Source organism: Ewingella allii, from assembly GCF_044430645.1.
GTDB classification, from domain to species: domain Bacteria; phylum Pseudomonadota; class Gammaproteobacteria; order Enterobacterales; family Enterobacteriaceae; genus Ewingella; species Ewingella allii.
The window spans coordinates 1-57,671 of record NZ_JAWUDN010000005.1; the positions used below are offsets into that span (position 1 = coordinate 1).

At 53.6% G+C, this 57,671-nt stretch carries 52 protein-coding genes (1 of these 52 running past the window's edge); 36 read left to right on the plus strand and 16 right to left on the minus strand.

Features of this window, described 5'->3' with window-relative positions; translation table 11 throughout:
* The first annotated feature begins 414 nt into the window (after positions 1-414).
* Positions 415-1,104: an FCD domain-containing protein gene (locus SBO83_RS12405; protein ID WP_396131722.1), complete on the plus strand. Its 690-nt coding sequence runs from the start codon at positions 415-417 to the stop codon at positions 1,102-1,104.
* Here the strand turns inward: SBO83_RS12405 and rbsR are convergent.
* From rbsR to kup, 7 genes are all read right to left on the minus strand, one after another.
* Positions 1,090-2,097 carry a ribose operon transcriptional repressor RbsR gene (rbsR, locus tag SBO83_RS12410; RefSeq protein ID WP_396131723.1) on the minus strand — a complete coding sequence of 336 codons (1,008 nt, stop codon included), beginning with the start codon at positions 2,095-2,097 and terminating at the stop codon, positions 1,090-1,092. The genes SBO83_RS12405 and rbsR overlap by 15 nt on opposite strands.
* Entirely contained in the window at positions 2,098-3,027 is a 930-nt protein-coding gene (rbsK, locus tag SBO83_RS12415; protein ID WP_396131724.1) for a ribokinase, read from the minus strand. It lies immediately after the preceding gene.
* 56 nt (positions 3,028-3,083) lie between these two features.
* On the minus strand, positions 3,084-3,974 hold the full coding sequence (rbsB, locus tag SBO83_RS12420) for a ribose ABC transporter substrate-binding protein RbsB (protein ID WP_034794404.1): 891 nt from the start codon (positions 3,972-3,974) through the stop codon (positions 3,084-3,086).
* 23 nt (positions 3,975-3,997) lie between these two features.
* The gene (gene rbsC / locus SBO83_RS12425; protein WP_034794402.1) at positions 3,998-4,969 is read right to left on the minus strand and encodes a ribose ABC transporter permease; all 972 of its coding nucleotides are present in this window, start codon (positions 4,967-4,969) and stop codon (positions 3,998-4,000) included.
* Positions 4,970-4,975: 6 nt separating this feature from the next.
* The gene (rbsA, locus tag SBO83_RS12430) at positions 4,976-6,481 is read right to left on the minus strand and encodes a ribose ABC transporter ATP-binding protein RbsA (RefSeq protein ID WP_396131725.1); all 1,506 of its coding nucleotides are present in this window, start codon (positions 6,479-6,481) and stop codon (positions 4,976-4,978) included.
* Positions 6,482-6,488: 7 nt separating this feature from the next.
* Positions 6,489-6,908: a D-ribose pyranase gene (gene rbsD / locus SBO83_RS12435; RefSeq protein WP_396131726.1), complete on the minus strand. Its 420-nt coding sequence runs from the start codon at positions 6,906-6,908 to the stop codon at positions 6,489-6,491.
* Positions 6,909-7,118: 210 nt separating this feature from the next.
* Entirely contained in the window at positions 7,119-8,987 is a 1,869-nt protein-coding gene (gene kup, locus SBO83_RS12440; RefSeq protein WP_396131727.1) for a low affinity potassium transporter Kup, read from the minus strand.
* A gap of 301 nt (positions 8,988-9,288) precedes the next feature.
* Here kup and ravA point away from each other — a divergent pair, with 301 nt between their 5' ends.
* A complete protein-coding gene (gene ravA / locus SBO83_RS12445) occupies positions 9,289-10,797 on the plus strand; it encodes an ATPase RavA (RefSeq protein WP_396131728.1) in 1,509 nt (502 codons plus the stop codon).
* 3 nt (positions 10,798-10,800) lie between these two features.
* Positions 10,801-12,270, plus strand: coding sequence for an ATPase RavA stimulator ViaA (gene viaA / locus SBO83_RS12450; RefSeq protein ID WP_396131729.1), 1,470 nt, complete (start codon positions 10,801-10,803; stop codon positions 12,268-12,270).
* Positions 12,271-12,279: 9 nt separating this feature from the next.
* Here the strand turns inward: viaA and asnA are convergent, their stop codons facing one another.
* Entirely contained in the window at positions 12,280-13,272 is a 993-nt protein-coding gene (gene asnA / locus SBO83_RS12455) for an aspartate--ammonia ligase (protein WP_396131730.1), read from the minus strand.
* 154 nt (positions 13,273-13,426) lie between these two features.
* Between asnA and asnC the strand changes: the two genes are divergently transcribed.
* The 20 genes from asnC (at position 13,427) to phoU (ending at position 33,641) form a co-directional block, all read left to right on the plus strand.
* A complete protein-coding gene (gene asnC / locus SBO83_RS12460; protein WP_100936558.1) occupies positions 13,427-13,888 on the plus strand; it encodes a transcriptional regulator AsnC in 462 nt (153 codons plus the stop codon).
* 89 nt (positions 13,889-13,977) lie between these two features.
* Positions 13,978-14,421: an FMN-binding protein MioC gene (gene mioC / locus SBO83_RS12465; RefSeq protein WP_353503782.1), complete on the plus strand. Its 444-nt coding sequence runs from the start codon at positions 13,978-13,980 to the stop codon at positions 14,419-14,421.
* A gap of 379 nt (positions 14,422-14,800) precedes the next feature.
* Positions 14,801-16,690 (plus strand): tRNA uridine-5-carboxymethylaminomethyl(34) synthesis enzyme MnmG, encoded by a 1,890-nt coding sequence (gene mnmG, locus SBO83_RS12470; RefSeq protein ID WP_396131731.1) that lies wholly within the window; start codon positions 14,801-14,803, stop codon positions 16,688-16,690.
* Positions 16,691-16,817: 127 nt separating this feature from the next.
* A complete protein-coding gene (gene rsmG, locus SBO83_RS12475; RefSeq protein WP_396131732.1) occupies positions 16,818-17,438 on the plus strand; it encodes a 16S rRNA (guanine(527)-N(7))-methyltransferase RsmG in 621 nt (206 codons plus the stop codon).
* A gap of 650 nt (positions 17,439-18,088) precedes the next feature.
* A complete protein-coding gene (gene atpI, locus SBO83_RS12480; protein WP_396131733.1) occupies positions 18,089-18,487 on the plus strand; it encodes a F0F1 ATP synthase subunit I in 399 nt (132 codons plus the stop codon).
* A 22-nt stretch (positions 18,488-18,509) separates the two neighbouring features.
* Entirely contained in the window at positions 18,510-19,292 is a 783-nt protein-coding gene (gene atpB / locus SBO83_RS12485; RefSeq protein WP_396131734.1) for a F0F1 ATP synthase subunit A, read from the plus strand.
* Positions 19,293-19,341: 49 nt separating this feature from the next.
* On the plus strand, positions 19,342-19,581 hold the full coding sequence (gene atpE / locus SBO83_RS12490) for a F0F1 ATP synthase subunit C (RefSeq protein WP_034794367.1): 240 nt from the start codon (positions 19,342-19,344) through the stop codon (positions 19,579-19,581).
* A gap of 65 nt (positions 19,582-19,646) precedes the next feature.
* The gene (gene atpF / locus SBO83_RS12495) at positions 19,647-20,117 is read left to right on the plus strand and encodes a F0F1 ATP synthase subunit B (RefSeq protein WP_034794365.1); all 471 of its coding nucleotides are present in this window, start codon (positions 19,647-19,649) and stop codon (positions 20,115-20,117) included.
* 14 nt (positions 20,118-20,131) lie between these two features.
* Positions 20,132-20,665 (plus strand): F0F1 ATP synthase subunit delta, encoded by a 534-nt coding sequence (gene atpH / locus SBO83_RS12500; protein ID WP_034794363.1) that lies wholly within the window; start codon positions 20,132-20,134, stop codon positions 20,663-20,665.
* Positions 20,666-20,677: 12 nt separating this feature from the next.
* Complete coding sequence (gene atpA / locus SBO83_RS12505; protein ID WP_034794361.1) at positions 20,678-22,219, plus strand: F0F1 ATP synthase subunit alpha; 1,542 nt, start codon at positions 20,678-20,680, stop codon at positions 22,217-22,219.
* A gap of 70 nt (positions 22,220-22,289) precedes the next feature.
* A complete protein-coding gene (atpG, locus tag SBO83_RS12510; RefSeq protein WP_034794358.1) occupies positions 22,290-23,153 on the plus strand; it encodes a F0F1 ATP synthase subunit gamma in 864 nt (287 codons plus the stop codon).
* 32 nt (positions 23,154-23,185) lie between these two features.
* The gene (gene atpD, locus SBO83_RS12515; protein ID WP_034794356.1) at positions 23,186-24,568 is read left to right on the plus strand and encodes a F0F1 ATP synthase subunit beta; all 1,383 of its coding nucleotides are present in this window, start codon (positions 23,186-23,188) and stop codon (positions 24,566-24,568) included.
* A 27-nt stretch (positions 24,569-24,595) separates the two neighbouring features.
* Positions 24,596-25,018, plus strand: coding sequence for a F0F1 ATP synthase subunit epsilon (locus tag SBO83_RS12520; RefSeq protein WP_034794353.1), 423 nt, complete (start codon positions 24,596-24,598; stop codon positions 25,016-25,018).
* A gap of 288 nt (positions 25,019-25,306) precedes the next feature.
* Entirely contained in the window at positions 25,307-26,677 is a 1,371-nt protein-coding gene (glmU, locus tag SBO83_RS12525) for a bifunctional UDP-N-acetylglucosamine diphosphorylase/glucosamine-1-phosphate N-acetyltransferase GlmU (RefSeq protein ID WP_396131735.1), read from the plus strand.
* A 219-nt stretch (positions 26,678-26,896) separates the two neighbouring features.
* Positions 26,897-28,726 carry a glutamine--fructose-6-phosphate transaminase (isomerizing) gene (glmS, locus tag SBO83_RS12530; protein ID WP_396131736.1) on the plus strand — a complete coding sequence of 610 codons (1,830 nt, stop codon included), beginning with the start codon at positions 26,897-26,899 and terminating at the stop codon, positions 28,724-28,726.
* Between the two features lie 273 nt (positions 28,727-28,999).
* Positions 29,000-30,040, plus strand: coding sequence for a phosphate ABC transporter substrate-binding protein PstS (pstS, locus tag SBO83_RS12535; protein WP_034794345.1), 1,041 nt, complete (start codon positions 29,000-29,002; stop codon positions 30,038-30,040).
* A 134-nt stretch (positions 30,041-30,174) separates the two neighbouring features.
* The gene (gene pstC, locus SBO83_RS12540) at positions 30,175-31,131 is read left to right on the plus strand and encodes a phosphate ABC transporter permease PstC (protein WP_100936553.1); all 957 of its coding nucleotides are present in this window, start codon (positions 30,175-30,177) and stop codon (positions 31,129-31,131) included.
* Positions 31,132-32,019, plus strand: a complete 888-nt coding sequence (gene pstA, locus SBO83_RS12545) for a phosphate ABC transporter permease PstA (protein WP_396131737.1) — start codon at positions 31,132-31,134, stop codon at positions 32,017-32,019.
* A 109-nt stretch (positions 32,020-32,128) separates the two neighbouring features.
* Positions 32,129-32,896, plus strand: a complete 768-nt coding sequence (gene pstB / locus SBO83_RS12550) for a phosphate ABC transporter ATP-binding protein PstB (protein WP_017490418.1) — start codon at positions 32,129-32,131, stop codon at positions 32,894-32,896.
* Positions 32,897-32,906: 10 nt separating this feature from the next.
* Positions 32,907-33,641: a phosphate signaling complex protein PhoU gene (phoU, locus tag SBO83_RS12555; protein ID WP_034794334.1), complete on the plus strand. Its 735-nt coding sequence runs from the start codon at positions 32,907-32,909 to the stop codon at positions 33,639-33,641.
* 57 nt (positions 33,642-33,698) lie between these two features.
* Here the strand turns inward: phoU and yieH are convergent, their stop codons facing one another.
* Complete coding sequence (gene yieH, locus SBO83_RS12560) at positions 33,699-34,400, minus strand: 6-phosphogluconate phosphatase (protein WP_396131738.1); 702 nt, start codon at positions 34,398-34,400, stop codon at positions 33,699-33,701.
* 187 nt (positions 34,401-34,587) lie between these two features.
* Here yieH and SBO83_RS12565 point away from each other — a divergent pair, with 187 nt between their 5' ends.
* Complete coding sequence (locus tag SBO83_RS12565; RefSeq protein WP_396131739.1) at positions 34,588-35,925, plus strand: solute carrier family 23 protein; 1,338 nt, start codon at positions 34,588-34,590, stop codon at positions 35,923-35,925.
* Positions 35,926-36,000: 75 nt separating this feature from the next.
* Here SBO83_RS12565 and SBO83_RS12570 read toward each other — a convergent pair whose 3' ends face one another.
* Positions 36,001-36,573, minus strand: a complete 573-nt coding sequence (locus SBO83_RS12570; protein ID WP_396131740.1) for an NAD(P)H-dependent oxidoreductase — start codon at positions 36,571-36,573, stop codon at positions 36,001-36,003.
* Positions 36,574-36,678: 105 nt separating this feature from the next.
* The gene (locus tag SBO83_RS12575; RefSeq protein WP_353503773.1) at positions 36,679-37,404 is read right to left on the minus strand and encodes a 4'-phosphopantetheinyl transferase family protein; all 726 of its coding nucleotides are present in this window, start codon (positions 37,402-37,404) and stop codon (positions 36,679-36,681) included.
* 323 nt (positions 37,405-37,727) lie between these two features.
* Here SBO83_RS12575 and SBO83_RS12580 point away from each other — a divergent pair, with 323 nt between their 5' ends.
* Together SBO83_RS12580 and SBO83_RS12585 are read left to right on the plus strand one after the other, a co-directional pair.
* Entirely contained in the window at positions 37,728-39,623 is a 1,896-nt protein-coding gene (locus SBO83_RS12580; RefSeq protein ID WP_396131741.1) for a methyl-accepting chemotaxis protein, read from the plus strand.
* Positions 39,624-39,804: 181 nt separating this feature from the next.
* A complete protein-coding gene (locus tag SBO83_RS12585) occupies positions 39,805-41,091 on the plus strand; it encodes a c-type cytochrome (RefSeq protein WP_396131742.1) in 1,287 nt (428 codons plus the stop codon).
* A 280-nt stretch (positions 41,092-41,371) separates the two neighbouring features.
* On the opposite strand, the gene mnmE is transcribed toward SBO83_RS12585, so the two are convergent.
* From mnmE to rpmH, 5 genes are all read right to left on the minus strand, one after another.
* A complete protein-coding gene (mnmE, locus tag SBO83_RS12590) occupies positions 41,372-42,736 on the minus strand; it encodes a tRNA uridine-5-carboxymethylaminomethyl(34) synthesis GTPase MnmE (protein WP_396131743.1) in 1,365 nt (454 codons plus the stop codon).
* A gap of 121 nt (positions 42,737-42,857) precedes the next feature.
* Complete coding sequence (gene yidC, locus SBO83_RS12595; RefSeq protein WP_353503770.1) at positions 42,858-44,492, minus strand: membrane protein insertase YidC; 1,635 nt, start codon at positions 44,490-44,492, stop codon at positions 42,858-42,860.
* Positions 44,493-44,494: 2 nt separating this feature from the next.
* Positions 44,495-44,752: a membrane protein insertion efficiency factor YidD gene (gene yidD, locus SBO83_RS12600; RefSeq protein WP_072009927.1), complete on the minus strand. Its 258-nt coding sequence runs from the start codon at positions 44,750-44,752 to the stop codon at positions 44,495-44,497.
* Positions 44,716-45,075, minus strand: a complete 360-nt coding sequence (gene rnpA, locus SBO83_RS12605) for a ribonuclease P protein component (RefSeq protein ID WP_034794314.1) — start codon at positions 45,073-45,075, stop codon at positions 44,716-44,718. Before rnpA ends, yidD begins: the two co-directional genes overlap by 37 nt.
* Positions 45,076-45,093: 18 nt before the next feature.
* Positions 45,094-45,234, minus strand: a complete 141-nt coding sequence (gene rpmH, locus SBO83_RS12610; protein WP_009637487.1) for a 50S ribosomal protein L34 — start codon at positions 45,232-45,234, stop codon at positions 45,094-45,096.
* Positions 45,235-45,909: 675 nt separating this feature from the next.
* On the opposite strand from rpmH, the gene dnaA reads away from it, so the two are divergent.
* The 10 genes from dnaA to SBO83_RS12660 all read left to right on the plus strand — a co-directional run.
* Positions 45,910-47,301, plus strand: a complete 1,392-nt coding sequence (gene dnaA, locus SBO83_RS12615; RefSeq protein WP_353503769.1) for a chromosomal replication initiator protein DnaA — start codon at positions 45,910-45,912, stop codon at positions 47,299-47,301.
* Between the two features lie 4 nt (positions 47,302-47,305).
* Positions 47,306-48,406: a DNA polymerase III subunit beta gene (gene dnaN, locus SBO83_RS12620; RefSeq protein ID WP_396131744.1), complete on the plus strand. Its 1,101-nt coding sequence runs from the start codon at positions 47,306-47,308 to the stop codon at positions 48,404-48,406.
* Positions 48,407-48,542: 136 nt separating this feature from the next.
* A complete protein-coding gene (recF, locus tag SBO83_RS12625; protein ID WP_396131745.1) occupies positions 48,543-49,631 on the plus strand; it encodes a DNA replication/repair protein RecF in 1,089 nt (362 codons plus the stop codon).
* A gap of 19 nt (positions 49,632-49,650) precedes the next feature.
* Positions 49,651-52,065 carry a DNA topoisomerase (ATP-hydrolyzing) subunit B gene (gene gyrB, locus SBO83_RS12630; RefSeq protein ID WP_353503767.1) on the plus strand — a complete coding sequence of 805 codons (2,415 nt, stop codon included), beginning with the start codon at positions 49,651-49,653 and terminating at the stop codon, positions 52,063-52,065.
* Positions 52,066-52,250: 185 nt separating this feature from the next.
* Positions 52,251-53,066, plus strand: coding sequence for a sugar-phosphatase (gene yidA, locus SBO83_RS12635; protein ID WP_396131746.1), 816 nt, complete (start codon positions 52,251-52,253; stop codon positions 53,064-53,066).
* 181 nt (positions 53,067-53,247) lie between these two features.
* Positions 53,248-53,961, plus strand: coding sequence for an FCD domain-containing protein (locus SBO83_RS12640; RefSeq protein ID WP_396131747.1), 714 nt, complete (start codon positions 53,248-53,250; stop codon positions 53,959-53,961).
* On the plus strand, positions 53,958-54,857 hold the full coding sequence (locus tag SBO83_RS12645) for a 2-dehydro-3-deoxygalactonokinase (RefSeq protein WP_396131748.1): 900 nt from the start codon (positions 53,958-53,960) through the stop codon (positions 54,855-54,857). The genes SBO83_RS12640 and SBO83_RS12645 overlap by 4 nt, the downstream gene beginning before the upstream one ends.
* On the plus strand, positions 54,841-55,476 hold the full coding sequence (locus SBO83_RS12650) for a 2-dehydro-3-deoxy-6-phosphogalactonate aldolase (protein ID WP_396131749.1): 636 nt from the start codon (positions 54,841-54,843) through the stop codon (positions 55,474-55,476). Before SBO83_RS12645 ends, SBO83_RS12650 begins: the two co-directional genes overlap by 17 nt.
* Positions 55,473-56,621: a galactonate dehydratase gene (gene dgoD / locus SBO83_RS12655; RefSeq protein ID WP_396131750.1), complete on the plus strand. Its 1,149-nt coding sequence runs from the start codon at positions 55,473-55,475 to the stop codon at positions 56,619-56,621. Before SBO83_RS12650 ends, dgoD begins: the two co-directional genes overlap by 4 nt.
* A 168-nt stretch (positions 56,622-56,789) precedes the next feature.
* Positions 56,790-57,671, plus strand: partial view of an MFS transporter gene (locus SBO83_RS12660; RefSeq protein WP_396131751.1) — the 5' portion only. Its footprint extends 435 nt past the window's final position; only the first 882 of its 1,317 coding nucleotides appear in the window; its start codon is at positions 56,790-56,792; its stop codon lies off the right edge, out of view.

A 57,671-nucleotide genomic window follows, 5' to 3' on the forward strand; every position in this document is an offset into this window, starting at 1 on the left:
GATATTTTTTGCCACCGAGGTGGCTGATATCGTCTTGTGAGTGCCCACACAGATTGTCTGATAAATTGTTAAAGAGCGTTGGTTACCGGAAAACTCTCGGTAACGCGGGAGGCAGATAATACGCTTTCCCGCTGAAGAGTCAAGAGATTATTCATTCGAATCGTCTTCTTTATCTTCCTCACCGAGCGACTTCTCAGTCGTTGTTCCCGGTCAGTGGAGGCGCATTATAGGGAGTTCTCAGAAGGCCGCAACCCCTAATTTCAAATAAATTACTGACCGTTCTTTTTTTCAACAAACATCGTCAAAACGGACAACAATCACCCAGTTTTCTACACAAAATGGCCTTTTCGACCCGTAACACTGGGGTAAACTCTTTTCTATAATAAGACCACTGAATCTCAGGATGCCCTTTTAATGCCCCTTAACGCCCAACAACAAGCCGCCCAGCGCAATCTTTCTTATCTATTGGCGGAGAAAATCGCCCAGCGCATCTTATCTGCTGAATATGCCGAGGGCAGCATCTTGCCCGGCGAAATTGAATTGGGGGATATTTTCGGGGTAAGCCGGACGGCGGTACGCGAAGCAGTGAAAACGCTGGCCGCCAAAGGGATGCTGTTACCCCGCCCACGGATTGGGACGCGGGTGATGCCGCAATCAAACTGGAACTTCCTCGATCAGGAGCTGTTGAACTGGTGGATGACCCGCGAGAACTTCGATCAGGTGATGGCGCACTTTGTGATTTTGCGCCGCGCGCTCGAACCCCAGGCTTGCGCACTGGCCGCCACTACGGCGACGAAGGAACAGAAGGAACTTCTTTCTTTATATATGGCGGAGATGAAGGAGCTGCATTATCGCTTTGACCGCGAGCGCTGGATAAAAGTCGACACCCAATTCCACCAGCTTATCTATGAAGCCGGAAAGAACCCCTTCCTGACCTCATTCTCCAATTTGTTCAGCTCGGTTTATCAAAGCTACTTTAGAGCCATCACGGGGAATGAGGTGATTAAGCTGGAACACCATCAGGCCCTGGTTGATGCCATTCTGGCCAGTGATCCCGAAGGTGCTCTGCTGGCATGCCAAAACCTGCTGTTAGCGGTGGATTGAGCCAACCGAGCCGCGCACCACTAGCTCTGGCGTTAAGACCAGAACCTGAGGCTCAGCTTCAGGTTCTTTCAAACGATGCAAAAGCGCATCTATGGCCAGTTCCCCCAGTGAATCTTTCGGCTGATGAATGGTGGTCAGCGGCGGCGTCATATATTGCGCCAGCTGAATGTCATCATAGCCAATGACCGCGATGTCATCCGGCACGCGCAGCCCTTCTTTATAGAGTGCCTGATAAACCCCAACCGCCATCGCGTCGTTGCTGGCGAAAACCGCCTCGGGGCGCTCCGGTAGGGCGAGCAACTGCTCCATGGCGGGCAGGCCGCTGGCAAACTCGAAATCCCCAATCACTTCATAACCCGGTAACACCGGCAGTCCCGCCTGGTGCATGGCCTGACGATAACCATCCAGTCGCTGTACGGCGGTGGTTTTATCCAGCGGGCCGGTGATACAGGCGATGCGCTGGTATCCTTGGCTAATCAGATACTCCGTCGCCATCACGCCGCCGAGCAGAGCGTTATCCTGAATGACATCGTTCGCCGCGCCAAAAGGTGCCCAGTCCATCATCACAATGGGTAATGACGGATAGCGGCTGATGGCGTCCTGCGACGGCCGATGATTCTCAGTACACATTAAAAGCAAACCGTCGACGCGCTTTTGCAGCAGGGTTTCCATACTGCGGTTCATGCGCTCGGCGTCGCCGTCGGTGTTGCAGAGGATCAGGCTGTAGCCGCGTTCATAGCAGCTGCGCTCCACGCCGCGCACTACTTCCGCATAGAAGGGGTTGCTGCTGGCGGTGAGCAGCATGCCAATCGTCCGGGTTTGGTTCAGTTTAAGGCTACGGGCGAGGGCGGAAGGTGCATAGTTGAGGCTGTCTATCGCCGCAGTGACTTTTTCGCGGATAGCCTCGCTGACAAAGCGATTGTTGTTGATGACATGAGAGACGGTGGAGGTTGAGACGCCCGCGACGCGGGCGACATCTTTCATGGTGGCCAATCAGGACTCCTGACGCGCAAGGAAGTCGTCGATTTCATTACGCCATGGCACAGAAGGCTGCGCCCCCGGGCGAGTCACGGCAATGGCGGCGGCGGCGTGAGCAAAACGCACGGCTTGGTCCATGGCGGTGCCTTCGAGCAGGGCGGTGACCAGTGCGCCGTTGAAGGTGTCCCCGGCCGCAATGGTATCCACGGCTTTGACACGGAAACCGCTGACCTGCTTGCCTTCGCCGTGCTGGCTCAGCCAGACACCTTTGCTGCCTAGCGTGATAATCACGGTTTCGATGCCTTTATCATGCAGCGCTTTCGCAGCGCGTTGGGCATCTTCATTATTATTGACCTGAATGCCGGTCAGGCGCTCGGCTTCGGTTTCATTCGGGGTGATCATATCCACCAGCGACAATAGCTCATCGGGCAGTTCACAAGCCGGAGCCGGGTTGAGGATAACCTGGGTGTTGTGCTGCTTCGCCAGCTTAGCCGCAGCGATCACGGTTTCTAGCGGAGACTCTAATTGCATCAGCAACGCCGAGGCGTCGACAATATTCTGTTGATAACGATTCAGGTAGTCAGGCGTCACGGCTTTATTCGCACCGGCATCAATACCGATAACATTCTCGCCTTCGGCATTAACGAAGATCAGCGCCACGCCGGTAGTGGTGTCGGCGATTGCCTCAACGGGAGAAGTATCGATGTTGTCACTGGCCAACTGCTGACGAACGCGCTCACCAATATCATCATCACCGACGCAGGCGATAAAGGAAATATCCGCGCCCGCGCGCCCGGCGGCGACCGCCTGGTTAGCTCCCTTGCCGCCAAAGGCCACGGTATATTGTTTACCGATCACCGTTTCGCCAGGCTGAGGGAATTGATTGATATTGAGAATATGGTCGGCATTGATACTGCCGAGAACCACCAGTTTACCTGTATCCATTTGCGTTCCCTGAGTCATGTTGCGCCGCCCAACAGGAGCGGCGCAGAGTCTGTCAATTACGGCTGTGCAACCAGTTTCAGATCTACTGGAATAACAGCAGGCACTTTTTCGCCTTTCAGCACTTTATCAGCAGTCTGAACGCCAATCACACCAATCTGGTCTGGACGCTGGGCCACGGTTGCGCCCATCTTGCCACTGTTAACCGCTTTGATGCCATCTTCGGTGCCGTCAAAACCTACCACCAGAACGTCGGTTTTACCCGCGGTCTGCAAGGCACGCAGCGCACCTAATGCCATTTCGTCATTCTGAGCAAATACCGCCTGCACGTCTGGATGTGCAGTCAGCAGGTTCTGCATAACGTTCAGACCTTTAGTACGGTCGAAGTCTGCCGGCTGGCTAGCCAGAATAGTGAAGTGGTGCTTTTCAGCGGCCTGAGCGAAGCCTTTGCCACGTTCGCGGGCAACGGAAGTCCCGGCAATACCTTCCAGTTCGATAACTTTGGCGTTTTCACCGACTTTCTTAGCGATGTAATCACCGGCCATTTTACCGCCGAAGGCGTTATCAGAGGCCACGTGGCTTGCCACTTCGCCTTTGCTTGCCTGACGGTCAAGGGTGATCACAGGGATCTTAGCTTGGTTCGCCATGGCAACGGCGTTACCCACGGCGTCGGAGTCAGTCGGGTTGATCAGCATCAGCTTGGTGCCGCGAACCGTCAGGTCCTGCACGTTTGCCAACTCTTTCGCCGGGTTGTTCTGGGAATCCAGCACCACCAGGTTGTAGCCCAGCTTGTCAGCTTCTTTCTGCGCGCCGTCTTTCATGGAAACGAAGAACGGGTTGTTCAGCGTAGAAACCACCAGCGCGATGGTGTCTTTAGCCAATACGTTGGCGCTGAAAGAGGCGGTAATTGCTGCTGCGGAAACCCAAACTGCCAGTTTTTTCATATTCATGGTCATAATTCCTGTAGGGGAGGTTATTTGTTGCTTTTGTTATCTACCAGAACAGCCAGCAATATCACGACTGCTTTGACTATCATTTGGTAGTAGGAGGATACGCCTAATAAATTCAAACCGTTATTCAGGAAACCGAGGATCAGCGCGCCGATCAACGTTCCTACAATGCGTCCTTTACCACCCGACAGGCTGGTTCCTCCCAACACCACAGCGGCAATCGCGTCCAGCTCATAACCGGTACCGGCAGTCGGTTGCGCAGAGGACAAACGCGCCACTTCGATAATGCCGGCTAAAGCCGCTAATAAACCACACAGGGAGTAGACGATAATTTTAACTTTATCAACGCTGATACCTGACAGACGCGTCGCGGACTCATTGCCGCCCAGCGCGTAGATATAACGTCCTAAACGGGTGTGATGCAGCATGTACCACGCCAGCGCAAACACCACCACCATCAGCCAGACCGGCGTCGGGATGCCCAGCGGGCGACCGATACCAAACCAGCCAAATGTATCAGCAACATCGGTGAATCCGGTGCTGATCGGGCTGCCGTTGGTGTACACCATGGTGACACCGCGCAGCAGGAGCATCATCACCAGTGTGGCAATAAACGCCTGAACCTTGCCTTTAGCGACAATCACCCCGGTGACGGCACCTACCGCCGCCCCCAAGGCCAGCGCACCGGCGACGGCCACCAGCGCATTCACTTCTAAGCCCACAATCGATGCCGCCACCGCGCCCGTTAAGGCCAGCAGCGAACCGACGGATAAGTCGATCCCCGACGTCAGGATAACCAGCGTCATGCCCACGGCCATAATGGCGTTGACCGAGGTTTGTTGAAGAATGTTAAACAGGTTGTTCAGTGTGAAGAAATTCGGGCTCATGGAAGAGACCACGGCAATCAGCACCAGCAGCGCAATCAGCGATTTCTGCTCTAACAACCATTCTTTTGTGAACCAGCCCTTTTTGGCTGGCATAGTCTGAGAACTCATAGTTGATTACTCCTGCGTCACGCCGTATTGCTTGCCGACAGCGGCTGCCATCAACACTTCTTGCGTAGCCTGTTCTATCGGGAATTCACCGCTTAAATGGCCTTCGTGCATCACCATGATCCGGTCACTCATGCCGATAACCTCTGGCATTTCTGACGAAATCAAAATGATGCTCAAACCTTCGCGCTTGAACTGGTTAATAAGCTGGTAAATCTCTTTCTTGGCGCCGACGTCAACGCCGCGCGTTGGCTCGTCGAGGATCAGAACTTTTGGACGCGTCATCAGCCCGCGAGCAATCGCCACTTTCTGCTGATTGCCCCCGGAGAGCAGGCCGATAGGCTGCATCATGGACGGCGTCTTGATGTTAAACATGCGAATGAAATCGCCGACCGCCTGCTGCTCATCAGCATGTTTAAGGCTGCCACCCGCGCGGCTGAAGTAGCGCAGCGCGGTCAGCGACATGTTCTCTTTGACTGACATGCCGAGCACCAGGCCGTCGCGCTTACGATCCTCAGAGATATAAACGATGCCGTTCGCCAACCCGTCCTGCGGGGAATGGGTGACAACTTCGCGGCCATCCAGCGCGACATAGCCCGCTTTACGCGGCAGCGCGCCGTACAGAATCTTCATCAACTCGGTACGACCGGCGCCCATTAGCCCAGAGACACCGAGAATTTCGCCAGCATATAAGTTGAAGCTGACATCTTTGACGCCCGGCCCGGAGACATTGCGCACTTGCAGGCGCAGCGCGCCGCGCTCTTGCTTGAGGCGCGGGTACTGCTCTTCAAGGCGGCGGCCAACCATCATTTCGATCAGCGTGTCTTCCTGCAATTCGCTTACCGGGCGCTCGGCGATGAACTGGCCGTCGCGGAACACGGTGACGTCATCACAGATTTCGAAGATTTCTTTCATGCGGTGCGAGATGTACACCACGCCGCAACCCGCCGCTTTCAGCTCGCGGATGACGTTAAATAAAGAGGCGGTTTCAGTATCGGTTAAAGCGTCGGTCGGCTCATCCATGATGATGACTTGAGATTCGAAGCTCAGCACTTTGGCGATTTCCACCATTTGCTGGTCACCAATCGATAACTCGCCCACCAGACGATGGCTGCTGTAACGCAGGTTCAGGCGCGCCAGCAGTTTGTCGGCTTCAGCGTACATCTTCTTCCAGTTGATGCGGCCAAAACCATTCACAAACTCGCGGCCAAGAAAGATGTTTTCCGCGATAGTCAGTTGGGGGATCAGGTTTAATTCCTGATGAATAATGCCGATCCCGGCTTCCTGAGAATCTTTCGGCCCATTAAACGCGGCCTCTTTCCCCAGAAAACGCAGCGAACCGGCATCCTTTTGATAGATCCCCGTCAGCACTTTCATCATGGTGGACTTACCGGCACCGTTTTCACCCACCAGCGCCATCACGCGACCCGGATAGACGCTCAGCGCCGCGCCGGAGAGCGCTTTAACGCCGGGGAACGCTTTATCAATCCCTGAGAGTTGCAGCAAAGGTTGCATAAAGGCCTCAGAAGGTTACGCCAGCACAAAGAATAACGTTCGCGTACGGCGAACATTCCCCGCTACGGACCACGGCCCGGCTGTGTTCGGTTTGCACCTTGAATGACTCATGGCTGATGTACTCAAGGCTGATGGTGTTTCCCTGATGTTGCTCAAGCTGTTTCAACTGCGCGAGTAACGCTTCATGGAGTTGAGGATTTTTTTCGACGATCTCCTCGGCGAGAATCGCGCGCTCAACCTGCATCTCATGGGTCACTACCTTAAAAACTTGCAAGAAAGTAGGAACACCGGCAGTTAGCGCCAGATCGATGCGTTGGGAAGATGCGGGTACCGGTAAACCGGCATCGGCAATAACCAGCTGATCGGTATGACCTAACCTGGCAATGACATGGGAGATTTCGGCATTTAAAAGCGGTGATTTCTTCATTGTGAACTCCGACAGCGAAACGTTTCGCTCACTGCTGAGTTTATGACGATGCTAGAAACTGGCAATCGCCTTGTGATGAAATTGTGATCGCCGTCGAAACGTTTCGCTACCCGTTTTAGAAAGCCGCGCTAAATTTGAGTTAATGACTTTTCACGGCGTTTAGAAAAGCAAAAGGGCACTCGAAAGTGCCCTTTGTTCACCACAGGCGAATTAGATTTCCACCTGCGTCCCTAGCTCGATAACGCGGTTAGGCGGGATCTCGAACTGGTCCGGCGCGCGCAGCGCGTTGCGGCTGAGAGCCATAAACAGCTTGCCGCGGAAGTAGAGATACCAAGGCCGCTTGGTGAGGATTAGCGACTCGTGGGACATAAAGAACGAAGTTTCCATCATGCGGCACGGCAGACCTTCCAGCCCGCAGCGGTGGAACACTTCCTCAACGTTTGGCGTCTCTTTGAAACCGTAGCTCGCCACCACGCGCCAGAAGGTCGGCGAGAGCTGCTCAATAGTCACCCTGCGAACATTGTGCACATAAGGCGCGTCTTCGGTGCGCAGCGTCAGCAGCACCACGCGCTCGTGCAGCACTTTGTTGTGCTTGAGGTTGTGCAGCAGGGCAAACGGAATGACGTTAGTGGCGCGGGACATATAAACCGCAGTGCCCGGCACGCGCACCGGCGGCGATTTCTCCAGCGAGGCGATCATGGCTTCCAGCGAGTTGCCGTGTTCGTGCATTCGGCGCATAAGGCGGAAACGCTCGCTTTTCCACGTAGTCATCACGATAAACATGCACAGGCCGAGAGTCAGAGGCAGCCAGCCGCCGGAGAACAGCTTGGTGGCGTTCGCCGCGAACATCGGCACGTCGATAAACAGCAGAACTACCAGCAGAATGCCGACCAGGAAAGCTTTCCAGTGCCAGTTTTTCAGCGCCACGGTGCAGGAGAGAATCGAGGTCAGCACCATGGTGCCGGTCACGGCAATACCATAGGCGGCGGCCAAATTACTCGAATGCTCGAAGCTGGCGATGACGATAACCACTGCGAAATAGAGCGTCCAGTTAATGGCGGGAATGTAGATCTGCCCGGCTTCCATTTCTGAGGTGTGGATGATGCGCATTGGCGGCAGATAGCCCAAACGAACTGCCTGACGAGTCAGGGAGAACACGCCGGAGATCACCGCCTGCGAGGCGATAATGGTGGCGAGGGTCGCCAGAATCAGCAGTGGGATCAGCGCCCAGTCAGGTGCCAGCAGGAAGAACGGGTTTTTAATCGCCTCGGGGTTTTTGAGCAGCAGTGCGCCTTGCCCGAAGTAGTTCAGCACCAGCGAAGGTAGCACCACGGTGAACCACGCCAGACGAATAGGGAATTTACCGAAGTGGCCCATATCGGCATACAGCGCCTCAACACCCGTGATGGAAAGCACCACCGCGCCGAGCGCAAAGAAGGAGAAGGATTTATGCTCAATAAAGAAGTTCACCGCCCACATCGGGTTCATGGCCCGCAGCACTTCTGGGTTTTGAGCAATACTGTTAATACCCAGCACCGCCAGCGTCAGGAACCACAGCAGCATCACCGGGGCAAACAGCTTGCCGACAATGCCGGTGCCGTGCTTCTGGATGATGAACAGTAACGTCAGGACGGTAATAGAAAGCGGCACGATATAAGGGTCGAGCGACGGGGCAGCAATCTCTAAGCCTTCCATCGCCGACAGCACCGAAATCGCCGGGGTGATCACCACTTCGCCATAGAAGAAGCTGCCGCCGATAAGCCCGAGGATCACTAATACCGCCGTGGTTCGCGCCGAGGTGTTACGGCCCGCGAGGGACATCAGGGTCAAGATCCCGCCTTCACCGGCGTTGTCTGCGCGCATCACGAAAGTGAGGTATTTCAGCGAGACAATAAGGATTAGCATCCAGAAAATCAGGGAAAGGAAACCAAAGACAACGCTGGGTTCAACGTTAAAGCCGTAGTGGCCTGAAAAACACTCTCTCAAGGTGTAGAGAGGGCTGGTGCCAATGTCACCATAAACCACACCAATGGCGGCCAGGGTTACTGCGGGGAGTGACCGTTTATGTTCTGTGCTCATAATTGGTTTCTTTTTGCTGCTCTTTTATGCAAAGAATTCCGTAAGCGAAAGATGCGCTCAGGGCTGAATGCCCACTAAACGGCGCACAGTATGCACGAATAAATCCAATTGCCTACCCCTATATAAACAAGGAATTGGCGATTAACGCAGATAAACCCACAGTATCTATAATAGAAAGATTTGTGTAATCAACAATCTATATCCGTAAGCTATATCAATAAAAATAGGCCATGGTTTATTATCATTGCCAGCCCAGTAATTTCACTGATCTCATTTACTCACGGAAACCGGAAGATTCAGTATGGCGCATTCTCCTTTACTTGCAGAACGGATTGCCCGTCTTGCCAATGCTTTAGAACACGGACTGTACGAGCGTCAGGAAGCCATCCGGTTGTGCCTGCTGGCCGCGCTGTGCGGCGAAAGCGTGTTTCTGCTCGGGCCGCCCGGCATCGCTAAAAGCCTGATTGCCCGCCGCCTTAAGTTTGCCTTCCGCCACGCCCGCGCTTTTGAATACCTGATGACTCGCTTTTCCACCCCAGAAGAGGTTTTTGGCCCGCTGTCGATTCAAGCCCTGAAAGACGAAGGCCGCTATCTGCGCCTGACTTCCGGCTATTTGCCCGAGGCGGAGATTGTTTTTCTGGATGAGATTTGGAAAGCCGGCCCGGCCATCCTCAATACCCTGCTGACCGCCATTAACGAGCGACGCTTTCGTAACGGCGAGCGCGAGGATGCTATCCCGATGCGCCTGCTGGTCAGCGCCTCCAATGAACTGCCTGAGGCCGACGGCAGCCTTGAGGCACTCTATGACCGTATGCTAATCCGCCTATGGCTGGACAAGGTGCAGGATAAACAGAATTTCCGCTCTTTGCTGACTTCCCGGCCAAACGAAAGCGCCAATCTGGTGCCGGAAGCCCTGAGCATTAGCGATGAAGAGTATCAGCAGTGGCAGCCAGAAATAGATAAGGTGGCCTTGCCGGAATCCTGCTTCGAGCTGATTTTCCAACTGCGGCAGCGTATGGACGCGCTAGACACCGCGCCTTACGTCTCGGACCGCCGCTGGAAGAAGGCCCTGCGCCTGCTGCAAGCCTGCGCCTTCTTCAGCGGCCGTCAGGCCATCACGCCTATCGACCTGATTTTGCTGAAAGATTGCCTGTGGCACGACCTGAACACCTATCACCTGCTGCAAACCCAAATCGAGCAGATGATCACCGAACAGGCTTACCAGCAGCAGACGCTATTAATGAAGCTGCGCCAGCTGAATCAGGAATGGATGCAGTATCAGCAGCAGCAAAGCTCCAGACAGTCGATCAAAGTGCTTAAAAAAGCTGGGATTTTTAGCCGTAAGCCGCAATACAGCCTGCCGGATACGCTGGCGGCTAGCAGCCTGACCCTATTGCTGCAAACTCCTCTTCATCTGCACGATATTCAGGTTTCCCATCTGCTGGTGGAAAGAAGCGTGCTCGACGAGTGGCTTAATAAAGGAGGGGTTCTGAAGGTGAAGCTCAACGGCATGGGGTTCGCGCAGAACATTGAGGCGGAGGTGGATGACAAGCTGCAGCTTCTGGTGCTGGATATCAGCCGCCAGTCGACGCCGCTGACTCTGCCGGGCAAAGAGCAGATTGCCGTTCCCGATGAGATGAAAAGCACGCTGGAAGGGCTGAATGCCAAGTTTAACCAGCAGCGCCACGAGTTCAGCCAGCATCAAAACTGCCTGTTTGTCGCCGCCGAGTGGGCCGCGAAGATTGAAGCCAGCATGCTGACGGTGGCGGAGCAACTCCGCCACCAGCAAGACTTGTTCAGCGGGCACTGATCCATGCTCAGTCTGGAATCCCTCGATCTCTTATTGTCGATCAGCGAAGGTGAGCTGATCGAAGAGCTGATCATCGGCCTGCTGGCCACGCCGCAGCTGGCGATTTTCTTCGAAAAGTTCCCACGACTGAAGCGTGCGCTGACCAAAGACCTGCCCGAATGGAAGTTCAGACTGCGCCAGCGTATCCACGATACGCCGGTGCCGCCGGACCTCGCCAAAGAGTTCTACCTTTATCAGCACTGCCAGCAGATTGACGCCGCCACCTTTCAGGCCGAGCTGCCTGCGCTGATTGAGCAGCTTGAGTCGCTAAACTCTCCCTTTATTACCGAGGCGCGCTCGTTGCAGCAAAACGCCGAGGAGACGCGCGGGCCGAAAACCGGCAATAGCTTCCACACTCTGTTTCTCCAGCGCTGGCGGCTGAATCTTACTTTCCAGACGGTGACCGTTCATCATCAGCTGCTCGAGCAGGAACAGGAACAGTTGCAGGAAGAGCTACAGCAGCGGCTGGAACTCAGCGGCGAGCTCTCTCCTTTATTAGCAGAGAACGATGCCGCCGCCGGACGGCTGTGGGATATGAGCAAGGGCCAGCGGCAGCGCGGCGAAGTGCAGTCGCTGTCGCGCTACGGCGCTTTTTTGCAGCAGCAGCCTGAGTTGCAGAGGCTCGCCGAGCAGCTGGGTCGCAGTCAGAAAGCCAAAACCAGCCCGCACGAAGATGCCAAGATGGAAGAACATCGGCTGATGGTGCGCGAGCCCGCCACGGTGCCCGAAGAGGTGAACGGCATTCATCAGAGCGACGATATTTTGCGCCTAATGCCCACCGAGCTGGGGACGTTGGGGATCCCCGAGCTGGAGTATGAGTTTTACCGGCGCTTGCTGGAAAAGCGCCTAATGACCTACCGGCTGCAAGGCGACGTGTGGCGCGAAAAAGTGGTCAAACGCCCGGTGGTGCATCAGCAGCAAGAACCCCAGCCGCGCGGGCCTTTTGTCATCTGCGTGGATACTTCGGGTTCAATGGGAGGATTTAATGAGCAGTGCGCCAAAGCGTTCTGTCTGGCGCTGCTGAGAATTGCGCTGGCCGACAACCGCCGCTGCTACATCATGCTGTTCGCCAGTCAGGTGATTCATTACGAGTTAACCTCTTCCAACGGGTTGGATCAGGCTTTGCGCTTTCTCGGCCAGCATTTCAGGGGCGGAACCGACTTGGCTGCCTGCCTGACCGCCACCTTAGATAAGCTGTCATCACCCGAGTGGCAGGACGCCGACGCGGTGATCATCTCGGATTTCATCGCCCAGCGGCTGCCAGAAGAGGTTAAGAAGAGAGTGAAGCATTTGCAGCAGGATAAGCATCACCGTTTTCATGCTCTGGCGATGTCGCAATACGGCAAGCCCGGCATCATGCGCATCTTCGACCACATTTGGCGCTTTGATACCGGGATGAAAAGCCGCGTTCAGCGTCGCTGGCAGCGGCCTTAATCGCTAGGTTTAGAGCACGCCTTCAACGCTGTCGTGCAGCAGTGGCGACCAGACGCCGCACTGCACCTGCGCGATATGCGGCTTTTGCAGCAACAGCATCACCAAACGAGACTGGCCAATGCCGCCGCCGATGGTTTGCGGCATCTCACCGCGCAGCAGCGCCTGATGCCAGTCAAGCTGTAGACGAGCTTGGTCATCGGTCAACGCCAGCTGGTGCTTTAAGGTTGCGGCATCAACGCGAATGCCCATCGACGACAGTTCGAGCGCATCTTCCAAAATTGGGTTCCACACCAAAATATCGCCGTTCAGGCCAGATAGCCCAGCTTCACCTTTACTGCTCCAGTCATCGTAGTCCGGCGCGCGAACGTCGTGATATTTACCGTGAGACAGTTTGCCGCCAATGCCCATCAGGAACACCGCGCCCAGCTCTTTAGCAATGGCGCGCTCGCGCTGCTTGGCGTCCAGCTCAGGGAAACGCTGAAGCAGGGTTTCGCTGTGGACAAAGTGGATCTCCTCCGGCAAGAACGGCGTCAGGCCAAACTCACGGCTCACCGCGGCTTCTGTTTCCTTTATACCGGCGTAGATTTTGCGCACCGTGGCTTTAAGAAACTCAGGCGATCGTTCGCCATCGCCCATCACCTGTTCCCAATCCCACTGATCCACACAAACAGAGTGCACCGGCGACAGACGATCTTCATCCGGGCGCAAAGCCTTCATGTGGGTATACAGCCCTTCGCCTGCGCTGAAGTCATGCTGGCCGAGGGTTTTACGCTTCCACTTCGCCAAAGAGTGCACCACTTCAAAGGTCGAGTCTGGCAGGGATTTCACATGCACCTGAACCGCCTTCTCGCTGCCGGAGAGGTTGTCCTGCGTGCCGTCGCCCAGCTGGCTTAATAAAGGTGCCTGCACTTCAATCAGGCCTAGCTGCTTTTCCAGCTGCTGGGAGAAGGTGGATTTCACAAAGCTAATTTGACGCTGTTTCTCGATAAATTGGGTTTTCATTGTTGTTTTCTCATTCCCTTGTCTTCAATAGAACTGATTAAGCAACAAAGTAAGAGATAGATTCAATATCCAACAATAAATATTGCCTTAAGGCTTTTAATCCATCATTTTTAGGCAGCATAAATTGTTGATACGAGAATATGAGAGGAAAAAAATGACCGAAATTTATCAGATCGATAATCTCGATCGCGCCATCCTAAACGCCCTGATGGTTAACGCGCGCACGGCCTATGCCGAACTGGCGAAGGTTTTCGCCGTCAGCCCCGGCACCATCCATGTTCGCGTTGAGAAGATGAAACAGGCAGGAATCATCACCGGTGCCAATATCACCGTCAGCCCAAAGCAGCTAGGTTACGACGTCTGCTGCTTTATCGGCATCATTCTCAAGAGCGCCAAAGACTACCCCTCCGCGCTGGCTAAGCTTGAAAGCATTGAAGAGGTGGTTGAAGCCTATTACACCACTGGCCACTACAGCATCTTCATCAAGATCATGTGCCGCTCGATTGATTCGCTGCAACATGTACTTATCAACAAGATCCAGACCATTGATGAGATTCAGTCCACGGAGACGCTGATCTCCCTGCAGAACCCCATTATGCGCACCATCAAGCCATAAGGCCGAATTTATATACCCCTATTATCCACAGGTAGATCCCAGCTGATTCACAGCGTACAATGTCGTTTCTTTTATCAGGTGAGAGCATTATGTCTACCATTACCCTGATCAGTGGCAGTACGCTTGGCAGTGCCGAATATGTAGCGGAACACGTTGCAGAAAAGCTGGAAGAAGCCGGTTTTAGTACTCAGACATTGCATGGTCCAGAGCTGTATGAAGTCCCGGCCGAAGGTATTTGGCTGGTGGTGTGTTCAACACATGGTGCAGGAGATCTTCCTGACAACCTTCAACCTTTCCTGGAACAGCTGGAAGAGCAGCAGCCGGATCTGTCTAAAGTACAGTTCGGGGCATTGGGTCTTGGCAGCAGCGAATACGATACTTTTTGTGGCGCGATCCGTTCATTGGATCAAAAACTGACAGCGTTGGGCGCGAAAAGAATTGGCGATCGCATGGAAATCGATGTGACCCAACATGAAATTCCTGAAGATCCCGCTGAGATTTGGGTGATCAATTGGATTAATTTGCTCAAATAAGTGTAAATATTCAGCGATCAGTTGTGGATAACTAGGCTGCAAAGCAGGGTAAAACCGGTAGTTATCCCTCTAACAACCTTAGGTCGCATTTCATGCTGTGCATAACTCTCTATTCTGATCCCAGCTTATACTGAACAGGATCACCGATCATTCACAGCATTCGATCGTGCTTAGCTTGTTGATCTTCATCGACAATAAAGACTTATGCACAGAGGATCGTGATCCTAATAGAAGTATTAATAAGAGATCTTTAAATAAAAAAGATCTTCTTTTAATTAGTGACGATCCCTCGGGACTTGTGGAACCTCAAAACTTGAGTAGAATCCCTCCTCCCAACACCACACACCCTTTCATCGCATGAACTCCGAGGTGCAGTACCATGTTTTATCCGGAACAATTTGACGTCATCATCATCGGTGGTGGCCATGCAGGCACCGAAGCCGCTATGGCTTCAGCCAGAATGGGACGTCAAACCCTGTTATTGACCCACAATATCGACACGCTTGGACAAATGTCGTGTAACCCAGCGATTGGTGGGATCGGGAAAGGACATCTGGTTAAAGAAGTGGACGCACTGGGCGGTTTGATGGCTACGGCGATCGATCATGCGGGGATTCAGTTTAGGATACTAAACGCGAGTAAAGGTCCAGCCGTTCGAGCCACTCGTGCCCAGGCAGACCGTGTTTTGTATCGCCAAGCCGTTCGCACAGCATTGGAAAACCAGCCAAACCTGATGATCTTCCAGCAGTCTGTTGAAGATTTGATTGTTGAGAATGGCACAGTGGTTGGCGCCGTGACCAAAATGGGCCTTAAATTCCGTGCTAAGTCTGTCGTTCTGACCGTGGGCACCTTCCTGGATGGAAAAATCCACATTGGTCTGGAGAACTACAGCGGCGGCCGTGCGGGGGATCCACCAGCAATCTCCCTGTCACAGCGCCTGCGTGAACTGCCACTGCGTGTAAATCGCCTTAAAACCGGTACGCCTCCGCGTATCGACGCGCGCTCTATCGACTTCAGCGCATTAGCGCCTCAGCACGGTGACAACCCGGCGCCGGTTTTCTCATTCATGGGCAACGCCGCGCAGCATCCGCGTCAGATCCCTTGTTACATGACCTACACCAATGAGAAAACCCATGATGTGATCCGCAATAATTTGGATCGTAGCCCGATGTACGCAGGGATCATCGAAGGGATCGGCCCGCGCTACTGCCCGTCGATCGAAGATAAGGTTATGCGCTTCGCCGATCGTAACTCCCATCAGATCTTCCTTGAACCTGAAGGACTGACCAGCAACGAAGTCTATCCAAACGGGATCTCTACCAGCTTGCCGTTTGACGTGCAGATGCAGATCGTTCGTTCCATGCAAGGTCTGGAGAACGCGGTTATTGTGCGTCCAGGCTATGCCATCGAATACGATTTCTTCGATCCACGTGATTTGAAGCCGACGCTGGAAAGCAAATTCATTCCAGGGCTGTTCTTCGCTGGACAGATTAACGGCACCACCGGTTACGAAGAAGCAGCAGCGCAAGGCTTACTGGCGGGCATGAACGCCGCGCGCTACGCCTTTGAGCAAGAAGGTTGGGCGCCGCGTCGCGATCAGGCTTACCTTGGCGTGTTGGTTGATGACCTGTGCACTCTGGGCACCAAAGAGCCGTACCGCATGTTTACCTCGCGCGCTGAATATCGCCTGATGTTGCGCGAAGACAATGCCGATTTACGCCTGACTGAAAAAGGCCGTGAACTGGGCTTGGTTGATGACGCTCGCTGGGCTCGCTTCAACCAAAAATTAGAGATGATCGAGCTTGAACGCCAGCGCCTGCGCGGGATTTGGGTGAACCCACGCTCTGAGCAAGTTGAATTGGTTAACGCGCATCTGTCCGCGCCGCTGTCGAAAGAAGCCAGTGCCGAAGAGTTGCTGCGTCGTCCTGAGATGACATACGAGCTGCTGACCAGCCTTACACCGTTTGGCCCTTCAGTGCCGGACGTTCAGGCTGCCGAGCAGGTTGAAATTCAGGTCAAATACGAAGGTTATATCGCTCGTCAGCAGGATGAGATCGAAAAACAGCAGCGCAACGAGAATACCCTGTTGCCGTTGGATCTCGATTATCGTCAGGTGAATGGCTTATCGAACGAAGTGATCGCCAAACTTAACGATCACAAACCGACCTCGATCGGTCAGGCGACCCGTATTTCGGGTATCACACCGGCGGCTATCTCGATTCTGCTTATCTGGTTGAAAAAGCAAGGTCTGCTGCGCCGCAGCGCCTAATTTCCTCTCGTTCTGGCCGCCAGATGATTTCAGTCTGGTGGCCAAATCTCGCTTTTCCCGCTCCATCAGCTGATTTATCATTCTTCACCAATTCGAACGGACATGTTTTTTGTCAGAGGACCTCATTGTGCATAAGAAATTAGACTCGCTGCTGGCTGCGGCTGGATTATCGTTACCCGATCAGCAAAAACAGCAGTTAGTGGCCTATGTCGAGATGCTGCACAAATGGAATAAAGCCTACAACCTGACTTCGGTTCGTGACCCTATGCAGATGCTGGTTCGCCATATCATGGACAGCATCGTGGTGAATAAGCACCTGACCGGCTCGCGCTTTATTGACGTCGGCACGGGGCCTGGCCTGCCGGGCATCCCGCTGGCTATCGTTCGCCCTGACTCCCACTTCACTCTGCTCGATAGCCTTGGCAAGCGAGTGCGTTTCTTACGCCAGGTGCAGCATGAGCTGGGGCTGACTAACGTCGAGCCGGTACAGAGCCGCGTGGAAGAGTTTATCCCCAAGCCGCCATTTGACGGCGTGATTAGCCGCGCCTTCGCCTCGCTGCAAGATATGCTGTCGTGGTGTCACCATTTGCCGGCGAAAGGGCAGGGGCGTTTCTACGCGCTGAAAGGCGTTCGTCCCGATGATGAACTAGACTCTCTACCTGATGGCGTCACGTTGGAAGAGATCGTCAAATTGAAGGTGCCTGAACTCGAGGGAGAGCGCCATTTAGTTATCCTTAAGGCAAACTAAATTTGCGATGAGTCAATAAATCGTCAAAATTTCAAATGTGTATGAAAGGTAAAATAAGCAGGCTAATTAAATTAAAGCAGCCAGTTTGAGTTTTACCTCATTTTTACACTCTGATAGCAGTTGTATGACCTTTCAGATCTAATCAGGCAGGAAATAGTTACGGTTGAAAATAAAATTTGGCGCTGGCTAAGATAAAACTCATGTAATGAAATTGTTGTTATTTGTTGGGTTATTGTTTCACGGAAGTGCAGTTATTTTGCATTCCGTTTTAATAAAGGCTACCAAATAACCATCCTATTGATTTTTATTACTTTTAAAAGGCCAGAATAGCTAAGGATTAGCTTTACCGATGATGTATTAGCAGCTGAAAATAGTAATTATGTGATCGGGCGCACGCTTCTTTGTTAAGCAATGGAATACTCGTACAAATGCCGAAAGGCCATTTACGACTATAGTTTGCTTATGAAAATAGCCTTAAAGCTTAAAATTTAAATAATTGTTCACCTTTTCGCTACTTATCCATTGAATTCGTTTGAGTGGCCCGTATAATTTGCTCGTTTTTTGCTGCTTGACTCAAAACCGTAAAGGCTATGATATACGGCACTCAGCATACCTCCAGCTAGGTACTTAGTACGGAGAGAACAAACGTCATGTCTGTATCAGGTATTTTGTACAGCAAGAACGGCGCGAAGGTGGCCAGAAAGCTGTTAATACTGCAGTTACTGACCTTTGTTCTGCTCAGTGCTGCATTTGGCTTTAAAAGCCTGACGTGGACCACCTCCGGCTTAATGGGCGGAATGGCCACATGGCTACCGAATGTATTGTTCACGCTTTTCGCAATGCGTCAGCAGGGGCAAACAGCGGTTTCTGGACGAGTTGCCTGGACTTTTGCCATCGGAGAAGCGCTGAAGGTTCTGATAACGATTATCTTGATGATTATCGCGCTGGGCCTGTTTAAGGCGGTTTTTGCTCCGCTTGGTTTGGCTTATTTATCGGTGTTGATGACTCAGATTTTAGCACCGGCCGTCATTAACAGTTACCGTACTTAACTACTAAAGGGTAAGAGGCATCATGTCTGCATCAGGAGAAATCTCTACTCCACAAGAGTATATCGGTCACCATCTGACACAGCTTCAGGTAGGGACGGGATTCTGGTCGATTAACATCGATTCGATGTTTTTCTCCGTGGTCCTCGGGGTACTCTTTCTGGTTATTTTCCATCGCGTCGCTAAAAAGGCCACCAGTGGTGTCCCAGGAAAAATGCAAACGGCCATCGAGCTGGTTGTAGGTTTCGTCGATAGCAACGTGCGTGACATGTATCACGGCAAAAGCAAAGTCATCGCCCCTTTGGCTCTGACTGTCTTCGTCTGGGTGTTCTTAATGAACATGATGGATTTGCTGCCAATCGACCTGCTGCCATTCATTGGTGAAAAGGTTCTTGGTTTGCCTGCTCTGCGTGTTGTACCAACGGCCGACGTGAACATCACGTTGTCGATGGCGCTTGGCGTATTCATTCTGATTCTTTTCTATAGCATTAAGATGAAAGGCGTTGGCGGTTTCGTTAAGGAACTGACAATGCAGCCATTCAATCATCCGGTTTTCATTCCGATTAACCTGATTCTTGAAGGTGTCAGCCTGCTGTCCAAACCAGTTTCACTGGGTCTGCGACTGTTTGGCAATATGTATGCGGGTGAGTTGATCTTCATCCTTATTGCTGGCCTGCTGCCGTGGTGGTCACAGTGGATTCTGAGTGTGCCTTGGGCCATTTTCCACATCCTGATCATTACGCTGCAAGCTTTTATCTTCATGGTTCTGACGATTGTCTATCTCTCGATGGCATCTGAAAAACACTGATTTTCTTTCAACACTACTGCGTTTTAACTGAAACAAACTGGAGACTGTCATGGAAAACCTGAGTATGGATCTGCTGTACATGGCTGCCGCATTGATGATGGGCCTGGCGGCAATCGGTGCTGCAATCGGTATCGGCATCTTGGGTGGTAAATTCTTGGAAGGTGCTGCACGTCAGCCTGACCTGATCCCTCTGTTGCGTACACAGTTCTTTATCGTTATGGGTCTGGTCGATGCAATCCCAATGATTGCTGTTGGTCTGGGTCTGTACGTGATGTTTGCTGTCGCGTAACACTGAGCTCGCTCACTGTTATTCGAACTACATCAAATAATTCACTTTGAAAGAGGCATTGTGCTGTGAATCTTAACGCAACAATCCTCGGCCAGGCTATCGCGTTTGTCCTGTTTGTCTGGTTCTGCATGAAGTACGTATGGCCGCCAATTATGGCTGCCATCGAAAAACGTCAGAAAGAGATTTCTGAAGGTTTGTCTTCCGCAGAACGTGCAAAAAAAGAGCTGGACTTAGCGCAAGCCGATGCGACCGACCAACTGAAAAAAGCTAAAGCTGAAGCTCAGGTAATCATCGAACAGGCGAACAAGCGTAAATCGCAGATCGTCGACGAAGCGAAAGCCGAAGCCGAGCAGGAACGTAACAAGATCGTGACGCAAGCTAAGGCAGAGATCGACGCCGAACGCCAACGCGCCCGTGAAGAGTTGCGTAAGCAAGTCGGGATTTTGGCCATTGCTGGCGCCGAGAAGATCATCGAACGTTCCGTGGATGAAGCTGCTAACAGCGACATCGTTGATAAACTGGTCGCTGAACTGTAAGGAGGGAGGGGCTGATGTCTGAATTTGTAACTGTAGCTCGCCCCTACGCCAAAGCAGCTTTTGACTTTGCCGTTGAGCACCAAAGCTTAGATCGCTGGCAGTCCATGCTGGCGTTCACGGCTGAAGTCACACGCAATGAACAAATTGAAGAACTGCTTTCCGGGGCTTTAGCACCAGAAACTCTGTCTCAAACGTTTATCGCGGTATGTGGTGAACAACTCGACGACGCAGGCCAAAATCTGATTAAGGTTATGGCTGAAAATGGACGTTTACGCGTTCTTCCGGAAGTGCTGCAACAGTTCATCGAACTGCGTGCCTCTTTAGAGGCCATTGCCGAAGTAGAAGTTACTTCAGCAACTCCACTGTCCGAAGATCAGCAGGCTAAGATTGCTGCTGCGATGGAAAAACGTCTGTCTCGCAAAGTTAAGCTGAATTGCAAAATTGACAAGTCTGTTCTTGCCGGTGTCGTAATCCGTGCAGGTGATATGGTGATTGATGGCAGCGTTCGCAGTCGTCTTGAACGCCTGGCAGACGTCTTGCAGTCTTAAGGGGACTGGAGCATGCAACTGAATTCCACCGAAATCAGCGAACTGATCAAGCAGCGCATTGCTCAGTTCAATGTGGTGAGCGAAGCTCACAATGAAGGTACTATCGTTTCCGTCAGTGACGGGATCATCCGCGTGCACGGCTTAGCCGATGTCATGCAAGGCGAAATGATTGCGTTGCCGGGTAACCGTTACGCTATCGCCCTGAACCTGGAGCGCGACTCCGTAGGTGCCGTTGTAATGGGCCCTTACGCTGACCTCGCCGAAGGTATGAAAGTTAAATGTACTGGCCGTATCCTGGAAGTTCCAGTTGGCCGTGGCCTGCTGGGTCGCGTTGTTAACACCCTGGGTGCGCCAATCGACGGTAAAGGTCCGGTAGAACACGACGGCTTCTCAGCTGTTGAAGCTATCGCACCGGGCGTTATCGAACGTCAATCCGTAGACCAACCTGTGCAGACAGGCTACAAATCCGTTGATGCCATGATCCCAATCGGTCGTGGTCAGCGTGAATTGGTCATCGGTGACCGTCAAACCGGTAAAACTGCTCTGGCAATTGATGCGATCATCAACCAGCGCGATTCCGGCATCAAATGTATCTATGTGGCTATCGGCCAGAAAGCGTCCACCATTTCTAACGTGGTTCGTAAACTGGAAGAGCACGGCGCACTGGAAAACACCATCGTTGTTGTTGCGACTGCATCAGAATCTGCTGCACTGCAATACCTGGCACCGTACTCCGGCTGCGCAATGGGTGAATACTTCCGTGACCGCGGTGAAGACGCACTGATCGTTTATGATGACCTGTCTAAACAGGCTGTTGCTTACCGTCAGATTTCCCTGCTGCTTCGTCGTCCACCAGGTCGTGAAGCTTACCCAGGCGACGTTTTCTATCTCCACTCCCGTCTGCTAGAGCGTGCTGCGCGTGTTAACGCCGAGTACGTTGAAGCATTCACCAAGGGTGAAGTGAAAGGCAAAACCGGTTCCCTGACTGCGCTTCCAATCATCGAAACGCAAGCGGGCGACGTTTCAGCGTTCGTTCCAACCAACGTAATCTCGATTACCGATGGTCAGATCTTCCTGGAATCAAACCTGTTCAACGCCGGTATCCGTCCTGCGGTAAACCCAGGGATTTCCGTATCCCGTGTTGGTGGTGCAGCTCAGACCAAGATCATGAAAAAACTGTCCGGTGGTATTCGTACCGCGTTGGCACAGTATCGTGAACTGGCTGCGTTCTCCCAGTTTGCATCCGATCTGGATGAAGCAACGCGTAAACAGTTGAACCACGGTCAGAAAGTGACTGAATTGCTGAAACAGAAACAGTACGCGCCGATGTCAATCGTAGCGCAGTCACTGATTATCTTCGCAGCAGAACGTGGTTACCTGGAAGACGTTGAATTGTCTAAAGTCGGTAGCTTTGAAGCTGCGCTGTTGGCTTACGCTGACCGCGAGCACGCAGAGCTTCTGCAACAAATCAACCAAACTGGTGCGTACAACGATGAGATCGAGGGGAAATTCAAAAATATCCTCGATACCTTCAAAGCAACCCAGTCCTGGTAACACTAAGCGGTCCTGCTGCCCTGCTTTAGCAGACCAGCAGCAGGCCGTTTGGTAATGAGGAGAAGCAGAGATGGCCGGCGGAAAAGAGATACGTAGTAAGATCAGCAGCGTGCAAAACACGCAAAAGATCACTAAAGCGATGGAGATGGTCGCCGCCTCCAAAATGCGTAAAACGCAGGATCGCATGGCGGCCAGCCGTCCTTATGCAGAAACCATTCGTGAAGTGATCGGTCACCTCGCGTTAGGTAATCTGGAATACAAGCACCCGTACCTGGATGAGCGTGAAATTAAACGCGTTGGGTATCTGGTGGTGTCTACCGACCGTGGTCTTTGTGGCGGCTTGAACATTAACTTGTTCAAAAAACTGCTGGCAGAGATGAAAGGCTGGTCCGAGAAAGGCGTTGAGGTTGACTTAGCCCTGATCGGTTCCAAAGCAGCCTCTTTCTTCGGTTCCGTAGGTGGCAACGTTGTTGCCCAAGTGACTGGCATGGGGGATAACCCTTCTCTGTCAGAACTTATCGGACCGGTAAAAGTGATGTTGCAGGCTTACGATGAAGGTCGTTTAGACAAGTTATGCGTTGTTAGCAACAAATTCGTCAATACCATGTCTCAGGAACCACGCATCGTTCAGCTGTTGCCTCTGCCACCGGCAGAAGATGGCGAACTGGCGAAGAAATCCTGGGATTACCTGTATGAGCCAGATCCTAAAGCACTGCTGGATACCCTCCTGCGTCGCTATGTGGAATCTCAGGTTTATCAGGGCGTCGTAGAAAACCTGGCCAGCGAACAGGCCGCGCGAATGGTAGCGATGAAAGCCGCAACCGATAACGGCGGCAGCCTGATCAAAGAGCTGCAGTTGGTATACAACAAAGCTCGTCAGGCCAGCATCACTCAGGAACTCACCGAGATCGTCGGGGGAGCCTCCGCGGTTTAAGCTAGGTTTACGAATTACGTAGAGGATTCAAGATGGCTACTGGAAAGATTATCCAGGTAATCGGCGCCGTGGTGGACGTCGAGTTCCCTCAGGATGCAGTACCGAACGTGTACAATGCTCTTGAGGTAGAAAACGGTGCCTCCAAACTGGTTCTGGAAGTTCAGCAACAGTTAGGCGGCGGCGTTGTTCGTTGTATCGCAATGGGTACCTCAGACGGCCTTCGTCGCGGTCTGAAAGTGAACAACCTGGAACACCCAATTGAAGTTCCGGTTGGTAAAGCGACTCTGGGTCGTATCATGAACGTATTGGGTGAACCAATCGACATGAAAGGTGAAATCGGCGAAGAAGAACGTCGTGCAATTCACCGTCCAGCGCCTTCTTACGAAGAGCTGGCTAACTCCCAAGAATTGCTGGAAACCGGTATCAAAGTTATGGACCTGATGTGTCCGTTCGCTAAGGGCGGTAAAGTCGGTCTGTTCGGTGGTGCGGGTGTTGGTAAAACTGTAAACATGATGGAGCTGATCCGTAACATCGCGATCGAGCACTCCGGTTACTCAGTGTTTGCAGGCGTGGGTGAACGTACTCGTGAGGGTAACGACTTCTACCACGAAATGACTGACTCCAACGTTATCGACAAAGTTTCTCTGGTCTACGGTCAGATGAATGAGCCACCAGGTAACCGTCTGCGCGTTGCACTGACCGGCCTGACCATGGCGGAGAAATTCCGTGATGAAGGTCGTGACGTACTGCTGTTCGTTGACAACATTTACCGTTACACCCTGGCGGGTACCGAAGTGTCTGCACTTCTGGGCCGTATGCCATCGGCGGTAGGTTATCAGCCAACGCTGGCGGAAGAGATGGGTGCTCTGCAAGAGCGTATCACCTCGACCAAAAGTGGTTCTATCACCTCCGTTCAGGCCGTTTACGTTCCTGCGGATGACTTGACTGACCCATCTCCAGCCACCACCTTCGCCCACTTGGATGCGACCGTGGTACTGAGCCGTCAGATCGCGTCACTGGGTATCTACCCAGCGGTTGACCCACTGGATTCTACCAGCCGTCAGCTGGATCCACTGGTTGTTGGTCAGGAACACTATGATGTGGCTCGTGGCGTGCAGTCTATTCTGCAACGTTACCAGGAACTGAAAGACATCATCGCGATTCTGGGTATGGACGAGCTGTCAGAAGACGACAAGCTGGTTGTATCCCGTGCGCGTAAGATTCAGCGCTTCCTGTCCCAGCCGTTCTTCGTGGCCGAAGTCTTCACCGGTTCTCCGGGCAAGTTCGTATCGCTGAAAGATACCATTCGTGGTTTCAAAGGCATTATGGACGGCGACTACGATCACCTGCCGGAACAAGCGTTCTACATGGTTGGCACCATTGAAGAAGCAGTGGAAAAAGCCAAGAAACTGTAACGCTAGCTTGTTGTGAGAGAGGATGACATGGCTGAAAAAGCTTACCATCTGGATGTTGTCAGTGCGGAAAAGAGAATGTTTTCTGGCATGGTACAAAAGATCCAGGTGACGGGTAGCGAAGGCGAACTGGGTATTTTCCCGGGGCATGCTCCGCTGCTCACCGCCATCAAGCCTGGTATGGTGCGCATTGTTAAAGAACACGGTGAAGAAGAGTATATCTATCTTTCCGGCGGCATCCTTGAGGTGCAACCGAGCGCAACGACCGTGTTGGCTGACACTGCAATCCGTGGGCAAGACCTCGACGAAGCGCGAGCGCTTGAAGCTAAGCGTAAAGCGGAAGAACACATCAGTGGTTCTCACGGCGACGTCGACTACGCTCAGGCGTCTGCGGAACTGGCTAAAGCGATCGCGAAACTTCGCGTTATCGAGTTGACCAGAAAAGCGATGTAACGATATCAGTTGAAAAGGCGACCTTCGGGTCGCTTTTTTTTTGGCTATCTTTTTTTTGGGCAATAAATAAGGGGGATTTTGCATCTTATTCTTATGACAAGGCCCGCCATTAAATGGAATACTACTGCGTAAATCAGGCATTTTATCGCCCATTTCATTTATATTGGCTATGCCCTGCTCAGGCCTTGCGGGCTGCGGCTTGCGGGCATTTTTCAAAGCGAAATATGTAGTAATTCTGTTGCTTAACAGGTTACTTTTGTCCCTCAAATTGGATTTGTCAGGTTACCTATGTCTAACAGCGCATTGAGTGTTGTGATCCTTGCCGCGGGCAAGGGGACTCGCATGTACTCCAACCTTCCTAAAGTTCTTCATCCTCTGGCTGGTAAGCCGATGGTTCAGCACGTAATCGATGCTGCGACCCATCTAGGTGCGAATAACGTTCATCTGGTTTATGGCCACGGTGGCGATTTGCTGAAGCAGTCGCTGGCCGAAGAGGGGCTGAATTGGGTGCTTCAGGCCGAGCAGCTGGGCACCGGGCACGCGATGCAGCAAGCCGCGCCGCACTTTGCCGATGATGAAAACGTGTTGATGCTGTATGGCGATGTCCCGCTGATTTCTGTTGAAACGCTGGATAAGCTGCTAAAAGCCAAACCGGACGGTGGCATTGGTTTACTGACAGTGGTGCTGGATGACCCAACGGGCTATGGCCGCATCGTGCGTGAAAATGGCACGGTGACTGGCATCGTTGAGCAGAAAGACTCCAACGCCGAGCAGTTGAAAATCAAAGAAATTAACACCGGTATTCTGGTGGCTGAAGGCGCATCGCTAAAACGCTGGCTGGGGCAACTTAACAACAATAATGCGCAGGGCGAGTATTACATCACCGACATTATTGCCATGGCCCATGCAGAAGGGCACCAGATTGCCACGGTTCACCCAGCCCGTAATAGCGAAGTGGATGGTGTGAACAACCGCCTCCAGCTCTCCCGCCTTGAGCGCGTTTATCAGAGTGAGCAGGCTGAGCGCCTATTATTGGCGGGCGTCATGCTATTAGACCCATCCCGCTTTGATTTGCGCGGCGAGTTGTCGCACGGCATTGATGTGCAGATCGACGCCAACGTGATCATTGAAGGCAACGTCAAGCTTGGCGACCGCGTGAAAATCGGCGCGGGCTGCGTGCTGAAAAACTGCGTGATTGGCGATGACTGCGAAATCAGCCCGTACAGCGTGTTCGAAAACGCCGTGCTGGAAGCTGAATGTACCGTGGGACCATTCGCCCGCCTACGCCCGGGTGCCGAGCTGGGGCAGGGCGCGCACGTCGGTAACTTTGTCGAAGTGAAAAAAGCGCGACTGGGCAAAGGCTCAAAAGCTGGCCATCTCTCCTACCTTGGCGACGCGGAAATTGGCGATAACGTGAATATCGGCGCGGGTACCATTACCTGCAACTATGACGGCGTAAACAAGTTTAAAACGGTGATTGGCAACGACGTCTTTGTTGGCTCAGACACCCAGCTGGTGGCGCCCGTTACCGTCGGCAACAACGTGACTATCGCCGCAGGCACCACGGTGACTCACGATGTGCCAGAAAACGGCTTGGTCATCAGCCGCGTACAGCAGGTGCACAAGCCTGACTGGCAACGCCCGGTGAAGAAGAAGTAACGCGTTTAGCCGCTATAGTTAATTCAGAAAGCACGTTTCGGCGTGCTTTTCTGATACCAGAGTTGTGTTTTGGTCTGCGTTTTCACAGGAAATGCAGACCAAAACATAATAATCCCCAACTTCTACAAGGCTCGGGGAACTCGGAAAAAATCCGGATATCAATCAGGTCAGGCGACAAAAATAAGGTCTGTGAACAGGCTTTAAATAGGAATAAAACTGATGTGTGGAATTGTTGGCGCAGTAGCGCAACGTGATATTGCTGAAATTCTGTTAGAAGGTTTACGCCGCCTCGAGTATCGCGGTTATGACTCAGCGGGTCTGGCGGTGGTCGATGCCGATGGCAAGCTGAACCGTCTACGTCGCGTAGGTAAAGTGCAAATGCTGGCTGATGCTCTGGCACAAACGCCTTTGAGCGGCGGCACCGGCATTGCGCACACCCGCTGGGCGACCCACGGCGAGCCTTCTGAAGCGAATGCCCACCCGCATGTGTCTGATTACATTGCCGTGGTGCATAACGGTATTATCGAAAACCACGAACCTCTGCGTGCTCTGTTGATCGAACGCGGTTATCGCTTTGATTCTGAAACAGATACGGAAGTTATTGCCCATCTGGTTCATTGGGAGCAATTGCAGGGCGGCACGCTGCTGGAAGTGGTTCAGCGCGTTATTCCTCAACTGCGTGGCGCTTATGGCACGGTGGTGATGGACCGTCGCGATCCGTCCGTGCTGGTGGCCGCGCGCTCCGGAAGCCCGCTGGTGATTGGTCTGGGCGTGGGTGAAAACTTCATCGCGTCTGACCAGCTTGCCCTGTTGCCTGTGACTCGCCGCTTTATGTTCCTTGAAGAAGGCGACGTAGCCGAAATTACCCGCCGCGCGGTTAACGTTTTTGACAATAAGGGCCACGCGGTACGTCGCGCCGAAATCGAATCTAACGTGCAGTATGACGCCGGTGATAAAGGCGTTTATCGTCACTACATGCAAAAAGAGATTTACGAGCAACCTCTGGCGATTAAAAACACGCTGGAAGGTCGCTTCAGCCAGGGTCAGGTGAATCTGAGCGAACTGGGTGAGAAAGCCGACGAGATCTTGTCTCGCGTGCAGCATGTGCAGATTATTGCCTGCGGTACCTCTTACAACTCCGGCATGGTGGCGCGCTACTGGTTTGAATCTCTGGCTGGCATGCCTTGTGATGTCGAAATCGCCTCTGAATTCCGCTACCGCAAATCCGCCGTGCGCCCGAACAGCCTGATCATCACCCTGTCGCAATCCGGCGAGACGGCTGACACGTTGGCAGCGCTGCGCCTGTCCAAAGAGCTGGGTTATCTGGGCTCGCTGGCCGTGTGTAACGTGGCGGGTTCTTCGCTGGTGCGTGAGTCGGATCTGGCACTGATGACCAAGGCGGGCACCGAAATCGGCGTAGCATCGACCAAAGCTTTCACCACCCAGCTAACCGTTCTACTGATGCTGGTGGCGCGTATGGGCCGCCTGAAAGGGATGGACGCTCAGGTCGAGCACGACATAGTTCACGCGTTGCAGGCATTACCTGCGCGTATCGAACAGATGCTGTCGCTGGATAAAACTATCGAATCTCTGGCCGAAGGCTTCTCTGACAAGCATCACGCCCTGTTCTTGGGCCGTGGCGACCAATATCCGATCGCGATGGAAGGTGCGCTGAAGCTGAAAGAGATTTCTTATATTCACGCTGAAGCCTATGCCGCGGGTGAGTTGAAACACGGCCCGCTGGCGCTGATTGATGCTGATATGCCAGTAATCGTTGTAGCACCTAACAACGAATTGCTGGAAAAGCTGAAGTCGAACATTGAAGAAGTGCGCGCGCGCGGCGGCTTGTTGTACGTCTTCGCCGATCAGGATGCGGGTTTCACCGACTCAGACGGCATGAAGATTATCCAACTGCCACACGTGGAAGAAATCGTTGCCCCTATCTTCTACACCGTGCCGTTACAGCTGCTTTCCTACTATGTTGCCCTGATCAAAGGTACCGACGTCGATCAGCCACGTAACCTAGCGAAGTCTGTCACCGTAGAATAAATACCCGTCATCCTTCGCGCTACAACGCGAATGATTTAGGGTATTACTGGAATGTGACAGCTTAAGCCGACCTTAGGGTCGGCTTTTTACCCTCCAAATCTCAAGAACCTGCCCACATTGGCTATTTTGTGACCTTTGTCATAAAACTGTCATATAACGTACATTTTACTGTCACCAAACTGTCCTATTTTCCTCCTGTGCCAAACACTTTAAGTAGCCTCGAGCTGGGTCGAACCCAAGATCGAACAAATAAGAAACCACTAGGAGTGGAACATGAAATTGATGCGTAACACCGTCGCCGGTATTGTGGCAGCGACTTTCTCCCTCACAGCAATGTCTGCTTTCGCTGCTAGTAACTTGACTGGCGCTGGCGGCACCTTCCCTGCACCTGTGTATGCCAAATGGGCTGACGCTTATCAAAAAGCTACTGGTAATCAGGTTAACTATCAGGGTATCGGCTCTTCCGGCGGCGTTAAGCAAATCATCGCTAAAACTGTCGACTTCGGTGCTTCTGATGCGCCAATGAAAGAAGAAGACCTGCAAAAGAACGGTCTGTTCCAATTCCCAACCGTGATCGGTGGCGTGGTATTGGCTGTTAACATCCCGGGTATCAAATCTGGTCAGTTGACGCTGGATGGCGCAACGCTGGGTGATATCTATCTGGGCAAAATCAAAAAATGGAATGACGCGGCAATCACTAAGCTGAACCCAGGCGTGAAACTGCCAGACACCAACATTGCGGTTGTGCGCCGTGCTGACGGTTCAGGTACCTCTTTCGTGTTCACCAGCTACCTGACAAAAGTTAGCTCTGAGTGGAAAGACAAGATTGGCGCAGGTTCAACTGTAAACTGGCCTGTAGGTCTGGGCGGCAAGGGTAACGACGGCGTTGCTGCTTTCGTTCAACGTCTGCCAGGCTCAATCGGTTATGTTGAATACGCATACGCTAAACAAAACAACCTGGCATACACCAAGCTGGTGGATGCAGACGGTAAGTCAATCAGCCCAACTGAAGCTTCTTTCAGCGCGGCAGCTAAAGGCGCTGACTGGAAGAAAACTTTCGCTCAGGACCTGACTAACCAGAAAGGCGACAACGCGTGGCCAATCAGCTCTACCACCTTCATTCTGGTGTACAAAGAGCAGGCTAACGCAGCCAACGGTGCTGAAGTGCTGAAGTTCTTTGACTGGTCTTACAAAAACGGCGGCAAGCTGACCACTGACTTGGATTACGCCACTCTGCCAGAGTCTGTTGTTGAACAAGTTCGCGCAGCATGGAAATCCAACATCAAAGACAGCAGCGGTAAAGCTCTTTACTAATCAATCATCTTTAAGTTGTCACGGCATTGGTCGCCTTGATGGAACTTAAATGATTTTGAGTTAGAGTACAGGTCTTCTGCCTCATTCCCTCTCCGCCCGGAGAGGGAATTAAATCTGAACAAGAAGAGAGTGGTATGGCTGAATATAAGCCGTCTATCAAAGCACCAAGTAAAAACGGTGACATCATCTTCGGCGCGCTAGTTAAGCTGGCAGCGCTGATTGTGCTATTGCTGCTGGGCGGTATTATCGTCTCGCTGTTTATTGCCTCATTACCAAGCATCGAGAAATTTGGTTTCTCTTTCCTGTGGACGAAAACCTGGGACGCACCGAACGAACAATTCGGCGCACTGGTGCCAATTTACGGCACGGTTGTTACCTCGATTATTGCCTTGCTGATTGCCGTTCCGGTCAGCTTTGGTATCGCACTGTTCCTCACCGAGTTGGCACCTAACTGGTTGCGCCGCCCGCTGGGGATCGCGATTGAACTGCTGGCGGCTATCCCCAGTATTGTTTACGGCATGTGGGGCCTGTTTATCTTCGCGCCGCTGTTTGCCACCTATTTCCAGGCTCCGGTTGGCGAAGTCCTTTCCGGTATTCCTATCGTTGGCGCCCTGTTCGCAGGCCCGGGCTTTGGTATCGGTATTCTGGCCGCTGGCGTGATCCTCGCCATCATGATCATCCCTTATATCGCCTCCGTGATGCGTGACGTGTTTGAGCAGACGCCGGTGATGATGAAAGAGTCCGCATACGGCATCGGTTGTACTACGTGGGAAGTTATCTGGCGCATCGTGCTGCCTTTCACCAAAAACGGCGTTATCGGCGGCATCATGCTGGGTCTTGGCCGTGCGCTGGGTGAAACCATGGCGGTGACCTTTATCATCGGTAACACCTACCAGCTCGACAGCGCCTCGCTGTATATGCCGGGCAACAGTATTACCTCCGCGTTGGCGAATGAGTTTGCCGAAGCCGAAGCTGGCCTGCACACCTCGGCGCTGATGGAACTCGGTCTGATTCTGTTTGTTATCACCTTCATCGTTCTGGCCTTGTCCAAAGTGATGATTCTGCGTCTTGCTAAGAAAGAGGGCCGCTAAATGACCACGATGGAAATGCAAAGCAACGAAGCTTTATTACAGTCACGCCGTAAACGCCAGGCGTGGCGCCGTCAGAAGAACCGCGTTGCCCTGCTGTTGTCGATGGCAACCATGGCCTTCGGCCTGTTCTGGCTGGTGTGGATCTTATTCACCACCGTGGTGAAAGGTGTCGACGGCATGTCCTTGGCACTGTTCACCGAAAACACCCCTCCGCCGAACACCGCGGGTGGTGGGCTGGCTAACGCCATCGCCGGTAGCGGCCTGTTAATTCTGTGGGCGACCGTGATTGGTACCCCACTTGGCGTGCTGGCAGGCGTTTATCTGGCTGAATATGGCCGTAAATCGCCGCTGGCCGAAGTGATTCGCTTCATCAATGACATTCTGCTCTCCGCGCCTTCCATCGTGGTTGGCCTGTTCGTTTACACCATCGTGGTGGCGAAAATGGGTCACTTCTCCGGTTGGGCAGGCGTGCTAGCGCTGGCATTGCTGCAAATACCTATTGTTATCCGTACCACGGAAAACATGCTCAAACTGGTGCCGGACAGTCTGCGTGAAGCGGCTTATGCGCTGGGGACGCCAAAGTGGAAGATGATTTCTGCCATCACGCTGAAAGCGTCGGTGTCGGGCATCATGACCGGTATCCTGCTGGCGATTGCCCGTATTGCCGGTGAAACTGCGCCGCTGCTGTTTACGTCGCTCTCCAACCAGTTCTGGAGCACCGACATGATGCAGCCGATTGCCAACTTGCCAGTGACCATCTTCAAATTCGCTATGAGTCCGTTTAGCGAGTGGCAAGAGCTGGCTTGGGCAGGTGTGTTGCTGATCACCGTCTGCGTCCTGCTGCTGAACATTCTGGCGCGTGTGATTTTCGCCAAGAAGAAACAGTAAGTTAGAGCAAAATTACATTTATTGAGGGTGGCTCCGGCCGCCATCACAGTTACCCGGCGTCGCAGCTGCGGCGCGCGTAAGATAAAAGAGAGATGTCTTAATGAGTCGAATGACTGACGCATCCAACAGCAAAATCCAGGTTCGCGACCTGAACTTTTATTACGGCAAATTCCATGCGCTGAAAAATATCTCCCTGGATATCGCCAAGAATGAAGTCACCGCCTTTATCGGCCCGTCCGGCTGCGGTAAATCGACGCTGCTGCGTACTTTCAACAAAATGTACCAGCTCTACCCAGAACAGCGCGCGGAAGGTGAGATCCTGCTCGACGGCGAAAACATTCTGGTGGATAAGCAGGACATCGCGCTGCTGCGCGCCAAAGTCGGCATGGTATTCCAGAAGCCAACGCCATTCCCGATGTCGATTTATGACAACATCGCCTTCGGCGTTCGCCTGTTTGAGAAGCTGTCTCGCACCGACATGGACGAGCGCGTTCAGTGGGCGTTGACCAAGGCCGCGCTGTGGAACGAATCCAAAGATAAACTGCATCAGAGCGGCTACAGCCTGTCTGGTGGTCAGCAACAGCGTCTGTGTATTGCGCGCGGTATCGCGATTCGCCCTGACGTGCTGCTGCTCGATGAGCCATGCTCGGCGCTGGACCCGATCTCTACCGGCCGCATTGAAGAGCTGATCACCGAGCTGAAATCGGACTACACCGTGGTTATCGTGACGCACAACATGCAGCAGGCTGCGCGTTGTTCCGACCGCACGGCGTTCATGTATTTAGGTGAATTGATTGAATACAGCGACACCGACTCGCTGTTCACGTCACCGGCGCGCAAACAAACTGAAGACTACATCACTGGCCGTTACGGTTGAGGTAAGAAAAATGGATAACCTGAACTTAAATAAACACATTTCCGGCCAGTTCAATGCAGAGCTTGAGCACATCCGTACTCAGGTGCTGGCGATGGGCGGTCTGGTTGAGCAACAACTGACTGACGCCATTACCGCCATGCACAATCAGGATGGCGAGCTGGCTCAGCAGGTCATCAAAGGCGATGACAAAGTTAACATGATGGAAGTGGCTATCGACGAAGCTTGCGTGCGCATCATTGCGAAACGCCAGCCGACCGCCAGCGACTTACGCTTGGTGATGGCGATCATCAAAACCATTTCCGAGCTGGAACGCATTGGTGACGTGGCGGACAAAATCTGCCGCACGGCGCTGGAGAAGTTCTCCCATCTGCATCAGCCGCTGCTGGTCAGCCTGGAGTCGCTGGGCCGCCACACGGTGCAGATGCTGCATGACGTGCTGGACGCCTTTGCCCGTATGGATCTCGACGAAGCGGTGCGTATTTATCGCGAAGACAAGAAAGTCGATCAGGAATACGAAGGCATTGTGCGTCAGTTAATGACTTATATGATGGAAGATCCGCGCACCATTCCAAGCGTGCTGACCGCGCTGTTCTGCGCCCGTTCTATCGAGCGTATCGGTGACCGTTGCCAGAACATCTGCGAATTCATCTTCTACTTCGTGAAGGGTCAGGATTTCCGTCACGTGGGCGGCGACGCGCTGGACAAGCTGCTGACTGACAGCAAAAAAGAGAAGAAAGAAGACTAACAGTCTCTCTGCTCGAACGAAAAGGCCTCCTCGCGAGGCCTTTTGCTTTTCTGCTTTCTAGCGCGCTGTAATGGCGTAACCCTTGGCGCGCCACAGTGCGGGCAGTTCGCCCATATCGTGGAAAGTAGTTACTAGCGGGTTGTCGAGAGGCGGGTTGTGCGGGTCGGCGCAGTAGTAAAAGACTGGAATGCCGGCGGCGATCCCCGCCTGCGCGCCTGCCACGGAATCTTCCACCAGAATGCAGCGTTTGATGTCCACCTTCATCACCTCGGCGGCTTTATACAGCACGGCCGGATCGGGCTTCCAGCGCTGCAAGTCGTAGCCGCTGAACAGGTTATCGCCCATAAACGGCAATAGGCCGGTTTTGCCAAGTGAAAGCTGCATTTTGCTCACCGGGCCGTTGGAGACCACACACATCGGCACCTGAATCTGCTCTAACAGCTGGTGCACGCCGTCGATGGCCGTCAGTTTGCTATCAAACAGCCGCGCCACGTGCTGGCGGAAAATCACTTCCATCTCTTCTTTCGGCACATCCAGCCCGTGCTGTTTATTGATGATGGCGATGATTTCGTACAGTTTGACGCCTTTGTAAGTCTTGTACATCTCGTCAAAGGAGACGGTAACGCCAAAGTGCGCGAACATCTCCACGTAGGCTTCGCAGCACAGCAGTTCGCTGTCCACCAGCGTGCCGTCACAGTCAAAAAGCACGCAGTCGATCGGCAGTGGGTCATTGTTTTCAATATTTTGGCTTACGGACATATTTCCTCCGGCAGAGATTTTTGTCATGGCATCATGAATTTAAGATCTTTGACCTCAACTTTATCCTGTACGCGACAAAATGTGCTGCTTTTCGTGCCAGAAAAAATCCTGCCGAGTGGCATCCAAAAAGCACTTTTTGGGGTAGGATAGCCGTCGACTGTTTTTTCCCTTCTTCGGAACCCACTCAATGAGTAAACCACAAAGCAATGTCTCCAGCGGACAGGGCCTGTTCGAACGTCTGTTTAAACTGACGCAGCACGGCACCACCGTACGTACTGAAACTATCGCCGGGCTGACGACGTTCCTGACCATGGTCTATATCGTGTTCGTGAACCCGCAGATCCTTGGCGTGGCCGGTATGGATAAACAGGCTGTGTTCGTAACCACCTGCTTGATTGCCGCGTTCGGCAGCATCCTGATGGGCCTGGTGGCTAACTTGCCGGTGGCGCTGGCACCAGCGATGGGGCTGAACGCGTTCTTCGCCTTTGTCGTGGTTGGCGCGATGGGCATTTCATGGCAGATCGGCATGGGGGCTATTTTCTGGGGCGCAATCGGTTTCCTTTTGCTGACCATTTTCCGCATTCGCTATTGGATGATTGCCAATATTCCGGTGAGCCTGAGAATTGGCATCACGGCCGGTATCGGGCTGTTTATCGGCATGATGGGGCTGAAAAATGCCGGCATTATTGTGCCGAACCCGGACACCATCGTCACCATCGGCAATCTGACCTCGCACAACGTGCTGCTGGGAGCCTTGGGCTTCTTCATCATTGCCGTACTGGCTTCGCGTAACATCCACGCGGCGGTGCTGGTGTCCATCGTGGTGACGACGGTGATCGGTCTTATTATCGGCGACGTACACTTCACCGGCTTCTTCTCTATGCCGCCGAGTGTCACCTCCGTTGTGGGGCAAGTTGACCTGAAAAACTCGTTAAACATCGGGCTGGCGGGGGTTATTTTCTCCTTCATGCTGGTGAACCTGTTTGACTCCTCAGGCACGCTGATTGGCGTGACGGACAAAGCCGGGCTGACCGACGCCCAAGGCAAATTCCCGCAGATGAAGCAGGCGCTGTATGTCGACAGCATCAGCTCTGTCGCCGGGGCTTTTGTCGGCACCTCTTCCGTGACGGCTTACATCGAAAGCTCCTCAGGCGTTTCCGTAGGGGGCCGCACCGGCCTGACCGCCGTGGTGACAGGCATCCTGTTCCTGCTGGTGATTTTCCTCTCCCCGCTGGCGGGAATGGTGCCAGCCTATGCCGCCGCCGGTGCGCTGATTTACGTGGGCGTGCTGATGACCTCAAGCCTGGCGCGCGTGACCTGGGATGACCTGACCGAAGCCGTTCCTGCTTTCGTCACCGCCGTCATGATGCCGTTCAGCTTCTCCATCACCGAAGGTATCGCCTTAGGCTTTATCTCCTACGTGGTGATGAAAGTCGGCACCGGCCGTTGGAGAGAGATCAGCCCGTGCGTGGTGGTTGTCGCGCTGCTGTTTGTGCTGAAAATTGTGTTTGTCGATAGCCACTAACTCCGGCATCGATACATAAAAAAACGGCCCGTCATGTGAGTGACGGGCAGTTTATCGTTTGGCTTACCGCTGGCGTTATTTGGCCGTGACGCGGCGCGTGTAGTCGGCGAAGGCATTCAGCTGGCCGGTGAGGAAATCCAGCGTGCCTTGCTCAATCACTTCGCCCGTTTGCTCATCCACTTTGCTCTGGATCACGCCACCCATAAACTCAGGACGGTTCATCACCTGGGCGTCGAGGAACACCAAAATCTGGCGCAGATGATATTGGCAGCGCGCACCGCCAATCGGCCCCATTGAGCTGGTCTGGATCAGCACCGGTTTGCCCGCGATTGGCTGGTTTGGCAGGCGCGAGAGCCAGTCGATAGCATTCTTCAACCCGCCGGGAACCGAATAGTTATACTCCGGCGTCACGATGATCAGGCCGTCAGCCTGACGAATTTGCTGGGCAATGGCTTCGATATCCGCCGGGAAACCCTCTTCTTGCTGCACGTCTGCGTCATACAGCGGCAGGGTGCCAATCGACGGCAGAGCTTCAATACTCACGCCGGAAGGTGCAAGTTTAGGGAGGGTTCGCGCGACCATCGCGTTGTACGAGCCTTTGCGCAGGCTGCCTAACAGAGTGACAAACTTCAGGGGTTGCGTTGACATGAATGACTCCTGTTATGGGGAATGTCTTGAATGAGGCTCAGAATAAATCTATACCAGATTGCTGGCGCCGGACAGCGATCCGCACGGCGCTTTCGCAGGCAATCATTACTTTGCCGGAGGCAGACTGGTGAACTTCATAAAATGCGGCGAGTTGGGCTGCTGCTGGATGGAGAGAGCTTGAGTGCGAGTAAAGCCACTTTCGGGTGAATATCGCCAGCAGAGTAGACGGGCGATAGCCGGAGAGTGCGCACAGGCCCACGTCAGAGAGCCATCGATGTCACTCATCACCTGAGCTTCAGGAGTGATGGCCGAGCGCAGGCGGCCCGATGCCGGATTCAGGCTCAGGCTCCTCTCGCCGTATTCCGTCAGCCCGGAGAGTTTCAGCATGCTTTGGCGAATACACCACAGTTGCAGCGCCGACTCCACCGGGTCACTTTGTAGCGCGATCCATGTCTGTTCGACGGCAGACAGCTGGGCTTGCTGCTGAGAATTGATTAACGCGCTGCGGGCGTGGATCACTTCCAAATCCAGCCCGACCTTGCCTTCGCTGCTCAACATCACGCCGACCGTGGTTCCGGCGTAAGCCAGACTGAAATCAGGCAGGTTTTGCGATTCAAAGCTCGGGCGGCCGCTGGGCAGGGTAATGATCGCGGGCAGTTCGGTAATGCCGTACAGGTAAAACATCATTTCGGCCAGCAGCACGCGGCCACTTAGAAAGCGTTTACGCTGTTTTTCGGAAAGGCTTTTGGCAGATAAAAGTACGTTCGGGGGAAGGCGGTGAGTATCCGGCTCAGGCTCCGCTGCAACCCATCTAGCAAAATGGCACGCCATTGTTCACTCCATGATTAATGGTTCGGCTTATTTTCTATTAAGAAAGGAAGGATAACATTAAGAGAAATCATTAAAAACTGCTTAAAAACCGCCTTTAATCGCATTTCCACTGCTTAAAAATGCGCTTTCCATCCCCAAAAGGTGAGCCACATCACGATAATCCCCCACAACTAACAAATTTCGCTGCCCGAAGGATGTTCTGGCGTTTTCAGACCGAAACTGACTTACAAGATATATCTGCTAACAGCACATAAAGAAACCTCAGAAAATGCCGTTAGTACTTAAGCAGCGCTCTCGCTGCTTTGCCTGTGAGTACCGCGAAAATGTTAAAAACAACGCAATCACGCTTTATCGCCTTGATCAGCTTATTTTTTATTGTGCTGGTTATCGTTACGCTTATCGTCATCCAGGTGTATATCTCTCCCAAGTTGAAACAGGCCGAAAGCACGCAAGTCGCCAATCAGGTTGACGATATTGCGGTTGCTATCAACGATCGCCTGAATAAAGTTGAGTCGCAGGTTCGAAGCATTACCCAGAGCGTGGCGCAGATGGACAGCGCCTCCATCGACAAACTTCTGCCGCCACTTGTGGATCAGTATGGCGACAGCGCGGTGTTCGGCGGCGGTATCTGGCCTCTGCCCAACAAGCGCGATCCGGCCAAAGTGAAGTTCAGCACCTTCTTTGCCCGCAATGGCAGCAATGAGCTAACCGAAAATACGTTTTGGAACAGCGCGGAGTCGCCGAACTACTTCGAGCAGTCGTGGTACGTCGGGGCTTTAAAAGGTGAAAAGGGCCAGTGCGTCTGGGCTCCAGCCTATTTCGATGATGCCAGCACCCAGCCGCGCACCAACTGTGCGATGGCGATTTACAAAGGGTCTGAACCTTGGGGCGTGGCCACCATTGATGTCACGCTGGGCTTCTTCAATCAGCTGGTGGCTGATATGGAGAAAAAGGTTCACGGCACGATTTATATCGTTCAGCAGGATGGCACCATTGTCGGTACCAGCCACAGCAGCGATGAAAAACTGCCGAAACTGGCCTCACTGGGCGATCAGTCTGCACTGGCCGGGCAAATCAGAAAAAGTCTCGATGGGATAAAAGACAGCAGCACTCTGGTGGCGGATTATGACAATGACGGCACCAGCCACACCCTGTTCATGAGCCGTATTCAGGGGCCGTGGTACATCGCCACTGATATGCCAACCAGTCAGCTGTTACAGCGCACGCACAGCATTTTGGCGAGCCTCGGCTTGGTGCAAGTCCCGATGGTTCTGCTGCTGTTGATTGTGCTGATTGCCGGCATCAAGCTGTTTATGCGCCAGCTCGCCGCGCTGAATCGCAACATCAGCCAGCTTTCGGCCGGTGGCGCGGACTTGACCCAGCGCCTGCCGCAAAGCAGCAGCCCTGAGTTCAACGCGGTGAATAGCAGCTTCAACAACTTCCTCGACTTCCTCCAGTCGCTGCTCAAGCAGGTGGGCGACAGCTCGCTGGCGATTGCCTCGGCGTCGCGGCAGATTGCCAGTGGTAATCTGGATCTCTCGGCGCGAACCGAGGAGCAGGCCAGCTCGATTGAAGAGACGGCGGCCTCGATGGAAGAGCTGACCAGCACGGTGAAACAGAACGCGGGCAACGCCGAAAGTGCCAACCAGCTGGCGCGCGATGCCTCCAACGTTGCCGAGAAAGGCACGCGGGTGGTGCGTCAGGTGGTGGATACCATGGGCTCGATCACCAACTCGTCGAAGAAAATCGTCGATATCATTAGCGTGATTGACGGCATTGCCTTCCAAACCAACATCTTGGCGCTGAATGCCGCGGTAGAAGCCGCGCGCGCGGGCGAACAGGGGCGCGGATTCGCCGTGGTGGCCTCGGAAGTACGCAGTCTGGCCCAGCGTTCCGCCACTTCAGCCCGTGAAATCAAAAAGCTGATTGAGGATTCGGTGGCGGATATTACCTCCGGCAGCCAGCTGGTCGCCACGGCAGGCAGCACCATGGATGAGCTGATGACCGGGGTGAACAATGTTGCCACGCTGATGAATGAAATCATGTCTTCCAGCCAAGAGCAGAGTCTGGGGATTGAGCAGGTGAACGTGGCGATCACCCAGCTGGATAACACCACCCAGCAGAACGCCGCGCTGGTGGAACAGGTGTCTGCCGCCGCGCAGGCGATGCAGGATCAAACCCTGCAGCTGGAAACCGTGGTATCGGGCTTCAAACTATAATTTTCTTCTGACGGCATTAATCCAAGCCCGGCCAGCGCGCCGGGCTTTTTTTATGTCCAAAATCAGCCATAAACCAATGGTTACGATCTGGCCTTATTTCGTGGCGTGAATTGAGTGATTTTTAGCCCCGCTCGGCGGCATAATGGCAGACATTCACTGTGACTCAAAAGTAACCCACCGGATGACGCGAAAAATAACCATAAAGTCTTACGGACTGCGGCTCGCCATGGCGCTGAGCGGGCTGGCGCAGGTGGCCCATGCCGACAGCGACCTGACCGCGCAGATTAAACATGGCGAGTATCTCGCGCGCGCCGGGGATTGCGCTGCCTGCCACACCGCGCCGGGCGGCAGGCCTTTTGCCGGTGGCCTGAAAATGATGACGCCGGTGGGGGCCATCTATGCCAGCAACATCACGCCGGACAGGCTGACCGGCATTGGGACTTACAGTGAGCAGGATTTCAGCCGGGCGCTGCGCCAAGGCATTGCTCAAGACGGCCACCACTTGTATCCAGCGATGCCTTACCCCTCATTCAACAAAATCACCGACAGCGACACCCGCGACTTATACCTCTACTTCACCCAGCGTGTCGCGCCCGTCGCCCAAACCAATCGGCCGAGCGACATTCCTTTCCCGCTCAATATGCGCTGGCCGCTAGCAGTGTGGAATCAGGCGTTTTTGCAACAGAAGCCTTACTACTCGGACCCTCAACAGACCGCCGACTGGAACCGCGGCGCCTATCTGGTTCAAGGGCTGGGGCACTGTGGCAGCTGCCATACCCCGCGCGGCGTCGGCTTCCAAGAGAAAGCTTTGGATAACGGCGATCGCGCCTATCTTTCTGGCGGCACCTTGGACGGTTGGCATGCGCCCAACCTGCGCGGCGACGCCACCACGGGGCTGGGGCAATGGACCGAGGGCGATATCACCCAGTTCTTGCAGCAGGGCCACACGGCGCGAAGCACCGCCTTTGGCTCGATGGTGGACGTGGTGCAGGACAGCACCCAATACCTGACCGACGCCGACCGGCAGGCGATTGCCGTGTATCTCAAATCGCTGCCTGCCGATGGTCAATTCAGGGTTCAGGTGAACAACAGCGCCACCGCGCAGGCCTTAGAGAAAGGCGACGTCGCCGCTACCGGCGCGCAGCTTTATATGGATAACTGCGCCGACTGCCACTTAACCAGCGGGCAGGGCGAAAAGAACAAATATCCGCAACTGGCGCAAAACCCGGTGGTGGTCAGCGCCGACCCTTCGTCGATGATCAATATCGTGCTGCGCGGCGCGCACTCGCCGGTCACCGCCACGTCCGGCAAAGGCGCGAAAATGCCCGCCTTCGCCGACCAACTGGAAGATCAAGAGGTCGCCGATGTCGTAAACTTCATCCGCAACGGCTGGGGTAATCAGGCCGAAAAGGTCAGCGCCGCACAGGTTAAAGCCATGCGTGAGTTGATGGGGCCGGATAAGGGCTAAATTGTAGGGGATCTGCCGCCAGTATTGGCATGCGGCATAAAGGCTGGTGGTAGCACTGGAGCGTGGTTTTGATTGCCTCTTACGGCATAAAAGAGTGAGGGTAAACCTGCTCCACAATGGATTTTTCTTTCGATAAATCAACTCAGAGCAGCTTCTCGCTCATCCCCTTACTCAGCCCAAGCAGCTTAAAATCCATGCCCAGATACTCGTCGAAAAAAAACCGCATTAACAGAGAGTTAATGCGGTTAGTGTTTACTTACAAACTTTTCAAGTTTCTGGCTTATTTACCGATGCAGAAGCTGGAGAAAATACGGCCTAGCAGGTCATCCGACGTGAATTCCCCGGTGATTTCACTCAGCGCTTGCTGGGACATGCGCAGCTCTTCCGCCAGTAATTCACCGGCGCGTGCGCCTAAAAGCTGGTCTTTGCCGCGGATCAGGTGTTCTGCCGCCAATTCCAGCGCCTGTAGGTGGCGGCGGCGGGCGAGGAAGCCCCCTTCCATATTGTGATTGAAGCCCATAACCTGCTTTAGATGCTCACGCAGCAGGTCTACGCCGTCGCCGGTGCGTGCCGAAAGGCGAATAAGTGAGTGACCATTCACTTCGGTCATACCCAGCGTTTCACCTGTGATATCGGCTTTATTGCGCACCACGACAATCGGTAATGTCTCTGGCAAACGGGCCATAAACTCAGGCCAGATTTGCGACGGCTCGGTGGCGTCCGTGGTGGTGCCATCGACCATAAACAGCACTAAGTCGGCCTGTTCGATCTCATTCCACGCACGTTCGATACCAATTCGCTCTACTTCGTCACTGGCTTCGCGCAGCCCGGCGGTGTCGATGATGTGCAAAGGCATGCCGTCGAGGTGAATATGTTCGCGCAGCACGTCACGCGTGGTACCGGCAATGTCGGTCACGATAGCCGCCTCGCGGCCCGCTAACGCATTGAGCAAGCTAGATTTTCCGGCGTTTGGACGACCGGCGATCACCACTTTCATCCCTTCTCTCAGCAGGCTGCCCTGACGCGCCTCGGCACGCACGGCATCAAGGTCGCCGATCACCGTATTGAGCTGAGCCTCAATTTTGCCGTCAGACAGGAAGTCGATTTCCTCATCCGGGAAGTCGATCGCCGCTTCCACAAAGATTCGCAGGTGAGTAAGTGCTTCCACCAAATGGTGAACACGGTTGGAAAATGCGCCCTGTAGGGAGTTTACCGCCGAACGCGCGGCCTGCTCGGAACTGGCGTCAATCAGGTCAGCGATGGCTTCGGCCTGGGCTAAGTCCAGTTTGTCATTGAGGAAGGCGCGTTCAGAGAACTCGCCCGGGCGCGCGATACGCACGCCGTCCAGCGAGATAATACGCTTAAGCAGCAAATCGAGGATAACCGGGCCGCCGTGGCCTTGCAGCTCCAGCACGTCTTCGCCGGTGAAGGAGTTCGGGCCGGGGAACCACAGGGCAATACCTTGGTCGAGCGTCGAGCCGTCCGCATCGCGGAAGGGCAGATAGTCGGCGTAGCGCGGCTTGGGCAGCTTACCTAAGATCTCCTGCGCAATCTGGCTCGCCGCGCGGCCGGAAACGCGCAGAATGCCGACTCCGCCGCGGCCGGGAGGCGTGGCTTGGGCAACAATGGTATCTGAGGTGCTCATAGCGAATTATCTCTATTTTGAATGTACAAAAGGCGATCAAATGATCGCCTTTTCTGTTAATTACACAAGTTCAGAATTTCACAAGTTAGAGCTTCAGGGGCGGGAAGCCCCTAAGACTGACTTATGATTTTTTCTTGTCGCGGCTGTGCAGACCACGTTTTTCCAGCCCGCGATAAATCAGCTGCTGCTGGAGGATGGTTACCAGGTTACTGACGATGTAGTACAGCACCAGACCGGATGGGAACCACAGGAAGAACACGGTGAAGATGACCGGCATGAAGGTCATGATCTTCTGCTGCATTGGGTCTGTGACGGTAGTCGGCGACATCTTCTGAATGAAGAACATCGTGATACCCATCAAGATCGGCAGAATGTAGTACGGGTCTTGCGCTGACAGGTCATGGATCCACAAGGCGAACGGCGCGTGGCGCAATTCAATGGAGCCAGACAGCATGTAATACAGTGCCAGGAAGATTGGCATCTGGATAACCAGCGGCAGACAGCCACCCAACGGGTTCACTTTCTCTGCTTTATACAGCGCCATCATCTCCTGACTCATGCGCTGTTTGTCATCACCAATGCGTTCACGCATCGCGGCCAGTTTCGGCTGCAGCATACGCATTTTCGCCATCGACGTGTACTGAGCGCGGGTCAGTGGGTACATGATACCGCGAACAATAAAGGTGATGATGATGATGGAGAAGCCCCAGTTACCGATGAAACCGTGAATGAATTTCAACAGTTTGAACAGTGGTTGAGAAATGAACCACAACCAGCCGTAGTCAACAGTCAGGTCAAGGTGCGGCGCGATGGCGGCCATTTGATCCTGAATCTCTGGGCCTACCCACAGGGTAGAAGCCACTTGTTGCTGCGCGCCAGGTTGAACAACAAAAGGTGCACCTTTGAAGCCAACAGCGGAAATGCCGTTATTGGTCGTGGTGTAGAAGTTGTTGGTGTCTTTCGCTGAAGGGATCCACGCGGTTGCAAAGTACTGCTGCAACATGGCAACCCAGCCGCCTTGAGTGGTGACGTTCAGCGCTTCGCTCTTATCGAACGCGTACTTCTGATATTTATCATCGCTAGACGAGTAAGCTGCGCCACGGAAGGTATGCAGGGCAAAGTTATTGCTCCCGGTATCTTTGTGCTTCGGCAGCTCGGTGGTTTGGCGCAACTGGCCAAACAGCGTCATTTCAAGTGGGGTCGCAGTGGTGTTGTTGATGTTGTACTCAACATTCACGGCGTAAGAACCACGCTTGATAACGAAAGTTTTAGTGATCACTGCGCCGTTCTGAGCGGTGTAAGTCAGAGGGATACGCAGTTCAGCCTGACCTTCGCCTAAGGTGAAGTTGTCCTGACTAGCTTGATACAGAGGACGTTCGCCGTTAGCCGGGTTGTCTGGGCCGTTTTTGCCCGTCAGACCGCTTTGAGCCTGATAGACGAAATTAGGAGTGGTTTCCAGAAGCTGGAAAGGTTCGCTTGAACCCAGAGACGTTGGGTAAGCAGTCAGTAAAGCCTGATCAATATCACCGCCACGGGTGTTGATGCTCAATGACAGCACGTCAGTGTTGACGGTGATCATTTTGCCCTGTCCGCTGCCAGGAACAGCCTGGTTAGCAGCATCGCCGTTAGCAGTATTCGCAGTCTGTTGCGTGGTCTGATTGGCTGGTTGCGGAGCGTGGTCCGTCTGCCAGGCCTGCCAGATCATGAAAGACACGAACAGCAGAGCGATGAGAAAGAGATTGCGTTGCGAATCCATCGTTAGAGTTCTCTGTTATTGTCGGTTTTCGGCGGCACGGGGTCATCACCACCTGGGTTCAAAGGATGGCATTTTAATACGCGTTTCAATGTCAACCAACTGCCTTTTAACATGCCAAAACGACCAATGGCCTCAATACCGTATTGAGAGCAGGTTGGTCGAAAACGACAATGTGGCCCAAGCAAGGGACTGATAAAAAGCTGATAACCACGTATCAACCCGATCAGGATGCGGGAGCCTGCCGGCAATGTCGACGCCATAATTTCTCCAACGCTTCCGTCAACGCACGATTGTCTAAATCGGCGACACCCTTTTTAGCCACTACCACAAAATCCATCGAAGGCAGCTTGTGCTGAAGTAGCCGGAAACTTTCGCGGGTTAGGCGTTTTATCCGGTTACGCTCATGAGCGCGTTTGACGTGTTTTTTTGCGACGGTGAGACCCATGCGGGGATGCCCCAGCTCGTTCAGGCGGCCGAGTATAGTGATTTGCGGCGTGCCAGCCCGTTGTGGCTGCTGGAAGACGAAAGTGAAATGACGGGGAGTTAACAAACGTAACTCCCTGGGAAAAGCGAGCTTAACCACTAAATAGGTTAGCTTTTATTACTTAGAAGCAGACAGACGGGTACGGCCTTTCGCACGGCGGCGAGCCAGAACCTGACGACCATTCTTGGTGGCCATACGAGCACGGAAACCGTGGCTACGGTTGCGCTTCAATACGGACGGTTGGAAAGTGCGTTTCATAGCGATTTCTACCTAAACTTAAATTATTACTGATCAGTAAACGCGTTGGCTGTCGGTGAAAAAACAACCGATGCCTTTATCGCAACATATAAAGAAGCGGGATTGTAATAACTGTACAGTCCTGAGTCAATTTACATTACCAGATGTTTACCATATATGGCCCGTGGTCACCGCTTAATCCCATCAGGCTATGACCATCAGGAACACAGGCATCACACGTAGGGCTGAGGATTATACGGACTCCGCCCTAAAGCGCAAGGATCGACCGCAGATCCTTCCACTTTAGTTATGTGATCTGACGATCAGGCTGATTAAAAACATAGCGAATAAATCATATTTTTTGCAGTGAGTGATGATTACGACACCTAATTTTTTTAGGATCGGCTAAGCTTACCCACTTGCTGATCGTAGCCTGTGGATAAAAAGGATCTAATCTGTCAGGAAGGGGAGGATCTCTGTGTCGGATTGCGTTATGATCCGCCATTCCGACAGCGATCCCAGCAGGCTCGTTGTCGACAAAACCGTAAAAAGCGGTTCGCACGGTAATTCATATCACTGACAGGGTGATTGAAGACTCATCCCCCGCAACGCCGGGCGGTACGTGTGTCAAAAATCATGATTTAAAAAATATCCTGATCCTTTTCTTTTTTTGATCTTGTTCGAGTGGAGTCCGCCGTGTCACTTTCGCTTTGGCAGCAATGTCTTGCCCGTTTGCAGGATGAGTTACCTGCCACAGAATTCAGTATGTGGATACGCCCCTTGCAGGCGGAACTCAGTGACAATACGTTGGCGCTTTACGCACCTAATCGTTTTGTCCTTGATTGGGTGAGAGACAAGTATTTAAACAATATCAATGGTTTGCTTAACGATTTTTGCGGCACTGATGCGCCATTATTGCGTTTTGAAGTCGGCAGCAAGCCGCTGATTCAACGCGTTAACCAGCCGGTTACCGCCAGCGTGAGTTCGCCTGCCACTCAACCTGCACCACGGCTTGCGCCTTCGCGCCCAAGCTGGGACAGCTCGGCGGCACAGCCCGAGTTGTCATATCGCTCGAATGTGAATCCCAAGCACACTTTTGACAACTTCGTCGAAGGTAAATCGAACCAGCTGGCTCGCGCGGCTGCACGTCAGGTTGCGGACAATCCTGGCGGTGCCTATAACCCTCTTTTCCTTTATGGCGGTACCGGTCTCGGTAAAACCCACTTATTGCACGCGGTCGGCAATGGCATCATGGCGCGCAAAGCCAATGCCAAAGTGGTGTACATGCACTCCGAGCGTTTTGTTCAGGACATGGTTAAAGCCCTGCAAAACAACGCCATTGAAGAGTTTAAACGTTACTACCGTTCGGTCGATGCACTGCTGATCGATGACATTCAATTCTTTGCTAATAAAGAGCGTTCTCAGGAAGAGTTCTTCCATACCTTTAATGCCCTGCTTGAAGGTAACCAGCAAATTATCCTGACGTCTGACCGTTATCCGAAAGAGATTAACGGCGTTGAAGACCGGCTTAAGTCCCGCTTCGGCTGGGGTTTGACCGTGGCGATTGAGCCACCTGAGCTTGAAACGCGCGTCGCCATCTTGATGAAAAAGGCTGATGAAAATGATATTCGCCTGCCGGGTGAAGTCGCCTTCTTTATTGCTAAACGTCTGCGTTCAAACGTCCGTGAGCTGGAAGGGGCGCTGAACCGCGTCATTGCCAACGCCAACTTTACTGGCCGGGCGATCACTATCGACTTCGTTCGTGAAGCGCTGCGCGATCTATTAGCGCTGCAAGAGAAGTTGGTCACCATTGATAATATTCAGAAAACGGTGGCCGAGTATTATAAGATTAAGGTTGCAGACCTGCTCTCCAAACGACGCTCTCGTTCGGTAGCCCGCCCGCGCCAGATGGCGATGGCATTGGCGAAAGAGCTCACCAACCACAGCCTGCCAGAAATCGGCGATGCGTTCGGTGGTCGCGACCATACAACGGTGTTGCACGCCTGCCGTAAAATCGAGCAGCTGCGTGAAGAAAGTCACGACATCAAAGAAGATTTCTCCAACTTAATCAGAACATTATCCTCCTAGCGCTATGAAATTTATTGTTGAACGTGAGCATTTGCTAAAACCGCTGCAACAGGTCAGTAGCCCGCTGGGTGGGCGACCAACTTTACCTATTCTCGGCAACCTGCTTTTACAGGTGACTGAGGGTTCGCTGTTGCTGACAGGTACCGATTTAGAGATGGAGATGGTGGCGAAGGTGGCCCTGTCTCAACCCCATGAAGTGGGCGCGACCACCGTTCCGGCGCGTAAATTCTTTGATATTTGCCGTGGTTTGCCAGACGGCGCGGAAATCTCCGTGGCGCTGGACGGCGACCGCATGTTAGTTCGCTCGGGCCGCAGCCGTTTCTCGCTGTCGACCCTGCCTGCGACTGACTTCCCCAATCTGGACGACTGGCAGAGCGAAGTCGAATTCACTTTGCCGCAGGCGACCTTAAAACGCCTGATTGAAGCCACTCAGTTCTCCATGGCGCATCAGGACGTTCGCTACTACTTAAACGGCATGCTGTTTGAGACGGAAGGCGAAGAGCTACGTACCGTGGCTACCGACGGCCACCGTCTGGCGGTCTGCTCCATGCCTATTGGGCAGGCGTTGCCGTCGCATTCGGTGATCGTACCGCGTAAAGGCGTGATGGAATTGGTTCGCCTGCTGGATGGCGGCGAAGCCTTGTTGCAGCTGCAAATTGGCAGCAATAACATTCGCGCCCATGTCGGAGACTTTATCTTCACGTCGAAGCTGGTTGATGGCCGTTTCCCTGATTATCGCCGCGTATTGCCGAAAAATCCCGACAAAACGCTGCAAGCGGGCTGTGACTTGCTCAAACAAGCCTTTGCTCGCGCCGCCATTCTCTCTAACGAGAAATTCCGCGGTGTTCGCCTTTATGTCAGCCATAACCAGCTGAAAATCACGGCCAACAACCCAGAGCAGGAAGAAGCTGAAGAGATTCTCGACGTCGGCTATGACGGCACTGAAATGGAAATCGGCTTTAATGTCAGTTACGTGCTCGACGTGCTGAATGCGCTGAAGTGCGAAGACGTTAATTTGCTGCTGACTGACTCAGTATCCAGCGTGCAGATTGAAGATGCCGCCAGCCAGTCAGCCGCCTACGTTGTTATGCCAATGAGGCTGTGATCCATGGGCGGGCTACCTTACTTGCCATTTTGAGTTCGGGCAGTGCTCACAATACTCACGTACTGTAGTACGCTCCGTTTGTTGTGCGCTGGCCGCCCTCAAACTGACTGCGACGCTAACGCCCTGGAATTGGTAGATGGCTTTAAATAGATTACTGATAAAAGATTTCCGCAACATCGAGGCGGCGGATTTAGACCCGTCGCCCGGCTTCAATTTTCTGGTCGGCCCCAATGGCAGTGGTAAAACCAGCGTGTTAGAAGCGGTTTATACGCTAGGGCACGGGCGCGCTTTTCGCAGTTTGCAGGCGGGAAGAGTAATTCGTCACGATCAGGCGGAATTCATTCTGCATGGCCGTATCGATGAAGGCGGCGAGCGTGATATTTCCGTTGGGCTAAGTAAAAGCCGCCAGGGTGACAGCAAAGTGCGCATTGATGGCAGCGACGGCCACAAGGTGTCTGAACTGGCGCAAATGCTGCCAATGCAGCTGATCACTCCCGAGGGCTTTACCCTGCTGAACGGCGGGCCAAAGTACCGACGAGCATTCCTCGACTGGGGCTGTTTCCATCATGACCCCGGTTTTTTTATCGCCTGGAGTAACCTACGACGGTTACTCAAGCAGCGCAACGCCGCGCTGCGTCAGGTGAGTCGCTATGCGCAGATTCGTGCCTGGGATCAGGAGTTGATCCCGCTAGCCGAGCGCATTAGCGAATGGCGGGCAGCCTACAGTGACGCAATCGCCGCTGATATCAGCGCGACCTGCGCCCAGTTCCTGCCTGAGTTTGCCCTGAGTTTCTCTTTCCAGCGAGGATGGGATAAAGAGACTGAGTATGGTGAATTGCTGGAGCGTAACTTTGAGCGCGACAGAGCCTTAACCTATACCGCATCAGGCCCGCATAAAGCCGATTTCCGCATCCGTGCCGATGGCACGCCGGTGGAGGATTTACTGTCTCGCGGGCAGCTGAAATTACTGATGTGTGCGCTGCGATTAGCGCAGGGTGAGTTTCTCACCCGACAGAGCGGGCGGCGTTGCCTGTATCTTCTTGACGATTTTGCCTCCGAGCTGGATGCCGACCGACGTCGGTTACTGGCCGATCGCCTGAAAGCCACCCAGGCTCAGGTATTTGTCAGCGCCATTGCTGCTGAGCAAGTAACCGACATGATGGGTGAAAAGGGCAAGATGTTCCGCGTGGAACAAGGTAAAATAGCCGTTCTATCACAGGACTAAAAATGAGCGAGAAACGTTGATGTCGAATTCTTATGACTCCTCAAGTATCAAGGTATTAAAAGGGCTGGACGCGGTGCGTAAGCGCCCCGGCATGTATATCGGCGATACCGATGACGGCACTGGTCTGCACCACATGGTATTCGAGGTTGTGGACAACGCTATCGACGAAGCCCTCGCTGGCCACTGTAAAGAGATTCAAGTCACTATCCACGCTGACAACTCTGTCTCCGTTCAGGATGATGGCCGTGGTATTCCGACCGGTATTCATGAAGAAGAGGGCGTTTCAGCTGCTCAGGTCATCATGACCGTTCTGCATGCCGGCGGTAAATTCGATGATAACTCGTACAAAGTCTCTGGCGGCTTGCACGGCGTGGGTGTTTCCGTCGTTAACGCCCTGTCAGAAAAACTCGAGTTGGTTATCCGCCGCGAAGGCAAAGTGCATGAGCAAACTTACGTGCACGGCGAGCCACAAACCCCGCTGAAAGTGGTCGGTGAAACGGAAACTACCGGTACTACCGTGCGTTTCTGGCCGAGCTTCCAGACCTTTACTAACCAAACCGAATTCCAGTACGACATTCTGGCGAAACGCCTGCGTGAACTGTCGTTCCTGAACTCCGGTGTGGCAATTCGTCTGCTGGACAAGCGCGACGATAAGAGCGATCACTTCCACTACGAAGGCGGTATCAAGGCTTTCGTGGAATATCTGAATAAGAACAAAACGCCAATCCACCCAACGGTATTCTATTTCTCTACCGTGAAAGACGATATCGGCGTTGAAGTCTCATTGCAGTGGAATGACGGCTTCCAAGAGAACATTTACTGCTTTACCAACAACATCCCTCAGCGCGATGGCGGTACTCACCTTGCCGGTTTCCGCTCTGCGATGACCCGTACGCTGAATGCGTATATGGATAAAGAAGGTTACAGCAAAAAATCGAAAATCAGCGCCACCGGCGACGACGCCCGTGAAGGCCTGATTGCCGTGGTTTCCGTTAAAGTGCCCGATCCTAAGTTCTCATCTCAGACCAAAGACAAACTGGTTTCTTCCGAAGTGAAGACTGCCGTTGAGTCGCTGATGAACGAGAAACTGGTTGATTACCTGATGGAAAACCCAGCCGACGCCAAAATCGTCGTAGGCAAAATCATTGATGCCGCCCGTGCGCGTGAAGCTGCACGTAAAGCGCGTGAAATGACCCGTCGTAAAGGCGCGCTCGACTTGGCCGGCTTGCCGGGCAAACTGGCCGACTGCCAGGAACGCGACCCAGCCCACTCTGAACTCTACTTAGTGGAAGGGGACTCAGCGGGCGGCTCAGCCAAACAGGGCCGTAACCGTAAGAATCAGGCCATTTTGCCGCTGAAAGGTAAAATCCTGAACGTTGAGAAAGCGCGTTTCGACAAAATGCTTTCTTCTCAGGAAGTTGCGACGCTTATCACCGCGTTGGGTTGCGGCATTGGCCGTGACGAATACAACCCTGACAAGCTGCGTTACCACAGCATCATCATCATGACCGATGCCGACGTCGATGGTTCTCACATCCGTACCTTGCTGCTGACCTTCTTCTTCCGTCAGATGCCTGAAATTATCGAACGTGGTCACGTGTATATCGCTCAGCCGCCGTTGTATAAAGTCAAAAAAGGCAAGCAAGAACAGTATATTAAAGATGATGAAGCGATGGACCAGTATCAAATCACCATCGCAATGGACGGCGCAACCCTGCACACCAATGCCCACGCTCCGGCGCTGGCAGGTGAAGCACTGGAAAAACTGGTTGCCGAACATTACAGCGTACAGAAAATGATTGGCCGCATGGAGCGCCGCTACCCGCGTGCTCTGTTGAACCGTCTGGTTTACCAGCCAACGCTGCACGAAGCCGATCTCACCGATCAGGCTAAAGTTCAGGATTGGATGGAGTCGCTGGTTGCTCTGCTCAATGAAAAAGAGCAGCACGGCAGCAGCTACAGCGCCATTGTGCGTGAAAACCGCGAACGCCAGATTTACGAGCCGGTTCTGCGTATCCGTACTCACGGCGTGGATACCGATTACGATCTTGATTTCGAGTTCGTTCACGGTGGCGAATACCGCAAACTCTGCACTCTCGGTGAGAAGCTGCGCGGCCTGATCGAAGAAGATGCTTTCATCGAACGTGGCGAACGCCGCCAGCCAATCTCCAGCTTCGAACAGGCGCTGGAATGGCTGGTGAAAGAGTCCCGTCGCGGCCTGTCAGTACAGCGTTATAAAGGTCTGGGTGAAATGAACCCAGAACAGCTGTGGGAAACTACCATGGACCCAGAGCAACGCCGCATGCTGCGCGTGACGATCAAAGATGCTATCGCCGCTGATCAGCTGTTCACCACCCTTATGGGTGATGCCGTTGAGCCGCGTCGTGCCTTCATCGAAGATAATGCTTTGAAAGCCGCGAATATCGACATCTAAAAATACCCGGCATCCTTCGCGCTGTCTCGGCGTTGGCTGCCTTGATACAGCACGAATGATTTTGGGTAGTAGAGTGTTATGAAACTAAGTCCGGAGTGAGAAATCACTTCGGATTTTTTTTATCCGTGATCAACTCGGCATATCGCGCTAGCATTGGGCTAGATACCGACAATTCAGAGGATGCTATGGCTATTGAATTAATCGCAATTGATATGGACGGCACGTTGCTCAATCCGCAGCATGAAGTGACACCCGCGGTGAAAAAGGCACTGTCCGCCGCTCGCGACAAAGGCGTGCAGATTGTTCTGGCGACCGGCCGTCCGTTCGTTGGCGTGCAGCGTTACCTGATGGAGCTGGATTTGCAGCAAGAGGGTTGTTATTGCATTACCAATAACGGCGCTTTGGTGCATAACGCGCAGGATGGCAGCGTGATCGCCGAAATAGCTATGGATATCCATGATTATCACTACTTTGAGAGGTTGTCTCGCGAGCTGGGCGTTCACTTCCACGCGCTGACCCGTACCGAGCTGTTTACCGCTAACCGCGATGTTAGCCAGTACACTGTTCATGAGTCGGCGGTCACCGGCATTCCCCTGCACTTCTGCCCGGCAGAAGAGATGGACGCGGCGATGACCTTCCCGAAAGTGATGATGATCGATCATCCCGAGCTGCTCGACCGCGCTATCGCGCAAATCCCTGCTGAAGCTCGGGAAAACTACACCATCATGAAAAGTTCGCCGTACTATCTGGAGATCCTCGATAAGCGCGTGAACAAAGGCGAAGGCGTCAAAGCCTTGGCGGAAAAACTGGGCATTCCGCGTGAAAACGTCATGACCCTGGGCGATCAGGAAAATGATATTGCGATGCTGGAATATGCCGGTATCGGCGTGGCAATGGGTAACGCGCTGGATAGCGTGAAGGCCGTCAGCCAGTTCGTGACCAAAACCAACCTTGAAGACGGCGTGGCCTATGCCGTTGAAAAATTTGTATTAAATGTCTGATATAGACTGTTAAACAGGGCGGCTAATGGCCGCTTTTTTTATGCCCGCCATTCGTCGCCACTTCACACAATTGTTAATCCAATGTTGCCGACTGTCTAAAATGTGATCTGAATTGTAGTACAACCTAAATGTTGGGTACTACAATCGCTCACAAGTTGAATGACTTTTAGCCGGAGATGGCATGGACGTTGTGGTGAATGAAGACAGCCTATTGAGCAAAACCGATCGCATTATTTTGACATTAGGCGAGCAGATTGTGGCGGGTAAATACCCTCCGGGTGCCGCGCTGGCCCCTGAATCTGAGCTGTGCGAAGAGTTTCAAACCTCGCGAAACGTTATCCGTGAAGTAATGCGCTCGCTGACCGGCAAACGACTGATAGATATCAAACGCTATCGCGGCGCGTTCGTCACCCCGCGCGACCAGTGGAATTTCCTCGATACCGACGTCTTGCAGTGGTCGCTGGCGCAGGGTGATAAACCCGAGCTTATCGCAGCCATGAGTGAAATCCGTAATTTGGTGGAACCGGCGATTGCTCGCTGGGCCGCCATGCGCGCCACGGCCTCCGACCTAATGCGTATCGAAGGCGCGCTCAACGACATGGTGGCTTTTGCTCAGGAGCGCCAGGCCTTTAATGAGGCCGACGTCCGTTTCCACGAAGCCGTGCTGGCGGCAGTGCATAACCCGATTATGCAGCAGCTCAGCGTGGTCATCAGTTCTCTGCAACGCGCCGTTTTCGAAAGAACTTACATGCCAGATGCCAATAACATGCCGCGCACGCTGCGCGAGCATCAGGCGCTATATGACGCAATTCGCTTACAGCATCCGGATGAAGCAGAGCAGGCGGCGTTAACCATGATCGCCAGCACCACCCGCCGCTTACAGGAGATGCCATGAACCACAGCTATATCGCCGTCGACTGGGGCTCCACCAACCTGCGCGCCTGGCTTTACCGCGACGGGAAATGCGTCGACAGCCAGCAGTCGGCCGCCGGGGTTACGCGTCTCGAAGGGCGCACCCCGGCGCAGGTTTTCCAGCAACTTATTGCTCCGTGGCAACAGCACTGCTTGCCGGTATTGATGGCCGGAATGGTGGGCAGCGACGCGGGCTGGGTGCCCGCACCTTATCTACGCTGTCCGATTAGCTTGTCGGAAATCGCCCATCGGCTGACACCCGTCGAGCATTCTACGTCGGCCAATGTGCGCATTATCCCAGGCATTTGCATCGAACGTGAAGACAACTTCAACGTCATGCGCGGTGAAGAAACCCAGCTGGTGGGTGCCTACGCCACGCTGCCCGCCGAGTTTTACCTGCTGCCCGGCACCCACAGCAAATGGGTGCGCCTTGAGGGGGACAGCCTGGTCGATTTCTCCACGGTGATGACCGGCGAGCTGCACCACCTGCTGCTGAAGCACTCGCTGATTGGCAGTGGCCTGCCGGAGCAAACCGCCGACGGCGCGGCTTTCGCCAAAGGGATGGAGCAGGGCTTCTACGACAGCGGCCTGATGCGCCGACTGTTTGAAGTCAGGGCCGCGCGAGTATTGGGAAAACTGGCGAAAACCTCGGTCAGCGACTGGCTTTCAGGCCTGTTAATCGGCCACGAAGTGGCGCAAATGCAACAACACTACTCGCTCAGCAGAGAGCACGGGCCACTGGTGCTGGTAGGCAGCCCGGCGTTGACTCAACGTTATCTCCCCGCGTTGAAAATGGCGGGGATTCAGGCTCAGGTTATCGAGGGCGATACGGCTTTTCAGGCGGGAATAAGGAGCATTGTCAATGAGTTGGAAAACTGAGGTATTCGACGGCGAACTGCTGCCACTGATCGCGATCCTGCGCGGCATCACGCCTGCCGAGGCTGAGCAGCACGTGGAGGTGCTGATTGAGGCGGGCTTCAACGCCATCGAAATTCCGCTGAATTCACCCGACTGGCAGAGCAGCATCAAGGCCGTCAGCGCCAAGTATGGAGCGCGCGCGCTGATTGGCGGCGGCACCGTACTGACGCCGCAGAACGTCGACCAACTGGCCGAATTGGGCGGCAAACTGGTGGTGACGCCAAACACCTCCGCGCCGGTGATCCGCCGCGCCGTCGAGCTGGGCATGGTGGTCTGCGCCGGTTGTGCCACGGCCAGCGAAGCCTTTACCGCGCTGGACGCCGGGGCGCAGGGGCTGAAAATCTTCCCCTCTTCGGCCTTCGGACCGGACTACATCAAAGCACTGAAAGCAGTCTTACCGCCGGAGATCCCGGTGTTCGCCGTCGGTGGCGTCACGCCGGAAAACCTGCATCTGTTTATGGCGGCAGGCTGCGTCGGCGCTGGCCTCGGCAGTGATTTATACCGCGGCGGGCAGCCGGTTTCGCGCACGCAACAACAGGCCCGCGCCTTTATCGACGCCTATCGGGGAGCACTGCAATGAAAATTACCAAACTGACCACCTACCGTCTTGCGCCGCGCTGGATGTTTTTGAAAGTCGACACCGACGAAGGCATCAGCGGCTGGGGCGAGCCGGTGATTGAAGGCCGCGCCCGCAGCGTAGAAGCTGCGGTTCACGAACTGAGCGAATACCTGATTGGCCAAGACCCGGCGCGCATCAACGATATTTGGCAAACCCTGTATCGCGGCGGTTTTTATCGCGGCGGCCCTATTTTGATGAGTGCCATTTCCGGCATCGATCAGGCGCTGTGGGATATCAAAGGCAAGGCGCTCGGCGTGCCGGTCTATCAGCTGCTTGGCGGTTTAGTGCGAGACAAAATCAAAGCTTACAGCTGGGTGGGCGGCGACCGCCCGGCGGAAGTGATTGAAGGCATTCGCAAATTGCAGGGCATTGGCTTCGACACGTTCAAGCTCAATGGCTGCGAAGAGATGGGACTTATCGACAGTTCGCGCAAAATCGACGCCACGGTCGCCGTGGTGGCGCAAATCCGCGAAGCCTTCGGCAACAGCATTGAGTTTGGTCTGGATTTCCATGGCCGGGTGAATGCGCCAATGGCAAAAGTGCTGATCAAAGAGCTGGAGCCGTATCGCCCGCTGTTTATTGAAGAGCCGGTACTGGCCGAGCAGGCGGAATATTACCCACGGCTGGCCGCGCAGACCCATATCCCGATTGCCGCCGGTGAGCGCATGTATTCGCGCTTCGAGTTTAAACGCGTGCTGGAGCAGGGCGGATTGGCAATTCTTCAGCCCGATCTCTCCCACGCCGGGGGCATCACCGAGTGCTACAAAATCGCCGCGATGGCCGAGGCCTATGACGTCACCCTCGCGCCACACTGCCCGCTGGGGCCTATCGCGCTGGCGGCCTGCCTGCACGTCGACTTTGTTTCCCGCAACGCGGTGTTTCAGGAGCAAAGCATGGGGATCCACTACAATCAGGGCGCGGAATTGCTCGATTACGTGCTGAATAAAGAGGATTTCTCCATGGAAGGGGCGTTCTTCCTGCCGCCGTCCAAGCCGGGTCTGGGCGTGGTGATCAATGAAGAGTTGGTGATTGAGCGCAGCAAGCAGGCTCCGGACTGGCGCAATCCGGTGTGGCGGTATGAGGATGGCTCGGTCGCCGAGTGGTAATGCCCGGCATACTTCGAGCCGTAGGGGCGTTGGCCGCCTTCCTACAGCTCGAATTATTTAGGGCATAAGCAGGTTATTTTTATTTAAAACAATAATACCTACGGGTTTTTATTCCGCTTAGCGGGATAGGGGCTCCCCTACACGTAATTCAACACCAAGGTGCGTACGATGAATAATGAATTGTACTCCTCGACCATTAAAAAAATGAATATCAGGATCATCCCTTTTATTATGTTGCTGTATCTCATTGCTTATATCGACCGTTCTAATATTTCGGTAGCGGCATTGCAGATGAATGCGGATTTAGCGCTTACCGCCGAAATGTACGGTATAGCCGCTGGGATATTTTATATCTCCTATATTATTTTCGAAGTGCCGAGCAATGTGATTTTAACCCGCGTTGGCGCGAAATTATGGATTGCCCGCATCATGATCACCTGGGGCCTGCTGGCCGCCGGGATGAGTCTGGTACAGACGCCGGTACAGCTCTACGTCATGCGTTTCCTGCTGGGTGCCGCCGAGGCGGGCTTCACGCCGGGGATCATTTATTATCTCTCCTGTTGGTATCCGCGCAGTGACAGAGCGCGGGCCATGTCGCTGTTTTATATTGGCGCGGCGCTGGCGTCAGTGGTCGGTTTACCTATTTCTGGCACGATTCTTAATATGCACGGTTTCTTAGGTGTTGAGGGCTGGCGCTGGTTATTCCTGCTGGAAGGTATTCCCGCCTTTCTTTTAGGTATAGTGACCTGGTTTTATTTAGATGATTCACCGTTAAAAGCCAAATGGCTCAGCGAGGCGCAGCGTAATGCGTTAACGCAGCAATTAAATCGCGAAGCGGGTGAGTCAGTGATAAATAAAGACCATCGCTGGTCAGCAGCATTAAAAAGTAAAAAGGTCTGGGCATTAAGTCTACTGTGGTTATTACAAGCTTTTGGGACAATTGGTATCACGCTATTTTTGCCGCTGATCGTCAAAGGCGTGGTGTCAGAGCAGAGTAATTTGATTGTCAGCCTGCTGTCGGCGGTACCTTTCCTTTTCGCCTGTATTTTC

Excerpts from the sequence above, each read along its gene's own strand:
- pstB (WP_017490418.1), top strand. The coding sequence starts at position 32,129 with ATGACTGACGCATCCAACAGCAAAATCCAGGTTCGCGACCTGAACTTT.
- pstS (WP_034794345.1), top strand. The coding sequence starts at position 29,000 with ATGAAATTGATGCGTAACACCGTCGCCGGTATTGTGGCAGCGACTTTC.
- SBO83_RS12405 (WP_396131722.1), top strand. The coding sequence starts at position 415 with ATGCCCCTTAACGCCCAACAACAAGCCGCCCAGCGCAATCTTTCTTAT.
- viaA (WP_396131729.1), top strand. The coding sequence starts at position 10,801 with ATGCTCAGTCTGGAATCCCTCGATCTCTTATTGTCGATCAGCGAAGGT.
- recF (WP_396131745.1), top strand. The coding sequence starts at position 48,543 with ATGGCTTTAAATAGATTACTGATAAAAGATTTCCGCAACATCGAGGCG.
- phoU (WP_034794334.1), top strand. The coding sequence starts at position 32,907 with ATGGATAACCTGAACTTAAATAAACACATTTCCGGCCAGTTCAATGCA.
- SBO83_RS12520 (WP_034794353.1), top strand. The coding sequence starts at position 24,596 with ATGGCTGAAAAAGCTTACCATCTGGATGTTGTCAGTGCGGAAAAGAGA.
- yidD (WP_072009927.1), bottom strand. The coding sequence starts at position 44,752 with ATGGCGTCGACATTGCCGGCAGGCTCCCGCATCCTGATCGGGTTGATA.
- glmS (WP_396131736.1), top strand. The coding sequence starts at position 26,897 with ATGTGTGGAATTGTTGGCGCAGTAGCGCAACGTGATATTGCTGAAATT.
- atpI (WP_396131733.1), top strand. The coding sequence starts at position 18,089 with ATGTCTGTATCAGGTATTTTGTACAGCAAGAACGGCGCGAAGGTGGCC.
- dnaN (WP_396131744.1), top strand. The coding sequence starts at position 47,306 with ATGAAATTTATTGTTGAACGTGAGCATTTGCTAAAACCGCTGCAACAG.
- pstA (WP_396131737.1), top strand. The coding sequence starts at position 31,132 with ATGACCACGATGGAAATGCAAAGCAACGAAGCTTTATTACAGTCACGC.
- gyrB (WP_353503767.1), top strand. The coding sequence starts at position 49,651 with ATGTCGAATTCTTATGACTCCTCAAGTATCAAGGTATTAAAAGGGCTG.
- mnmE (WP_396131743.1), bottom strand. The coding sequence starts at position 42,736 with ATGAGCACCTCAGATACCATTGTTGCCCAAGCCACGCCTCCCGGCCGC.
- SBO83_RS12645 (WP_396131748.1), top strand. The coding sequence starts at position 53,958 with ATGAACCACAGCTATATCGCCGTCGACTGGGGCTCCACCAACCTGCGC.
- SBO83_RS12640 (WP_396131747.1), top strand. The coding sequence starts at position 53,248 with ATGGACGTTGTGGTGAATGAAGACAGCCTATTGAGCAAAACCGATCGC.
- SBO83_RS12565 (WP_396131739.1), top strand. The coding sequence starts at position 34,588 with ATGAGTAAACCACAAAGCAATGTCTCCAGCGGACAGGGCCTGTTCGAA.
- ravA (WP_396131728.1), top strand. The coding sequence starts at position 9,289 with ATGGCGCATTCTCCTTTACTTGCAGAACGGATTGCCCGTCTTGCCAAT.
- dgoD (WP_396131750.1), top strand. The coding sequence starts at position 55,473 with ATGAAAATTACCAAACTGACCACCTACCGTCTTGCGCCGCGCTGGATG.
- SBO83_RS12580 (WP_396131741.1), top strand. The coding sequence starts at position 37,728 with ATGTTAAAAACAACGCAATCACGCTTTATCGCCTTGATCAGCTTATTT.
- kup (WP_396131727.1), bottom strand. The coding sequence starts at position 8,987 with ATGAGCACAGAACATAAACGGTCACTCCCCGCAGTAACCCTGGCCGCC.
- yidC (WP_353503770.1), bottom strand. The coding sequence starts at position 44,492 with ATGGATTCGCAACGCAATCTCTTTCTCATCGCTCTGCTGTTCGTGTCT.
- SBO83_RS12570 (WP_396131740.1), bottom strand. The coding sequence starts at position 36,573 with ATGTCAACGCAACCCCTGAAGTTTGTCACTCTGTTAGGCAGCCTGCGC.
- rbsA (WP_396131725.1), bottom strand. The coding sequence starts at position 6,481 with ATGCAACCTTTGCTGCAACTCTCAGGGATTGATAAAGCGTTCCCCGGC.
- pstC (WP_100936553.1), top strand. The coding sequence starts at position 30,175 with ATGGCTGAATATAAGCCGTCTATCAAAGCACCAAGTAAAAACGGTGAC.
- atpH (WP_034794363.1), top strand. The coding sequence starts at position 20,132 with ATGTCTGAATTTGTAACTGTAGCTCGCCCCTACGCCAAAGCAGCTTTT.
- mnmG (WP_396131731.1), top strand. The coding sequence starts at position 14,801 with ATGTTTTATCCGGAACAATTTGACGTCATCATCATCGGTGGTGGCCAT.
- rbsK (WP_396131724.1), bottom strand. The coding sequence starts at position 3,027 with ATGGATACAGGTAAACTGGTGGTTCTCGGCAGTATCAATGCCGACCAT.
- atpD (WP_034794356.1), top strand. The coding sequence starts at position 23,186 with ATGGCTACTGGAAAGATTATCCAGGTAATCGGCGCCGTGGTGGACGTC.
- atpA (WP_034794361.1), top strand. The coding sequence starts at position 20,678 with ATGCAACTGAATTCCACCGAAATCAGCGAACTGATCAAGCAGCGCATT.
- SBO83_RS12575 (WP_353503773.1), bottom strand. The coding sequence starts at position 37,404 with ATGGCGTGCCATTTTGCTAGATGGGTTGCAGCGGAGCCTGAGCCGGAT.
- glmU (WP_396131735.1), top strand. The coding sequence starts at position 25,307 with ATGTCTAACAGCGCATTGAGTGTTGTGATCCTTGCCGCGGGCAAGGGG.
- yidA (WP_396131746.1), top strand. The coding sequence starts at position 52,251 with ATGGCTATTGAATTAATCGCAATTGATATGGACGGCACGTTGCTCAAT.
- asnA (WP_396131730.1), bottom strand. The coding sequence starts at position 13,272 with ATGAAAACCCAATTTATCGAGAAACAGCGTCAAATTAGCTTTGTGAAA.
- atpE (WP_034794367.1), top strand. The coding sequence starts at position 19,342 with ATGGAAAACCTGAGTATGGATCTGCTGTACATGGCTGCCGCATTGATG.
- yieH (WP_396131738.1), bottom strand. The coding sequence starts at position 34,400 with ATGTCCGTAAGCCAAAATATTGAAAACAATGACCCACTGCCGATCGAC.
- SBO83_RS12585 (WP_396131742.1), top strand. The coding sequence starts at position 39,805 with ATGACGCGAAAAATAACCATAAAGTCTTACGGACTGCGGCTCGCCATG.
- rbsD (WP_396131726.1), bottom strand. The coding sequence starts at position 6,908 with ATGAAGAAATCACCGCTTTTAAATGCCGAAATCTCCCATGTCATTGCC.
- asnC (WP_100936558.1), top strand. The coding sequence starts at position 13,427 with ATGACCGAAATTTATCAGATCGATAATCTCGATCGCGCCATCCTAAAC.
- rbsC (WP_034794402.1), bottom strand. The coding sequence starts at position 4,969 with ATGAGTTCTCAGACTATGCCAGCCAAAAAGGGCTGGTTCACAAAAGAA.
- atpG (WP_034794358.1), top strand. The coding sequence starts at position 22,290 with ATGGCCGGCGGAAAAGAGATACGTAGTAAGATCAGCAGCGTGCAAAAC.
- atpB (WP_396131734.1), top strand. The coding sequence starts at position 18,510 with ATGTCTGCATCAGGAGAAATCTCTACTCCACAAGAGTATATCGGTCAC.
- mioC (WP_353503782.1), top strand. The coding sequence starts at position 13,978 with ATGTCTACCATTACCCTGATCAGTGGCAGTACGCTTGGCAGTGCCGAA.
- rbsB (WP_034794404.1), bottom strand. The coding sequence starts at position 3,974 with ATGAATATGAAAAAACTGGCAGTTTGGGTTTCCGCAGCAGCAATTACC.
- rpmH (WP_009637487.1), bottom strand. The coding sequence starts at position 45,234 with ATGAAACGCACTTTCCAACCGTCCGTATTGAAGCGCAACCGTAGCCAC.
- SBO83_RS12650 (WP_396131749.1), top strand. The coding sequence starts at position 54,841 with ATGAGTTGGAAAACTGAGGTATTCGACGGCGAACTGCTGCCACTGATC.